This is a genomic window from Campylobacter sp. US33a, assembly GCF_004378855.1.
Taxonomy (GTDB): Bacteria; Campylobacterota; Campylobacteria; order Campylobacterales; family Campylobacteraceae; genus Campylobacter_D.
The window spans coordinates 1-56336 of sequence record NZ_RYYL01000004.1; the positions used below are offsets into that span (position 1 = coordinate 1).

Annotated in this window: 62 protein-coding genes, 5 tRNA genes and 1 pseudogene (1 of these 68 running past the window's edge); 40 read left to right on the top strand and 28 right to left on the bottom strand. The window is 31.7% G+C overall.

Features of this window, described 5'->3' with window-relative positions:
- Both ELQ16_RS03445 and ELQ16_RS03450 read left to right on the top strand, forming a co-directional pair.
- Positions 1-195: pseudogene (locus ELQ16_RS03445) on the top strand (phosphate ABC transporter ATP-binding protein); the annotation flags it as partial.
- A gap of 67 nt (positions 196-262) precedes the next feature.
- Positions 263-2701, top strand: coding sequence for a hypothetical protein (locus ELQ16_RS03450; protein ID WP_134238187.1), 2439 nt, complete (start codon positions 263-265; stop codon positions 2699-2701).
- Between the two features lie 34 nt (positions 2702-2735).
- Here ELQ16_RS03450 and ELQ16_RS03455 read toward each other — a convergent pair whose 3' ends face one another.
- The 8 genes from ELQ16_RS03455 to ELQ16_RS03490 all read right to left on the bottom strand — a co-directional run bounded on the left by ELQ16_RS03455 (position 2736) and on the right by ELQ16_RS03490 (position 10546).
- A complete protein-coding gene (locus ELQ16_RS03455; protein ID WP_134238188.1) occupies positions 2736-3392 on the bottom strand; it encodes a lactate utilization protein C in 657 nt (218 codons plus the stop codon).
- On the bottom strand, positions 3385-4827 hold the full coding sequence (locus tag ELQ16_RS03460; protein WP_134238189.1) for a LutB/LldF family L-lactate oxidation iron-sulfur protein: 1443 nt from the start codon (positions 4825-4827) through the stop codon (positions 3385-3387). The genes ELQ16_RS03455 and ELQ16_RS03460 overlap by 8 nt, the downstream gene beginning before the upstream one ends.
- The gene (locus ELQ16_RS03465; protein WP_134238190.1) at positions 4824-5561 is read right to left on the bottom strand and encodes a (Fe-S)-binding protein; all 738 of its coding nucleotides are present in this window, start codon (positions 5559-5561) and stop codon (positions 4824-4826) included. Before ELQ16_RS03465 ends, ELQ16_RS03460 begins: the two co-directional genes overlap by 4 nt.
- Positions 5562-5570: 9 nt before the next feature.
- Positions 5571-7214, bottom strand: a complete 1644-nt coding sequence (locus tag ELQ16_RS03470) for an L-lactate permease (RefSeq protein ID WP_134238191.1) — start codon at positions 7212-7214, stop codon at positions 5571-5573.
- 177 nt (positions 7215-7391) lie between these two features.
- Positions 7392-8477: a chorismate synthase gene (gene aroC / locus ELQ16_RS03475; RefSeq protein ID WP_134238192.1), complete on the bottom strand. Its 1086-nt coding sequence runs from the start codon at positions 8475-8477 to the stop codon at positions 7392-7394.
- Positions 8474-9148 (bottom strand): ribonuclease III, encoded by a 675-nt coding sequence (gene rnc / locus ELQ16_RS03480; protein ID WP_134238193.1) that lies wholly within the window; start codon positions 9146-9148, stop codon positions 8474-8476. Before rnc ends, aroC begins: the two co-directional genes overlap by 4 nt.
- Positions 9145-9582 (bottom strand): ribonuclease HI, encoded by a 438-nt coding sequence (rnhA, locus tag ELQ16_RS03485; RefSeq protein WP_134238194.1) that lies wholly within the window; start codon positions 9580-9582, stop codon positions 9145-9147. The genes rnc and rnhA overlap by 4 nt, the downstream gene beginning before the upstream one ends.
- The gene (locus ELQ16_RS03490; protein ID WP_134238195.1) at positions 9569-10546 is read right to left on the bottom strand and encodes a hypothetical protein; all 978 of its coding nucleotides are present in this window, start codon (positions 10544-10546) and stop codon (positions 9569-9571) included. The genes rnhA and ELQ16_RS03490 overlap by 14 nt, the downstream gene beginning before the upstream one ends.
- Before the next feature lie 72 nt (positions 10547-10618).
- Here ELQ16_RS03490 and dnaG point away from each other — a divergent pair, with 72 nt between their 5' ends.
- Complete coding sequence (dnaG, locus tag ELQ16_RS03495; protein WP_134238196.1) at positions 10619-12427, top strand: DNA primase; 1809 nt, start codon at positions 10619-10621, stop codon at positions 12425-12427.
- A 422-nt stretch (positions 12428-12849) separates the two neighbouring features.
- Positions 12850-13137: a major outer membrane protein gene (locus tag ELQ16_RS03500; RefSeq protein ID WP_279586254.1), complete on the top strand. Its 288-nt coding sequence runs from the start codon at positions 12850-12852 to the stop codon at positions 13135-13137.
- 60 nt (positions 13138-13197) lie between these two features.
- Here the strand turns inward: ELQ16_RS03500 and ELQ16_RS03505 are convergent, their stop codons facing one another.
- The gene (locus ELQ16_RS03505; RefSeq protein ID WP_134238198.1) at positions 13198-14049 is read right to left on the bottom strand and encodes a hypothetical protein; all 852 of its coding nucleotides are present in this window, start codon (positions 14047-14049) and stop codon (positions 13198-13200) included.
- Between the two features lie 451 nt (positions 14050-14500).
- Here ELQ16_RS03505 and ELQ16_RS03510 point away from each other — a divergent pair, with 451 nt between their 5' ends.
- Positions 14501-15484, top strand: a complete 984-nt coding sequence (locus ELQ16_RS03510) for an MnmA/TRMU family protein (RefSeq protein WP_134238199.1) — start codon at positions 14501-14503, stop codon at positions 15482-15484.
- A 20-nt stretch (positions 15485-15504) separates the two neighbouring features.
- Here ELQ16_RS03510 and ELQ16_RS03515 read toward each other — a convergent pair whose 3' ends face one another.
- On the bottom strand, positions 15505-16536 hold the full coding sequence (locus ELQ16_RS03515) for a Cj0069 family protein (RefSeq protein ID WP_134238200.1): 1032 nt from the start codon (positions 16534-16536) through the stop codon (positions 15505-15507).
- A gap of 218 nt (positions 16537-16754) precedes the next feature.
- Between ELQ16_RS03515 and ELQ16_RS03520 the strand changes: the two genes are divergently transcribed.
- The 4 genes from ELQ16_RS03520 to ELQ16_RS03535 are packed head-to-tail and all read left to right on the top strand — an operon-like array spanning position 16755 to position 20558.
- The gene (locus ELQ16_RS03520; protein WP_134238201.1) at positions 16755-18068 is read left to right on the top strand and encodes an aromatic amino acid transport family protein; all 1314 of its coding nucleotides are present in this window, start codon (positions 16755-16757) and stop codon (positions 18066-18068) included.
- A gap of 9 nt (positions 18069-18077) precedes the next feature.
- Positions 18078-19445, top strand: coding sequence for an L-serine ammonia-lyase (locus ELQ16_RS03525; protein ID WP_134238202.1), 1368 nt, complete (start codon positions 18078-18080; stop codon positions 19443-19445).
- A gap of 11 nt (positions 19446-19456) precedes the next feature.
- The gene (queC, locus tag ELQ16_RS03530; protein ID WP_134238203.1) at positions 19457-20137 is read left to right on the top strand and encodes a 7-cyano-7-deazaguanine synthase QueC; all 681 of its coding nucleotides are present in this window, start codon (positions 19457-19459) and stop codon (positions 20135-20137) included.
- On the top strand, positions 20115-20558 hold the full coding sequence (locus ELQ16_RS03535) for a GNAT family N-acetyltransferase (RefSeq protein ID WP_208335056.1): 444 nt from the start codon (positions 20115-20117) through the stop codon (positions 20556-20558). The genes queC and ELQ16_RS03535 overlap by 23 nt, the downstream gene beginning before the upstream one ends.
- On the opposite strand, the gene ELQ16_RS03540 is transcribed toward ELQ16_RS03535, so the two are convergent.
- The 6 genes from ELQ16_RS03540 to ELQ16_RS03565 form a co-directional block, all read right to left on the bottom strand.
- Positions 20542-20988: a DUF411 domain-containing protein gene (locus tag ELQ16_RS03540; RefSeq protein WP_134238204.1), complete on the bottom strand. Its 447-nt coding sequence runs from the start codon at positions 20986-20988 to the stop codon at positions 20542-20544. The two genes, ELQ16_RS03535 and ELQ16_RS03540, sit on opposite strands and share 17 nt — an antisense overlap.
- Before the next feature lie 146 nt (positions 20989-21134).
- Positions 21135-21219: transfer RNA gene (locus ELQ16_RS03545), tRNA-Leu, on the bottom strand.
- A gap of 5 nt (positions 21220-21224) precedes the next feature.
- Positions 21225-21301: transfer RNA gene (locus tag ELQ16_RS03550), tRNA-Arg, on the bottom strand.
- A gap of 16 nt (positions 21302-21317) precedes the next feature.
- Positions 21318-21394: transfer RNA gene (locus ELQ16_RS03555), tRNA-Arg, on the bottom strand.
- 3 nt (positions 21395-21397) lie between these two features.
- Positions 21398-21474: transfer RNA gene (locus tag ELQ16_RS03560), tRNA-His, on the bottom strand.
- A 24-nt stretch (positions 21475-21498) separates the two neighbouring features.
- Positions 21499-21576: transfer RNA gene (locus tag ELQ16_RS03565), tRNA-Pro, on the bottom strand.
- 236 nt (positions 21577-21812) lie between these two features.
- Between ELQ16_RS03565 and ELQ16_RS03570 the strand changes: the two genes are divergently transcribed.
- The 3 genes from ELQ16_RS03570 to ELQ16_RS03580 are packed head-to-tail and all read left to right on the top strand — an operon-like array spanning position 21813 to position 23832.
- Entirely contained in the window at positions 21813-22226 is a 414-nt protein-coding gene (locus tag ELQ16_RS03570; protein WP_134238205.1) for a DUF1924 domain-containing protein, read from the top strand.
- Positions 22227-22235: 9 nt separating this feature from the next.
- Positions 22236-22748, top strand: coding sequence for a diheme cytochrome c (locus ELQ16_RS03575; RefSeq protein ID WP_134238206.1), 513 nt, complete (start codon positions 22236-22238; stop codon positions 22746-22748).
- Positions 22741-23832, top strand: a complete 1092-nt coding sequence (locus ELQ16_RS03580) for a cytochrome b/b6 domain-containing protein (RefSeq protein ID WP_134238207.1) — start codon at positions 22741-22743, stop codon at positions 23830-23832. The genes ELQ16_RS03575 and ELQ16_RS03580 overlap by 8 nt, the downstream gene beginning before the upstream one ends.
- Here the strand turns inward: ELQ16_RS03580 and ELQ16_RS03585 are convergent.
- Positions 23825-24661, bottom strand: a complete 837-nt coding sequence (locus tag ELQ16_RS03585; RefSeq protein ID WP_134238208.1) for a TerC family protein — start codon at positions 24659-24661, stop codon at positions 23825-23827. The genes ELQ16_RS03580 and ELQ16_RS03585 overlap by 8 nt on opposite strands.
- A gap of 114 nt (positions 24662-24775) precedes the next feature.
- Here ELQ16_RS03585 and ELQ16_RS03590 point away from each other — a divergent pair, with 114 nt between their 5' ends.
- The 6 genes from ELQ16_RS03590 (at position 24776) to ELQ16_RS03610 (ending at position 28378) form a co-directional block, all read left to right on the top strand.
- On the top strand, positions 24776-25423 hold the full coding sequence (locus ELQ16_RS03590) for a PoNe immunity protein domain-containing protein (protein ID WP_134238209.1): 648 nt from the start codon (positions 24776-24778) through the stop codon (positions 25421-25423).
- A gap of 65 nt (positions 25424-25488) precedes the next feature.
- On the top strand, positions 25489-26175 hold the full coding sequence (locus ELQ16_RS03595) for a hypothetical protein (protein ID WP_134238210.1): 687 nt from the start codon (positions 25489-25491) through the stop codon (positions 26173-26175).
- A gap of 145 nt (positions 26176-26320) precedes the next feature.
- Complete coding sequence (locus tag ELQ16_RS03600; protein ID WP_134238211.1) at positions 26321-26872, top strand: hypothetical protein; 552 nt, start codon at positions 26321-26323, stop codon at positions 26870-26872.
- Between the two features lie 52 nt (positions 26873-26924).
- Positions 26925-27872 (top strand): ankyrin repeat domain-containing protein, encoded by a 948-nt coding sequence (locus tag ELQ16_RS03605; RefSeq protein ID WP_134238212.1) that lies wholly within the window; start codon positions 26925-26927, stop codon positions 27870-27872.
- Between the two features lie 45 nt (positions 27873-27917).
- Positions 27918-28040, top strand: a complete 123-nt coding sequence (locus tag ELQ16_RS10395; RefSeq protein ID WP_279586252.1) for a hypothetical protein — start codon at positions 27918-27920, stop codon at positions 28038-28040.
- 32 nt (positions 28041-28072) lie between these two features.
- Positions 28073-28378 (top strand): hypothetical protein, encoded by a 306-nt coding sequence (locus ELQ16_RS03610; RefSeq protein WP_134238213.1) that lies wholly within the window; start codon positions 28073-28075, stop codon positions 28376-28378.
- A 43-nt stretch (positions 28379-28421) separates the two neighbouring features.
- Here the strand turns inward: ELQ16_RS03610 and purN are convergent, their stop codons facing one another.
- Genes purN through tig form a run of 8 tightly spaced genes read right to left on the bottom strand, consistent with a single transcriptional unit; the run spans position 28422 to position 36681 of the window.
- Positions 28422-29009 (bottom strand): phosphoribosylglycinamide formyltransferase, encoded by a 588-nt coding sequence (gene purN / locus ELQ16_RS03615; protein WP_134238214.1) that lies wholly within the window; start codon positions 29007-29009, stop codon positions 28422-28424.
- Complete coding sequence (locus ELQ16_RS03620; RefSeq protein ID WP_134238215.1) at positions 29000-30370, bottom strand: NAD(P)H-hydrate dehydratase; 1371 nt, start codon at positions 30368-30370, stop codon at positions 29000-29002. Before ELQ16_RS03620 ends, purN begins: the two co-directional genes overlap by 10 nt.
- The gene (gene rmuC / locus ELQ16_RS03625) at positions 30367-31713 is read right to left on the bottom strand and encodes a DNA recombination protein RmuC (protein ID WP_134238216.1); all 1347 of its coding nucleotides are present in this window, start codon (positions 31711-31713) and stop codon (positions 30367-30369) included. The genes ELQ16_RS03620 and rmuC overlap by 4 nt, the downstream gene beginning before the upstream one ends.
- Positions 31703-33214: a YifB family Mg chelatase-like AAA ATPase gene (locus ELQ16_RS03630; protein ID WP_134238217.1), complete on the bottom strand. Its 1512-nt coding sequence runs from the start codon at positions 33212-33214 to the stop codon at positions 31703-31705. Before ELQ16_RS03630 ends, rmuC begins: the two co-directional genes overlap by 11 nt.
- Positions 33211-33729: a peptide deformylase gene (gene def / locus ELQ16_RS03635; protein ID WP_134238218.1), complete on the bottom strand. Its 519-nt coding sequence runs from the start codon at positions 33727-33729 to the stop codon at positions 33211-33213. Before def ends, ELQ16_RS03630 begins: the two co-directional genes overlap by 4 nt.
- A gap of 9 nt (positions 33730-33738) precedes the next feature.
- Complete coding sequence (locus ELQ16_RS03640; protein WP_134238219.1) at positions 33739-34767, bottom strand: diguanylate cyclase domain-containing protein; 1029 nt, start codon at positions 34765-34767, stop codon at positions 33739-33741.
- A gap of 13 nt (positions 34768-34780) precedes the next feature.
- Positions 34781-35365 (bottom strand): ATP-dependent Clp endopeptidase proteolytic subunit ClpP, encoded by a 585-nt coding sequence (gene clpP, locus ELQ16_RS03645; RefSeq protein ID WP_134238220.1) that lies wholly within the window; start codon positions 35363-35365, stop codon positions 34781-34783.
- A complete protein-coding gene (gene tig, locus ELQ16_RS03650) occupies positions 35365-36681 on the bottom strand; it encodes a trigger factor (protein ID WP_134238221.1) in 1317 nt (438 codons plus the stop codon). Before tig ends, clpP begins: the two co-directional genes overlap by 1 nt.
- A gap of 132 nt (positions 36682-36813) precedes the next feature.
- On the opposite strand from tig, the gene folE reads away from it, so the two are divergent.
- Positions 36814-37386 carry a GTP cyclohydrolase I FolE gene (folE, locus tag ELQ16_RS03655; protein WP_134238222.1) on the top strand — a complete coding sequence of 191 codons (573 nt, stop codon included), beginning with the start codon at positions 36814-36816 and terminating at the stop codon, positions 37384-37386.
- Positions 37386-38732, top strand: a complete 1347-nt coding sequence (gene fliI / locus ELQ16_RS03660) for a flagellar protein export ATPase FliI (protein ID WP_134238223.1) — start codon at positions 37386-37388, stop codon at positions 38730-38732. The genes folE and fliI overlap by 1 nt, the downstream gene beginning before the upstream one ends.
- Before the next feature lie 56 nt (positions 38733-38788).
- Here fliI and ELQ16_RS03665 read toward each other — a convergent pair whose 3' ends face one another.
- Together ELQ16_RS03665 and ELQ16_RS03670 are read right to left on the bottom strand one after the other, a co-directional pair.
- The gene (locus ELQ16_RS03665; RefSeq protein ID WP_134238224.1) at positions 38789-39949 is read right to left on the bottom strand and encodes a 2,3,4,5-tetrahydropyridine-2,6-carboxylate N-succinyltransferase; all 1161 of its coding nucleotides are present in this window, start codon (positions 39947-39949) and stop codon (positions 38789-38791) included.
- A 277-nt stretch (positions 39950-40226) separates the two neighbouring features.
- On the bottom strand, positions 40227-41330 hold the full coding sequence (locus ELQ16_RS03670) for an Mrp/NBP35 family ATP-binding protein (protein ID WP_134238225.1): 1104 nt from the start codon (positions 41328-41330) through the stop codon (positions 40227-40229).
- Between the two features lie 109 nt (positions 41331-41439).
- Here ELQ16_RS03670 and ELQ16_RS03675 point away from each other — a divergent pair, with 109 nt between their 5' ends.
- The 6 genes from ELQ16_RS03675 to prfA all read left to right on the top strand — a co-directional run bounded on the left by ELQ16_RS03675 (position 41440) and on the right by prfA (position 46520).
- Positions 41440-42555, top strand: a complete 1116-nt coding sequence (locus ELQ16_RS03675; protein ID WP_134238226.1) for a bifunctional 2-C-methyl-D-erythritol 4-phosphate cytidylyltransferase/2-C-methyl-D-erythritol 2,4-cyclodiphosphate synthase — start codon at positions 41440-41442, stop codon at positions 42553-42555.
- A complete protein-coding gene (locus ELQ16_RS03680; RefSeq protein WP_134238227.1) occupies positions 42552-43439 on the top strand; it encodes a response regulator in 888 nt (295 codons plus the stop codon). The genes ELQ16_RS03675 and ELQ16_RS03680 overlap by 4 nt, the downstream gene beginning before the upstream one ends.
- Positions 43417-44577 (top strand): sulfate adenylyltransferase, encoded by a 1161-nt coding sequence (locus tag ELQ16_RS03685; RefSeq protein WP_134238228.1) that lies wholly within the window; start codon positions 43417-43419, stop codon positions 44575-44577. The genes ELQ16_RS03680 and ELQ16_RS03685 overlap by 23 nt, the downstream gene beginning before the upstream one ends.
- A 2-nt stretch (positions 44578-44579) precedes the next feature.
- On the top strand, positions 44580-45071 hold the full coding sequence (locus ELQ16_RS03690) for a phosphatidylglycerophosphatase A (RefSeq protein WP_134238229.1): 492 nt from the start codon (positions 44580-44582) through the stop codon (positions 45069-45071).
- Between the two features lie 99 nt (positions 45072-45170).
- Positions 45171-45434, top strand: a complete 264-nt coding sequence (gene rpsT, locus ELQ16_RS03695; RefSeq protein WP_134238230.1) for a 30S ribosomal protein S20 — start codon at positions 45171-45173, stop codon at positions 45432-45434.
- 18 nt (positions 45435-45452) lie between these two features.
- The gene (gene prfA, locus ELQ16_RS03700) at positions 45453-46520 is read left to right on the top strand and encodes a peptide chain release factor 1 (protein ID WP_134238231.1); all 1068 of its coding nucleotides are present in this window, start codon (positions 45453-45455) and stop codon (positions 46518-46520) included.
- Here the strand turns inward: prfA and miaA are convergent.
- Positions 46515-47378: a tRNA (adenosine(37)-N6)-dimethylallyltransferase MiaA gene (gene miaA, locus ELQ16_RS03705; RefSeq protein ID WP_134238232.1), complete on the bottom strand. Its 864-nt coding sequence runs from the start codon at positions 47376-47378 to the stop codon at positions 46515-46517. The two genes, prfA and miaA, sit on opposite strands and share 6 nt — an antisense overlap.
- A 68-nt stretch (positions 47379-47446) precedes the next feature.
- Here miaA and mqnP point away from each other — a divergent pair, with 68 nt between their 5' ends.
- From mqnP to ELQ16_RS03775, 14 genes are all read left to right on the top strand, one after another.
- Complete coding sequence (gene mqnP, locus ELQ16_RS03710) at positions 47447-48322, top strand: menaquinone biosynthesis prenyltransferase MqnP (RefSeq protein ID WP_134238233.1); 876 nt, start codon at positions 47447-47449, stop codon at positions 48320-48322.
- Positions 48319-48813, top strand: coding sequence for a hypothetical protein (locus tag ELQ16_RS03715; protein WP_243832582.1), 495 nt, complete (start codon positions 48319-48321; stop codon positions 48811-48813). Before mqnP ends, ELQ16_RS03715 begins: the two co-directional genes overlap by 4 nt.
- A complete protein-coding gene (locus ELQ16_RS03720) occupies positions 48803-49309 on the top strand; it encodes a DUF6115 domain-containing protein (protein WP_134238235.1) in 507 nt (168 codons plus the stop codon). The genes ELQ16_RS03715 and ELQ16_RS03720 overlap by 11 nt, the downstream gene beginning before the upstream one ends.
- A 7-nt stretch (positions 49310-49316) precedes the next feature.
- Entirely contained in the window at positions 49317-50279 is a 963-nt protein-coding gene (moaA, locus tag ELQ16_RS03725; RefSeq protein WP_134238236.1) for a GTP 3',8-cyclase MoaA, read from the top strand.
- A gap of 3 nt (positions 50280-50282) precedes the next feature.
- The gene (locus ELQ16_RS03730; RefSeq protein ID WP_134238237.1) at positions 50283-51026 is read left to right on the top strand and encodes a 7-carboxy-7-deazaguanine synthase QueE; all 744 of its coding nucleotides are present in this window, start codon (positions 50283-50285) and stop codon (positions 51024-51026) included.
- A gap of 150 nt (positions 51027-51176) precedes the next feature.
- Positions 51177-51758 carry a 6-carboxytetrahydropterin synthase gene (locus tag ELQ16_RS03735; RefSeq protein WP_134238238.1) on the top strand — a complete coding sequence of 194 codons (582 nt, stop codon included), beginning with the start codon at positions 51177-51179 and terminating at the stop codon, positions 51756-51758.
- Positions 51758-51955 (top strand): cytochrome C, encoded by a 198-nt coding sequence (locus tag ELQ16_RS03740; protein ID WP_134238239.1) that lies wholly within the window; start codon positions 51758-51760, stop codon positions 51953-51955. Before ELQ16_RS03735 ends, ELQ16_RS03740 begins: the two co-directional genes overlap by 1 nt.
- Positions 51952-52359 (top strand): hypothetical protein, encoded by a 408-nt coding sequence (locus ELQ16_RS03745; RefSeq protein WP_134238240.1) that lies wholly within the window; start codon positions 51952-51954, stop codon positions 52357-52359. Before ELQ16_RS03740 ends, ELQ16_RS03745 begins: the two co-directional genes overlap by 4 nt.
- A 1-nt stretch (position 52360) precedes the next feature.
- Positions 52361-53023, top strand: coding sequence for a 16S rRNA (uracil(1498)-N(3))-methyltransferase (locus ELQ16_RS03750; RefSeq protein WP_134238241.1), 663 nt, complete (start codon positions 52361-52363; stop codon positions 53021-53023).
- 89 nt (positions 53024-53112) lie between these two features.
- Positions 53113-53313: a 50S ribosomal protein L31 gene (rpmE, locus tag ELQ16_RS03755; RefSeq protein WP_134238242.1), complete on the top strand. Its 201-nt coding sequence runs from the start codon at positions 53113-53115 to the stop codon at positions 53311-53313.
- A complete protein-coding gene (gene rsmI / locus ELQ16_RS03760; RefSeq protein WP_134238243.1) occupies positions 53313-54137 on the top strand; it encodes a 16S rRNA (cytidine(1402)-2'-O)-methyltransferase in 825 nt (274 codons plus the stop codon). Before rpmE ends, rsmI begins: the two co-directional genes overlap by 1 nt.
- 13 nt (positions 54138-54150) lie before the next feature.
- Positions 54151-54831, top strand: coding sequence for a 23S rRNA (guanosine(2251)-2'-O)-methyltransferase RlmB (rlmB, locus tag ELQ16_RS03765; protein WP_134238244.1), 681 nt, complete (start codon positions 54151-54153; stop codon positions 54829-54831).
- A complete protein-coding gene (locus tag ELQ16_RS03770; RefSeq protein ID WP_134238245.1) occupies positions 54824-55777 on the top strand; it encodes a hypothetical protein in 954 nt (317 codons plus the stop codon). Before rlmB ends, ELQ16_RS03770 begins: the two co-directional genes overlap by 8 nt.
- Positions 55771-56336, top strand: partial view of a hypothetical protein gene (locus ELQ16_RS03775; protein ID WP_134238246.1) — the 5' portion only. The gene runs 241 nt beyond the window's last position; the window shows 566 of its 807 coding nt (coding positions 1-566); the start codon lies at positions 55771-55773; its stop codon lies off the right edge, out of view. The genes ELQ16_RS03770 and ELQ16_RS03775 overlap by 7 nt, the downstream gene beginning before the upstream one ends.

The window sequence follows — 56336 nt, forward strand, 5'->3', positions numbered from 1 at the left end:
GAGCTTTTAAAGGAATTAAGCCATAATCTTTCTATGATCATGGTGACACACAATATGCAACAAGGCAAACGCGTGGCAGATTTTGTAGCATTTTTTCATTTAGGAGAGCTTGTAGAATTTGGTGAAAGTAAGGAATTTTTTGAAAATCCAAAAGAAGAAAAAACCAAAGCTTATCTAAGCGGTGCTTTTGGGTGAGATTTATACAAAAAAAAGTATATTTTTATTAAAATCATATCTTTAAATATTTTTTTAAGGATATGATTTGTCTGAGGAACTTTTAAAACTTAGCGAAGAGCCTTTAAAAAGCAAGATTAAGGATTTGTATTTTTCTAAGTTTAATTATGTAGGAGCTAAGATTGATTTTTGTATCACTCAAAATTTAGGACTTTTGGGTGAAGTTAATTTGCTTTGGGCTGAAGCCAAGCAAGGAAAAAGTGAGCTTAAGAAGTCTTTCGTGCAGCTTGTACTTACCATAGGAAAATATAAATTTTATACAGAGCAAACTCCAAATTTACTTTGTGCTTTTGATGGAGAAAAGATAGCTTTTTTACCTTTTGCTTCTTTGCAAGAAATTTTTTATCAAAGCGATATAGACTTTAGTGTTACCCCAAGCAATCATAAAAATGAGCAGTTTTTAAAACTTCTAAAAGAATTAGATGGCATTTTAAATACAGCACAAATTTTTTATTATGAAAAAAATAATGAAGAATTAAAAACTTTTATAAAAGAAAATCTTACGAGCGAAAATATAAGCAAATTTCAAATCGATAAAAATAATTTTGTAAGCATTTATCACAAATGGAATAAAATGGTTAAAGATACCATTAGTATTGATTGGAATTTGGCTAAAGAAAGCGGGATTATAGATGCAGACTTTTATTTGGCTGATTTGCTTTCAAATGAAAATGAAACTATCAGTCAAAATTTATTTGCCATTCTTAAAAAAGATTATTATGAGTTTAATAAAACAAAAAGTGATTTGGGTTCTATCATTAATGAGCGCACTTCTTTTAAGGATAATCAAAAAGCCCATCATGAGTTTTGGGCGATTTATGAGCGTCCTCCAAGGGAAGAATTTTGGGATTATATTATAAAACGCAGAGATTTGCTTGTAGATCAAGATGTAAGAGAGCGAAAAGGAGCATTTTTTACTCCGAGAATTTGGGTGGATAAGGCTTGTGAGTATCTTTCTAAAACTTTTGGGGAGGATTATGAAGAGGAGTATTATATATGGGATTTAGCAGGTGGAACAGGAAATTTACTAGCAAATTTTACAAATAAGAAAAATATCTTTTGCTCCACTCTTGATAAAGCTGATATTGATGTGATACATGAGCGTATAAAAAATGGTGCGAATTTGTTTGAAAATCATGTTTTTCAATTTGATTTTTTAAATGATGAATTTTTTGATGAGGTAGATGATAAGGGTAAAATCATCCATAAATCAAAACTACCTTTAAATTTACAAGAGATTTTAAAGGATGAAAATAAACGCAAAAAATTAATAATCTTTATCAATCCACCTTATGCTGAAGCTGGGACTAGCTCCACTAAAAATAATACTGGTAAAAATAAAGAAAGAGTAGCTAGGGAAAATAAAATTTGTGAAAAATACAAAGATATTTTAGGTAGGGCAAACAATGAGCTTTTTGCTCAATTTTTTATCAGAATTTATTGTGAGATAGAAGATTGTTTAATGGCTAGTTTTTCGACTTTAAAATATGTAAATTCTACCAATTTTATAAAATTTAGAGAGAGTTTTAAGGCTAAATTTTTAAAAGGCTTTATGGTGCCTTCTTATACTTTTGATAATGTAAAAGGAAATTTTCCCATAGGATTTTTGATATGGGATATGAGTAAAAAAGAAGAAATTAAAAAAATAAAACTTGATATATTTAATGAAAATGGAAATTTTTTAGGAGCGAAGCATTTTTATAATGATAAACAAGAAAGTATCAATAAGTGGCTTAGAAAATTTAGTATTAAAGATAATGGTATAGGTGTATTGATGGCTGATGCCCCTGATTTTCAAATGCAAAATTTGGTAGCGTTATTGAATAAAAAAACAAATAGACATGGAATTTTTCAAGATATTGATCAAACAAATATTATAAATATTGCCATATATTTTTCAGTGCGTCAAGCTATACCTGCTACTTGGATAAACGATAGAGATCAGTTTTTATATCCTAATGATTTATATAAAAATGATGATGAGTTTAAAAGCGATTGTTTAGCTTTTATGCTTTTTCATGGGCAAAATCGCATAAGTGCAAAAGAAGGGATAAATCATTTCATACCTTTTAGTGAAACAGAGCTAGGTATCACAAAAGAAGCTTTTGAAAGTGATTTTATGTATAAATTTATAAAGGGTGAGATAAAAGATGAAAATTCGCTTTTTGGTGATGAGTTAGTAAAGATAGAATTTAGTCTTGAAGCTCAAGAACTTTTAAAAGCAGGAAAAGAACTTTTTAAATACTATCACACACATAGCGAGGATAAAGGCTATCTTGTCAATGCTTCACTTTATGATATAAAAGAATTTTTTCAAGGTAGAGATGAAAAAGGCAGGATGAATCGTCCTAACCAAGCAAAAGACGAGCATTATAAAGTTTTGCTGAGTGATTTAAACACAGCCTTAAATACTTTAGCCAAAAAGCTAGAGCCTAAAATTTATGAATACGGCTTTTTAAAAGAATAGATTAATAAATTAATTTGGCGTACAAACGCCAAATTTAATAAAAAATGATATGAACAATTTGTGAGCCATGTACCCCAAAAACAGGGATAAGTTCAATGTCTGCTGTCCTTGAGGGTCCAGCGATAAATAAAATATTGCTAGGCAAAGTTTCATTCTCTTTTTTTACCAAAGTTAAAGCCTCAGCCAAGCTTTTTACTACACTTTCTTTTTTAAGTAGCATGATACATAAAGTAGGAGCTAAAGAAAGCATTCTTGGTTGCTCTTTTGATGAAAGCACTAAAGCAACGCCGTGTGAGTTTACTCCAGCCTTTGCGTGGATGATAGAAAATTCGCTATGAAAAACTTCACTTCTTAAATTTTCTATTTGTTCATTAAAACAAATTTTGGATTTTGCTTTGATTTTATCGATATTAAGATTTAGATTTGAGCCATAAATCATTTTTTCATAGCCATATTTTGCCACGATTTGATTGATTTTTTCTTCTAAAGTTTCTATCGTGGCTTCTTCGACTATGTATTTGTTTGCACTCATTTTTTCTTTTAGTTCCTCTAAAGCATCATCGCTTGTTTTGATGTGTCCTACTGGATCTGAGCTTGGGATGTATGTGAAATTTGTATCCTTATGGCCATTTTTGACTTTGTTTAATATCGCTTCTTTGCTTTTTGAAGAAAGTTCATTTAATCTACTCACAGCTTACTCCTTCGATATTTTCAAGCTCTTTATAAAGATTTTTCTTAATTTGTGGCAAGTCTTTAAATTGACTCCATTTTTTTACTACAGGCAAGGTATTTTTAAAACTTTTTATAAACCAATTAAAATAATGCGCCTTCGATAAAGAAAATCTCCATAAATTCCCGCTTGTAGCTATTTTTTCAAAATTTCTAAAAGCAAAAGCTTCGGCGGCATTATGATGGAGCATATTTGCACCAAGTGGCGGGTTTTTGCCTTGTCCGACTTTATTAGACCTTAGTTTGCGTATGAGATCAGCGAGTGGAATTTTTACCGGACAAACTTCAGAGCAGCGCCCACAAAGCGAACAAAAATTCAAAATATCCCCCGTGTGATCTATACCAAAAATATTCGGACTAATCACTTCTCCAATAGGCCCTGGATACACGGTTTGATAAGTATGACCTCCGATTTTATCATAAACAGGGCAAAAATTCATACAAGCCCCACACCTAATGCAACGAAGTGCTTCATAATAATCCTCATGAGCTAACATATCGCTTCTGTGATGATCAAAAAGTATAACATGCACTTCTTTTGGGCCGTCCAAATCGCCATTTTTTCGTGGACCTGTGATGATATTGTTATAGGTGGGTATGAATTGACCTGTAGCTGAAGGAGTAAGTAAATGTACCATAGTTGCTGCATCTTCAAAGCTTTGCATCACTTTTTCTATACCACAAAGTGCGACATGGATATCGCTTGCAGTAGTGCACATTCTGCCATTTCCTTCATTTTCTATGAGCCAAAAAGCTCCTTCTTCAGACATAGCAAAATTAACACCGCTAAGTCCCATTTTCAAGCCTTCAAATTCATCTCTTAAATGCTTTCGCGCAATGGCGTTTAATTTTTCGGGTTCGCTTTCAAGTTCAGAACCTAATTTATCTTTGAAAATTTCGCCAATTTCATAACGATTTTTGTGAATGGCTGGCACGACGATATGCACTGGCGTTTCACCATTAAGTTGCAAGATAAGCTCTCCAAGATCCGTTTCTACGGCTTTTAAACCCTTGTTTTCAAGATAGTGATTTAAACCTATCTCTTCACTAGCCATGGATTTGCCTTTTAGGATTTTAGAGATATTCTTTTCACGCATGAGTTCATAAATGATCTCACAAGCGTCTTCATCGCTACTTGCCCAATGCACTTGTATGCCGTTTTTAGTTGCGTTTTTTTCAAATTCTAAAAGTCTTTCATCGAGGCTCATTAAAGCATTATTTTTAGCTTGTTTTGCGCGTTCTCTTAAACCTTGCCAGTCATTAAATTTCTCATCGATTAATTTCAAGCGATTTTTTTGTAAAGTGTGCATAGCGTTAGAGAGATTTTCACGCATTTGCTCGTCATTGAGCTTGATTTTAACGATTTGCTCGTGCGGTAATTTGTGTTGTTCGCTCATATTTTCACTCCTTCAAGGCGTTTGACTAAAAAGTCATATAAATGCACGCCTTTGATATCAAGTCCCATTTTACTCATCGTTCCAGCAATATTCATCAAGCAACCCCCATCGCCACTTATAAGGTATTTAGCACCTGTTTTTTGGATATTTTTGATTTTTTCTCTTGCCATAGCGTTTGAAATTTCACTCTCTTTGACTGAAAAAGTTCCGCCAAAACCACAGCATTCTTCTTCATATTCTAAATTGATTAGTTCAACATTTTTAAGTCTTTTGATGAGATTTTTACTTGCTTGTATGCTTTTTTGAATTCTTAAAGCGTGGCAATTTGAATGCCAAGTGACTTTGATGGGTTCGCCTTTATCTTCGTAATTTACATTTAAAACCTCATCTAAATACTGTGAAAGTTCTATCACACGAGAGCTAAATTCTTTGACTCTTTCAAAATTATTATCATCTTTAAAAAGTTCTAAATAATCATGACTCATCATCCCTGCACAAGATCCACTTGGTACAACGATGGGATAATCTTTCTCAAATAAATTAATATTATATAAAGCTATATTTTTACTTTCTTTAAAATAACCTGAGTTAAAAGAGGGTTGAGAGCAACAGGTTTGATTTTTTTTAAAAATCACCTCTACACCTTCGCGGCGTAGAAGTTTGACTGAATTTAAAATACTTTCTTGCATTGCGGCAGTTCCAAGACAAGTGGCGTATAAATAAACTTTTTTCATTACTTTGTCCTATTTTGCTAAAGGAATGGTATCTGGTATTATGCCATTTAATAAGAATGCAATGATGCAAGTCCAAATTCCTATTAAAATAATAAAAGCTATAGAGTATTTTAAAGTGAATTTAAAAAGATCAGATTCTTTACCTACAAGTCCAACTGCAGCACAAGCTATAGCTATACTTTGTGGGCTTATCATTTTACCAACCACACCTCCTACAGAGTTTGCTGCTAAAAATAAAGCTTCGCCTACGCCAAGCTCATTTGCAGTCACTTGTTGTAATGGTCCAAAAAGTAAATTCGCGCTTGTGTCAGAACCGGTTAGGAAAACCCCTATCCAGCCAATGATAGGCGAAAAGAAAGCAAAAGCATCACCGGTGTGTGAGAAAGCCAAGCCTAGAGTGGTGCTCATACCGCTATTTTTAGCAATAAAAGCAAAAGAAACAACCAAACCAATGGTAATGCAAGGTATAGCCATTTCTTTTAAGGTATCCCAAAAGCATTCTCCTGCATCGCTGGCTTTGATTTTTAAAATCCAAATGGTTAAAAAAGCCGCAAGTAAAATAGCTGTTCCTGCTTGAAGAGCGATGAAATTTATAGGCATACTTAAGGCTACATTTTTACCATTTGCATCCACTATGCTTCCTGCAATATTGTTAAAAGTAATGGTTACTTGGGTATAGTCAAAAATAGAGCCTTTAGCAAATAAATCTTTAAACCAAGGTTGAGTCCAAAGCACTATACAAGCGATAAGTAGGATAAAAGGAGTCCAAGCTTTTAAAACTTGAGTGAAGCTTAAAGTACTTTCTTGAGCAAAATTTGTTTCTCCATCAAGTCTGAATATATTTTTTGGTTTCCAAAATTTCAAAAAGATTGTTGTGGCTGCTAAAGATACGATTGCTGAAACAATGTCAGGAAGTTCTGCGCCAAGGTGGTTTGAGCTGTAAAATTGTGTCGCAGTAAAACTCACAGCTGCGACTAAAATAGCCGGAAAAGTTTCTTTAATACCCTTAAATCCATCCATTAAAAAAATGATGAAAAAAGGCACGCTAAGGCTTAGTGGCACAAGCATTCTACCTACCATAGCAGATACTGCATGTTGTTCTACGCCTACTAAATTAGCCATTGCGATGATTGGAATTCCTACAGCACCAAAGGCAACTGGAGCAGTATTTGCAATAAGACAAAGTCCCGCAGCTTGTAAGGGGCGAAGTCCAAGTCCCACAAGTAGGGCCGCAGTAATGGCTACAGGACCGCCAAAACCGATCGCACCTTCTAAGAAAGAGCCAAAACAAAAGCCGATTAATATCACTTGAATTCTATGATCTGGAGTGATACTCATGACGCTTTGTTTGATAACTTCAAATGAGCCTGATTTAATGGAGAGTTTGTAAAGGAAAATCGCTGCAATGATAATCCAAGCAATGGGCCAAAGTCCTTGTGCGAAGCCTTGAACGAAACTTGCGCCTATTAAAGAAAAAGGCATGCCATAGGCAAAAAATGCAACTATGCTTGCTAAAATCACAGTGATGAAACCTGCTTGATAGCCTTTGAGTTTAAAAACGAGTAAGCAGACCAAGAAGCAAATTATAGGTAAAAATGCTACGATTGCACTTAAAAAAATATTTTCAAATGGATCATAAATTTGAGTCCACATAAAATCTCCTTTTGTAAATTTTTTAACTTTATAGTTTAGCGAATAAGATATAATTAAAAAGTATTAAGAAATAAAATTGGTATTTTATGTTGATTTTTGTAACATTAAAGTAACAAAAATATTTTATAAAGAAGCAAAAGTAGCAAAGTTTTTTGATTTTCAATTAAATTTTTTGATTTAAGCTTGATAAATTCTTTTTAAATTCTCTAAATTTGCACTAACATTTAAGAGTAAGCAATCAGCTAAAACAAGTCTTATCATCGCCGTAGCTACCACACTCCCACGCACTCCCACACAAGGATCGTGCCTACCTTTTAGTTCACATATGATATTATTGCCAAATTTATCCATACTTTCTTGCGCGCTAAAAATTGAAGGGGTAGGTTTGAAATAGCTTTTAATTTCCAAAATATCGCCGTTTGAAATTCCACCTAAAATTCCTCCGCTGTGATTGCTTAAAAATTTACCATCTTTTAAACAATCATTATTTTGTGAGCCGCGCATTCTACTTGCATTGATACCTTCGCCAAGCTCTACGGCCTTTACTGCATTAAGTCCCATCAAAGCATGGGCGATTTTTGCATCAAGTTTATCGTATAAAACTTCTCCAAGTCCTGCCATTACGCCACTTACTTTAGTAAAAACGCTAGCACCTACACTGTCTTTTGAATTTCTGGCATTTAAAATTTCTTCTTTAAAATCATTTTCTAAAAACGGATCGAGGCAAAAAATTTCGCTTTTCTTGGCAAATTCAAAGTCAAATTCGTTATTTTTTAAAGTAGAAACAAAGTTTCCAACCCCAAAAACTCCACTTTGTACTTCTATGTTAAATTCCTTTAAAAGCATAGCACAAATTGCACCCCCAGCGACTCTTGCAACGCTTTCTCTAGCACTAGCTCTTCCACCCCCACGATGATCTCTTATGCTGAATTTTTTAAAATAAGTAAAATCAGCGTGTGAAGGGCGAAATAAATCCTTGATATTATCATAGTCTTTTGAGCGTGTATTTTCGTTAAAAACGACTATGCCAATGGGAGTTCCTGTGCTAAAACCTTCAAAAACTCCACTTAAAATTTCAGCCCTATCACCTTCCTTTCTAGGAGTAGCAAATTTACTTCCGCCTTTGCGTTTATCAAGTTCGTTTTGCAAGAATTCCTCATCGATTTTTACGCCCGCTGGAAGTCCATCTATAACGCAACCAATAGCTTTGCCGTGAGATTCTCCAAAACTTGTAAATCGTAATTTTGTACCAAAAGTGTTCATATTTTGCCCCATTTTTCAAGAGTGATTTTTGCTGCCATTTGTTGCGCTTCTTTTTTGCTGTTTGCAATGGCTCTTGCGATTTCTTTTCCTTCGAGTTTTAAGGCGATTTCAAATTGTTTTTGATGATCAGGGCCAAAAGCGCGTAAGGTTTCGTATTCTGGAGTTTGTCCCATAGAACCTTGAGTGATTTCTTGTAGCTTGGTTTTATAATCTTTGATGAGATTTTTAGCATCAATTTGAGGATAATTTTTTTCCACTAAATAAAGTGCGATTTGTTTAGCCTTTTCAAAGCCTGATTCTAGGTGAATAGCGCCAATGATAGCCTCTAGGGCATCTGAAAGAATGGAAGGCTTGGCTCTTCCGCCGTTATTTTCTTCGGCCAAAGACATAAATAAAAAATCCCCTAAATTCAAATCAAGCGCGATTTTTGCAAAAGATTTTTCATTGACTAAAGCGGCTCTAAGTTTTGATAAATCTCCTTCTGCATCGTGTTTAAATTTGTGAAATAAATACTCTCCCACAACCAAATCAAGTACTGCATCACCTAAAAATTCAAGTCTTTCATTGCTATAAGGTTTTTTAAAACTTTTATGTGTCAAAGCGTGTGTGAGTAAAGTTTTGTCTTTAAATTCGTAGTGAAGATTTTTTTCTAAGAGCTCGAGTTTTTTCATATTTTTTCATTATCCTTTTGCAAATTAAGAGCAGCCATTCTTGCTAAAAAATCACATCTTTCGTTTTGCGTGTGACCATTGTGTGCTTTTATCCAAAAAGCTTTGATTTTGTGAATTTTAGCCAAATTTAAATATTCTTTCCATAAATCCACATTTTTCTTGCCTTTAAAATCTTTTTTTACCCAATCTTTAAGCCACTCATTGATGCTTTGCACCATTAAATTTGAGTCTGTAAAAAGCGAAATTTCACAAGGCTCTTTTAAGGCTTCTAAAGCCTTGATGATAGCTAAAAGTTCCATTCTATTATTTGTGGTATTTTCTTGACTGCCAAAGCCTTCTTTTTGATGGTTTTTATATTCAAGTATATAAGCCCAACCACCAAAACCAGGGTTTTTCAAACATGATCCATCGGTGTAAATTTTAATTTGCTTCATCGCTTTTTATTTCATAAAGAATTTTGCATTGTTTAAATTCATAACAAATGGGGCAGTGATAAAAAAACAAAGGCATGGTATTTTTGCAATTTAGACACATATAAGAAAAATCAAGTTTAGTTTTGAAAGCATTGTCGTTTAAAATTTTAAGCATTTTAAATTTAGGATTTGTGAAGTTAAAATTCTCTTCTTTTTCAAGTAAATTTAGGGCATAAAAAAATTCTTTATATTTAGGATCTTGCGTGAAAATAGCTTTTTTTTCATTATAAAGCAAGTCAATGACTTCTTCAAATAAAGTGTGGGTTTTGATTTTATAGTTTTGAAAAATAAAGCGTCTAAGTAAAGCATTATCATCATCTAAGGCTAGACTTTGTGTGCTTTTTTCTTCGAGGCTTTTATTGGATTCATTTTGTATGATGAGTGCTTTAATGAAAGCTTTTTCATCTTTGATATCAAATCCTAGCTCAAATAAGCATTCTAAAATTTCTAAAACTTCGTTATATTTTTTTAAACGCAGATAAATTACTTTAAGCATTTTGAGTGCTTTTTCATTGCGTGGGCGTTTTTTTAGGATATTGAGTAAAATTTCGCTACTTCTTTCTAAAAATCCTGCTTTAAAATACGACTGTGCGAGCAAATAAAAAACATTTTCTTGTAAACTTTTATCTTTTGTTTTTTCTAAGGCGATAAGATAAATTTGTGTTGCTTTTTCAAATTCGCCACTCTTGGTAAAAACCGAAGCAAGAAAGAGTAAATTATCGTGGCTTAAATTTAAATTTTTTAATAAATCCTTGTGCGTGTTATCGAGTTCAAATTTTTTAATGAATTGATCAAGTTTTATGCTTTCATCTTTGTTCGCAAAAATTTGCCAAAAATAATGAAGCAAAGCCACTATTAATATCAAAATAGTAAGGAAGATAAGACCCACAACGGGATCGCGGTATTCTACAAAGAAAAAATCCATTCTAGCACTTTTTAGTCAAAATTTATGCCAATTATAGCTAATTGTTTATATAATTTTCGTTAAGGAAAAACGATGATTGATAAAAATAGCATAGAAAATTTAGCACAAAGAGCAGATATTGTTGATGTGATTTCGCACTATATAGAAGTGAAAAAAATGGGTTCAAATTTTGTTTGTATTTGCCCCTTTCACGCTGATAAACACCCCTCAATGCACATTCACGCCCAAAAAGGTTTTTATCATTGTTTTGTATGTGGAGCAGGTGGGGATATGTTTAAATTTGTTATGGAGTATGAAAAACTAAGCTTTAGCGAAGCGGTAGAAAAAGTCGCTTCGTGGAATAATTTCTCCCTTAGTTACACCAAAGATCACAACACAAGCAATAAAAACATTCTTCATATTTTACCAAGCCTAAATGCCTTTTATAAGCAAAATTTAGCCAAACACAAAGAAGCTTTGCATTATCTTTATCAAAGGAAATTAAACGATAAGGACATACAAAAATTTGAACTTGGTTTTGCCCCAAGCAATGAAGAAAATTTAAGGCTTTTAAGAAATGAAGAGATTGATTTTGAAGAGGCTTTAAGTGTTGGAGCGCTTAAAAAAGATGAGCAAAAAAAAGAATATTACGCCAGTTTTATTATGCGTATCACTTTTCCTATATACGATCACAAAGGTTTGCTTGTGGGCTTTGGTGGCCGTACTTTAAACAAGGCCGTCCAAGCTAAATATGTTAATTCCCCTCAAAGCAGACTTTTTGATAAAAGTCGCATTTTTTATGCTTTTAATCTCGCAAAAGACGCCATTGCAAAACAAAAAGAAATGATAGTTTGCGAAGGCTATATGGACGCCATTGCCTTTCATAAAGCAGGTTTTAACAACGCTGTGGCAGTACTTGGGACAGCTTTAACTGAACATCATTTACCTTTAATTAAACGCTATGAAGCTAAGGTGATACTTTGTTTTGATAATGATGAAGCGGGTTTAAAGGCCGCGATGCGTTCGGCGTATTTGCTAAGTGTAAATAAAATCGATGGAAAAGTTGCCTTAATTCAAGGCGGAAAAGATCCAGCCGAACTTGTGGCGAATGATGAAAGTGCAAAGCTTTATGAGATCTTAGAAAAGGCAGTGGAGCTTGGGGAATTTTATATCAGAAGACTTGTGGCAGGCTTTGATTTAAATTCAGCCTTAGCTAAGCAAAAGGCCTTAGAAGAAGTGCAAAAATTCACGCATTTATTAGAGCCTTTAGTGGCAAATTTTTATACAGATTTAGTTGCTAAGCTTTTAGGGGTTGAAAATCATCTCGTAACTTTGGTTAAAAATGCCAAAATTTCACCCACTAAAAGTAAGATAGAAAATACTTTTGTCCCAAAAACAAGGCTAAATATCGCAGAAATCGAGCTTTTGAAATTTTTAGCACAAAATGCGAATTTGCACGAAGATTTTAAAAGGATTTGTCCTAAAAGCATTTTCAAACACCAAGAAATGCTAGAGCAAATTTTAAATGATGGTAAAGATCATCCTGCTTTAAGGGAATTAGAGCTTTTAGAGATTAAGCCTTTAGAAAATAAAAATGATTTTTTGCTTGCTATCTGCAATGTGTATTTAAGCCATTTGAATGCTTTAAAGGGTGCAAGTTCTGAACCAATGCTAAAAAAGCAAATTTTAACCCTACTTTCTCAAAATACCTTAAAAATCAAAAAAGCACTTTTAGATGAGGAATTTTATCACTTTTTTTCAAATTTTTTAGAGCTTTTAACTAAGGAGCAAGACTTAGAAAAACTCCATCAAATTTTGCAAAAATTATTAAGAGCTTTAAAAAATGTAAAATATTTAAACGATATTTTTTTCCCTAATGAGTCTCCAGACGGTCCTTTTTAGTTACATAAAATCGTAAAAAATTCCCTTCAAAATCCGCAAAAAATTTAAAAAATATCAAATTTATGTATTTTTTCCTGCTGTTTGAGCTGTTTTTTGATTAAAATTGTTTTTATTAATTTTTTAACAAAAGGAGAATTTATGAAATTTTAAAATTAGGTTTAGTGGCTTGTATGGTGGATAGTTTTAATGTAAATTATATATTTGGTGATAATTTTGTTAACAGAATTTTTATTGAGGGTGGCGAATTAGATGTACATAGTTAGTTCTTGTCTTTAAATTAGCCTTGCAGGATATGGCTGGGATGGAAGTTTAGGTGGTTTGTGCTATAGGGATAAAGATGAATTCGCTTTCACTGTTTTAGAAGATAATAGTAATGTGAATCATCTTTTGCCGTGAAGAGTTAAAATACACTGCAGGCTCGCATTTACAGGCAATCAAGGCATAAATGTTTTTGGTTATGTGGACTTTTGAGTTATATTTTTGCTGATGCGGTTAGACTCGGCGGAGATTTCGTATATAGAATGATTGCAACTAGCAATGTAGCTGGAGATGATGATAAAGATAAATACGAAATTGTTGCAAGAGTGGATTGTAAATACTCTCCAAAATTATCTTTCCAAGCTTGGTATTCTTATATTAATGTAGATGGCAACACTGAAGCGCAAAGTGGTAGCAAAAATGTAAGACTTCAAACACTTTATCAATTCTAATAAATCCTTACTGAATTAACTTAGTTTTACTAAAAAAAGCCTTACAAATTTTGCAAGACTTTAAATTTTTTTATCGATTAAAATCGTCTCGCCATTTTGAATTTGCTTTTTTAAGTCTTTGCTTAAATTATCTTTTAAATTTTTTAAGTCTTTGTTTTGTAATTTTTCAAATTCGGCTGGATTTGAAGCTTTAAGCTTGGCTTGTTCGTCTGCACTTAAAGCACTAAGTCCTTTTTCTTTAGCAAGCTCTAGTAAGTCTTTTTCGTCCTTTTTATCTTTGGGTTTTATTTCTTGTGTAGTAGTATTTTGCGTGGAATTTGTGCTATTTAATGCTTTGTTTAAATCGCTTAAAATTTCGCCCAGACTTGGCTCTTTAGCATCAAATTCATCAACTTTTCCATCAAAATTTATATCTTTTTCTAGACTGAAATTAAGTTTTTCTTCCAAATTTGCATTTTGATCTAGTTTATTTTGATTTTTTACGCTTAAATCACGCATACTTTCAAGTGGAGCTTTTTGCTTAAAATTAAGCTTTTGTGTTGATTGCTTGTTATGGCTTAAGGAATTTGGATCAAAAAGCTCATTGCTTACTTTTTCAAACCAATTTGCGATAAATTCATTTGCCTCGCCATTGAGTCTGTAACTTTTATCATCCCTTGCTATGATATGGGTGTAAGAGGCAAAATGACTTTGGAGATTTTTAAAATTTTCTTCGCTTAAATTTAGGCTCAAAAGTTCGCCTTCTTTGTTTTCAAAAACTACTTTGAAACCTGAATTTTTAGTGCTTGAAATATCATTTACCTTAACTTTATCTTGTTCTTCTCTTTTGAGTTCGCTAAGTTCCTTTTGTTTTGTGGTGTTTTGAAGACTTTCAAAAGTAGTGTTTGAAGGGTTAATTTTTAAATCATCCATAAAAATCCTTTTTAATGCAATCATAAATTCTAAATCGGCATAAAAAAATATTTTATACCTAGTTTTGTTAAATTATAAGAAAAAAGTATTGATACCTTTGATTTGGTTTTTGTTTTAATAAAATCTTTGTTATAATTTGTGCCAAGCTTAACACAAAGCAAAATCACTTAAATACAAGAAAATTAAATGACACTCGTGCGCTCATTGCTTTTTTAAAGACCAAGATAAAAGAAGTCTTGATGAGACTAGGTATTATACTATTGATGAAATTCTGGCTTTTAAAAAAGCACTTCGATGGGCTAAACAAAATCCACAAGAGGCGCAAGATGCCGAAAGAGAAATGCAAGGGTATTATAATGCAAGGATATGCCGAAAATGTTTGGCGATGGCGTATGGAATTTGATATAATCGCGAGTTTAAAATTGATTGATTTATAAAACTAAGGAACAAAATGAAAGCATTAGCACTTTTTAGTGGCGGGCTTGATAGCATGCTTGCTATAAAACTCATCACTTCGCAAGGCATAGAAGTAAAAGCGATAAACATAAACATAGGCTTTGGCGCTACAAGTGATAAAAGCGAACTTATGGCAAAAAGAGCGGCTTTAGCTGGGGCAAGTTTTGAAGTGATAGATGTAAGAAATGAGTATTTACAAAAAGTGCTTTTTAATCCACAATACGGCTATGGAAAGCATTTTAATCCCTGCATAGACTGCCATGCTTTTATGTTTAAAACTGCACTAGCTATGCTAAAAAGCGAAAATGCAAGTTTTATTATAACAGGCGAAGTTTTAGGCCAACGTCCTATGAGTCAAAGAAGTGATGCGATGGCTAAAGTTAAAAAACTCGCACTTGATGAAGAGGATTTAATCCTTCGTCCTATGTGTGCTAAAAATTTACCCCTTACAAAGCCTGAAAGAGAGGGTTGGGTGGATAGAGACAAACTAGAAAATATAAGCGGAAGAAGCCGTAAAAGACAACTTGAACTTGCAGCTAAATTTGGTTTTGAGGACTTTGAAAGCCCTGGTGGTGGGTGCTTACTTACACTTGAAAGTTTTGCTAAGAAAATTCGCGACTTTATAGAATTTGACAAAGATATGGAGGTAAATGACGCCCAACTTTTAAAATACGGCCGCCATTTAAGACTACCAAATGGTGCTAAAATGATAGTGGGTAGAAATGAATTAGAAAACGAGCTTTTAAGAAATTTAAAAACCGACAAATATGAAGAAATTAAACTTGGAGATTTAATCGGTGCTTATTCTTTACTTAGTCAAAATGCAGATGAAAAAGACTTAGAGCTTGCTTTAAAAATAGCACTAACTTACGCAAAAACACAAAGCGATAAAGAATACCAAGTAGGCTTTAAAGATAAAATTTATACTAGCAAAGCTTATGAAAATAAAGAAAGCGTGAGTGAATTTTTCATCTCTTAAGGGAAGGCTTAAAGCCTCCATTATTTTTTTGTTTTACTGACTATTTCTATAATGTTTTGTGCGACATCATCAGCTAATTCTAAATGCGAAGTAAAGCCTACACAAGAACAATTTATCTCGCCTAAGACATATTTATCTTTGCCATTTTCATCAGTATCTAAAATAAAATCAGCCGTCCAAATGAGCGGTAAATCATAATTTCCAAGTTTAGCTCTTACTTTAGGAAGTTCACTTAAAAACATATCCACTAAATTTTTCCAATCTTCTGGCTTATCATAGCGATATTTTGCTCCACTAAAAAGTGTAGCAGAAAAAGCATCTGCATCTTCAGAAGGTTTTTTATGCACGACATTTACAGGAGTGTTATAAAGCATTAAAAGTCTGATTTCTCCTTCTTTAATGCGTGGCAAGAATCTCATATCTACAAGCATACCGTTATCGCCTACAATGTATTGCTCGCAAAAGTCCATAAATTCACAAAGTTCTCTGTGTTCAACATGATTATCTTTTGCTTCGGTGCATTTGATTTTTGCATTCAAGGGTACACTATCGCCGTTAAATTCACTCTCAACACTCACACGCCAAATTCCTTCGCCTGTAGAGCCGCGATTTTGTTTTAAAACTCTTTCGCCTTTAGCCAAGCTTTTGACAAAATTTTCTTTGAAAGTCTTAATATCATAATAAGCATAGGTATCACTTGGCACAAGATCGGTGTCTGCTAGTTTGGTTAAAGCATCTTTTGCTCCATAACCTATCATTGCATCAGGGTGAGGCATACCGACAAGTCCATCATTACAGAGCTTTCTTAACATATCAAAATATTCATTTTCTTCTTTAAGATTGCCAGGATTGATGCGTGAAACATAACCATCAAAATTTTCTTTTACATAGTGATAAATTTCATCTTTTTTGCCTACTTCGAAAAATATCACTTCAGCATTCCAACCTTTGGATTTTAAAGCATTTACCATAGGCATAGTATCTTTTCTATAGCCATCTTCACCTTTATCACTTCCGCCTCTAACTTCAAAAAAAACAATGTTTTTTTTCATGATTTCTCCTTAGAATGAATGTGGTTTAAATTATGGCATATAAAAAATAAATTCTAAATTTAAGACCGATTTTATCTTTTTTACTTGAAAAGCGTTTGTAATAATGCTTTTAAGTATGATTTTGTTGTCACGATTAATAAAAAATCAAGATGATTAATATCAAAAGAGTTTTTTAGTTTATCAAGGTATAATTTAATTTTTAATTTTTAGGAGTTTAAATGAAGTGGAATTCTTTTGATACGCGTTGGATGCTTTCATTGTTTGGGACAGCAGTTGGTGCGGGGATTTTATTTTTGCCTATTAAGGCCGGTGTGGGTGGTTTTTGGCCTGTTGTTGTAATGTGTTTTATTATTTTTCCAATGGTTTATCTAAGCCATAGAGCTTTAAGTCGTTTTGTATGTCAAGCAAATGGTAATGATAAGGATATCACTCATGCGGCTGAAGAGTATTTTGGTAGAAAAGTGAGTATTTTTATATCTATTCTTTATTTTTTTGCTATTTTTCCTATTTGTTTGGCGTATTGTGTGGGTATAACTAATACTTTTGAAAGTTTTATTTATCATCAATTTTTGCCCCTTTTAAATTCAGAAGGTGTGTTTTCGGATGTCATTCGTGCTATGTATGAAGTAAGTGCGGATGTTGGAGGAAAAACCGTGGTAAGTTTATTGCCTGTTTACCGTTTGTTTTTGGTCTTTATTTTGGTAAGTATTTTTATGCTTATTATGCTTTTTAGTGAAGAATTAATCACAAAAGTGTGTGAATGGCTTGTGTATCCTTTATGCGCTATACTTTTTGCATTTTCTTTATATCTTATCCCTTATTGGTCTTTTGAGAGTTTTAGTGCAGTACCTGGAGCGAAAGAATTTATCACTATAGTATGGCTTACTTTGCCGGTTTTAGTGTTTTCTTTTAATCACTCACCAGCAATTTCTACTTTTTCTTTAAGTGTAAAAAGACAATATCCTGAAAATTCAGTACAAAAAGCAAATCAAATTTTGCTTAGAACCTCTGTAATGTTACTTGCTTTTGTTATGTTTTTTGTGGTATCTTGTGTGCTTTCTTTAACTCCAGCCGAACTTGCTGAAGCTAGAGCGCAAAACATACCTGTGCTTTCTTATTTTGCTAATAAGCTTGATAATCCATTTATTTCTTATGGTGGTCCATTAATCGCATTTTTAGCAATTTCTAGTTCGTTCTTTGGACATTATTTTGGTGCTAGAGAGGGTGCTTATGGTATAGTTAGAAAGTGTTGTAAATTAGCGGGCAATGAAAATCCAAATTTAAAAAAGATTGCGATTTATTCAACTTTAACGATGTATGTGATCATGTTAATCACTGCTTATATTAATCCTAGTATCTTGGGTTTTATAGAAAGTTTGGGTGGTCCAATCATTGCGGCAATTTTGTTCTTAATGCCAATTATTGCAATTTATACGGTTTCAAAAATGAAAAAATTCCAAAACAAAGCTTTAGATGCTTTTGTTTTTATTACGGGAATTTTAACTATAATTACCGTGATTTATACTTTTTAAGGCTTTTTAATGGGTAGTAATTTAAGTATATTTAAAATCGGTGTTGGTCCTTCCTCTTCTCATACTTTGGGACCATTATTGGCGGGTAATATGTTTTGTGAAAAAATTAAAACTCGCATTGATGAAATTTCTAAAATAGAAATTAAGCTTTATGGCTCTTTATCTTTAACAGGTAAAGGGCATTTAAGCGATAAGGCTATTTTATGGGGGCTTAGTGGCTTAAAAGCTAAAGAATTAAACGCGAGTTTGCAAGATGAGGTTTTTAAGCGTGCTTTAGAGAAAAGGATTTTGCTTTTAGATGGGATAAAAGAGCTTGATTTTGACTATGAAAAGGATTTGATTTTTGAAAAAGAATTTTTACCTTTGCACGAAAATGGTTTAAAAATTAGTGCTTTTAATAAAGAAAATGGTTTGATTTTAGAAGAAATTTATTATTCTATTGGCGGTGGGTTTGTGATGAGTGAGGCTGAGCTAAAAAAACAACAAGAAGGGCAAGATGAATTTGTGCATACACCCTTAGAGCTTAATATCAACAATGCTAAAGATGCTTTAAAAATTTGTGAAGAAAAAAACTGGAATTTAGCAAAGCTTTCTTATGAATATGAGTTGCAGTTTTTTACCAAAGAAGAAATTAGGGCGTATTGCTTAGAAATTTGGGAAGTGATGCAAGAGGTTTTTTATAATGGAATTCATCCAAATTCAGATTATCTTCCTGGAAAACTTCATTTAAAGCGTCGTGCAAAAGGTTTAAATGAGCGCGTGGCAATGACTACGGATCCTATGGGGATTATTGATTTTATTTCTTTATATGCTATTGCTATTGCTGAAGAAAATGCAAGTGGTGCTAGGGTTGTTACTGCACCTACAAATGGAGCTTGTGCGGTTGTGCCAGCTGTGATGCTTTATCTTAAAAATCATACCGTGGGTTTTAATGATGAAAAGGCGATTGATTTTTTACTCACCGCTATGCTTATAGGCTCTTTTTATAAGAAAAATGCAAGTATAAGTGGTGCTGAAGCAGGATGTCAAGCAGAGATTGGTAGTGCGAGTTCAATGGCAGCAGGTGCTATGGCAACGGTTTTAGGAGCAAAGGCGAATGTGGCTTGCAATGCTGCTGAAATGGCTATGGAGCATCATTTGGGCTTAACTTGCGATCCAGTAGCTGGGCTGGTGCAAATTCCTTGTATAGAAAGAAATGCTTTTGGGGCTATAAAAGCCATAAGTGCAGCTAGAATGGCAATGACGCGAAAAAGCACTCCTGTTGTAGGACTTGATGAGGTTATAAAAACTATGTATGAAACGGGCAAGGATATGAATTTAAAATACAAAGAAACTTCGCTTGGGGGTTTAGCTACAAATTTAAAAAGTATTTGTTAAAAGGATAAAAAATGAGCAAAAAGGCACTTTGTATTATTAGCGGGGGTATGGATAGCACTTTGTGTGCTTATTTGGCTAAAAAGCAAGGTTATGAAATTATTGCTTTACATTTTGATTATAATCAACGCACACAAGAAAAAGAAAAAGAATGTTTTAAACAAATTTGCAAGGCTTTAAAAGTAGAAAAATCTTATATTTTAGATGTAAGTTTTATAGCTAATATTGGTGGAAATGCCTTAACAGACAAAAATATAAATATCCCTAAAAATGAACTTAATAAAAGCGATACCCCACCTATTACTTATGTGCCTTTTCGCAATGGAATTTTTTTAAGTATAGCAGGATCTTTAGCCGAAAAAGAAAATTGTGAAAGTATTTTTATCGGCGTAGTAGAAGAAGATAGTAGTGGGTATCCTGATTGCACGCAAAGCTTTATCCAAAAGGCGCAAGAATTTATCAATGAAGGCACGAGCAAGGATTTTAAAACTCAGATTAAAACCCCACTTGTTCATCTTAAAAAGGCTGAAATTGTCGCTTTGGCTTTGAGTGAAAATGTGCCTTTAGAGCTCACTTGGTCATGTTATGAAAGTCAAGATTTAGCTTGTGGAGAATGCGATAGTTGCTTGCTTCGCTTAAGAGGCTTTGAAGAAGCGGGCTTTAAAGATAAAATTGCTTATAAAAATGCGCATTAGGCATTTTAAATGTTTAAGTTCAGAGCTTAAAAATGCTTTGATAGAGCTTTGGGAGCAAAGTGTTAGAGCGAGTCATCATTTTTTAACAGAAGAAGATATAAGTAAAATCAAACAATATTTAAATGGCGATGAGGCTTTTATACGCATTGAGTTTTTATTTATTTATGAAAATAATGAATTTGTAGGCTTTTTAGGCTTTTGTCAAACAAGCATTCAAATGCTTTTTATCCACCCAAATTTTTTTCGCAAAAATTACGGCACTAGCCTCGTAAATTTTGCAATCACTCATTTTGAGCTTGATAAGATTGAAGTTAATCTTGATAATGAAAAAGCCTTGAAATTTTATGAAAAATTAGGCTTTCAAATTTATGATAGATATGTAGATGAATTTGGCTTTGTTTTGCTTAAAATGAAGAGATAGCTTTATCACCTATAAAAAAGTCATAAAGTTCGTAACTTCCGTCTTTTTTCATCAAAATTACAGGATATTTTTCATAATGACCTTGCTCCATTCCAGGACTTCCTTGTGGCATATTTGGCGCTGAAATTCCAATCACTCCTTTAGGCTTGTTTTCAAGTAGCCACGCCACTGCACTTTGTGGCACATGTCCTTCTATGGCATAACCATCAATTACTCCCGTGTGGCAACTTTGGTATTCTTCTTTAATACCTAAATTTTGTTTTATTTGTAAGAAATCATTGGTTTTGATTGTTTTAACTTCATAGCCATTTTTTTGCATATATTGAGCCCAAAGATCACAACATCCACAAGTTGGACTTTCATAAATGACTAAATTTTTTGCTTGCAAAAAAGATGCAATTGCTATCATAGTGAAGGTAATTTTTTTCATTTTTATCCTTTAAAATTTGTTTTGAAATAATACTTTTTAAGAGTAAATACAATGCTCTTGTTTTTGGCAATTAGAGCTATTTTTTTAAACCATTTAAAGCGATAATGGCTTTATAAATGTTTTAAGTATAAAAAAGGGATTTAAAGTGGTGCGGATGAAAGGACTTGAACCTTCACGCATTGCTGCACCAGATCCTAAGTCTGGCGTGTCTGCCAATTTCACCACATCCGCAAAAGTGGTACGCCCAAGAGGATTCGAACCTCTGACCTACGGCTTAGAAGGCCGTTGCTCTATCCAGCTGAGCTATGAACGCATATAAAGAATTTTGGTGGTGCGCCCGATAGGAATCGAACCCATAACCTACAGATCCGAAGTCTGTCGCTCTATCCAGTTGAGCTACGAGCGCTGATGGGGTGAGTGATGGGAATTGAACCCACGACCCTCAGGACCACAATCTGATGCTCTAACCGACTGAGCTACACTCACCATTTTGTATAAATTTATAGAAAATGGTCGGGGTGAAAGGATTCGAACCTTCGGCCCCTTGGTCCCAAACCAAGTGCGCTAACCAGACTGCGCTACACCCCGATAAAAATAAAAGCAATATTGTATATAAAAATATTTCAAAAGTCAAGAGAAATTTTGATTTATTATAGACGGAAAGCAAAAATAATTTTTTGATTTATTATAAATATAATTTAAATTTTTTATATAAATATATAAAATAGTTAAAAAATATTTTTATTTATTTATATAAAATTCATATATAATTCACACTATTTGAGTGAAAATTACCTTTTTAATTCCACAATAAAGGCAAGGGTATGAAAAAAATATTTTTAATCTTGGTGTTAAATTCATATTTGTTTTCAAGCGAATTTAATCAAGCTATGCAAGAATACATTAATGAATTGAAAAATCAAGCAAAAAGTGAAAATCCTAGTTTTGTTGATTTTGATACTAAGAGAGGTGAAATTATTTTTAGCACTAAAAATAAAGGCAAAAATGGTGAATTGATTTCTTGTCAGAGTTGTCATAATGCTGATTTGACAAAGGAAGCTACGAATATTTTTACAAATAAAACCATAGCACCTTTAGCACCAAGTGTAAATAAAAACAGACTTAGCGATGTTAAAGAAGTGAAAAAATGGCTTAAAAGAAATTTTAAAGATGTGTATTTGCGTGAAGGAAGCGCGATAGAAAAAGGTGATGTGCTTTATTATCTTATAAAACAATAAGGATGGATTATGAAAAAGCTTTTATTTGTTATTTTTGTGTTTGTTGGTATTTTAAATGCGAAAGATTATAATTATTATACAACTGATGTGGCTCCTGTAAATAATGATTTGTATAAGAAAGAATGCGCAAGTTGTCATTTTGCTTATCAGCCAGGGCTTTTACCTAGTAGCTCTTGGCAACACATAATGGATAATTTAGAAAATCATTATGGAAGCGATGCAAGTTTAGATGAAAATGATGCAAGGAAAATTTTGGCATATTTATTGGAAAATTCGAGCGAAAAATCTAATTATAAAAGAAGCATAAAAATCACTAATTCTCTCCAAAATGGTGTAGTTTATACTTCTTTGACGCAAATTCCTTATTTGCAGAAAAAACATAGAAAAATTCCAAAACACTTAATAGAGCAAAAAGAAGTGGGATCTTTGGCAAGATGTACCGCATGTCATAAACAAGCAGATAAGGGAATTTATAATGATGAAGATGTTTATATACCAAATTATGGAAGAATGAATGACTAAGAGTTATATTTGGACTTTTGTAAATCGTTTTTTACATGTTTTATTGATTGTTACTTTTCTTTTATCGTATTTATTTTCAGATTTTGATAATTTGTTTTATTACCATGCTTTGCTGGGCGTGTTGTTTTTTGCTATTATCGCTTTTCGTATTATTTGGGGTTTTGTGGGGACAAAATATTCTTTGTTTAAAGACTTTCAGTTCAAAGGACTTGCCAAATATTTATTTTCTATTTTAGCAATAAAAGAAAAACATATAGGACACAATCCAGCTTCAAGTATAGCTATAATATTAATGCTTATTTTGGGAATTTTGATTTTTATCAGCGGAATGTTGGCTTTAGGTGTTGAAGAAAGAGCGGGATTTTTTGCAAAATTGTATTTTACATATGATGTATTTTCATATATTAAAGATTTGCATGAATTTTTTGTTAATTTTTTTGTATTTGTTGTAGTGATTCACATTTTAGGTGTTTTGATAGATAAATTTTACAATAAAGCCGATGCTTTAGACTCTATGATACATGGATACAAAAATACAAATATAAACGAAAGTGTATCTTTGAATATTTTTCAAAAAATATTTTTCGCAAGTTTTTTATTGTTTTTTATTGCCTTGTTTTTCTATCTGCTTTATCCCAAAAATCAAATTATCGGTATTAAAGATTTAAAATATGATTTTTCCTATATGCAAAACGAAGATTATAGCATTTATCAAAAAGAATGCGGTTCTTGTCATATAGCTTATGTTTCTTATTTATTACCCAAAAAAGCGTGGAATAATATCATGAATAATTTGGAAAATCATTTTGGAGATGATGCTAGTTTGGACGAGATGGATAGAAAAGCGATTTTGTCTTTTTTGGAAAAGAATTCAATGGAAGAATTTAATACCAAATTTAAAGCGAATTTAAAAAATGAAAATGTAAATGAGATAGCTATAACAAATTATAATTTTTATAAAAGAACACACCGCAAAATACCAGAGGAAGTTTTTCACTCGACAAAAGTGAAAAGTAGGGCAAATTGTCAAAATTGTCATCAATTCGCCCAAGAAGGATTTTTTTCAAAAAGTCAGATTATTTAATCTGTTTTTTCTTTTTAGCTGCAATGATATTTAGAATTTCAGTCCCCAAAGCAAATACCATTGCAACATAAATATAAGCTTTTCCAAAATGCAAATCTAAACTTTCTGAAACTAAAACAACGCCTATCATAATCAAAAAAGCAAGAGCTAGAATTTTAATACTAGGATATTTTTCCACAAAATCTGCAATAGGTTTTGAAGCAAAAAGCATCACAAGAACAGCTAAAATCACAGCAATAATCATGATCTCGATATTTTGAGCGATACCTACAGCAGTAATTACACTATCAAGGGAAAATACAATGTCAATAATGGCAATTTCAGCCACCACCACCCAAAGTTTAGAGCTTACTTTGATATGGTTAATATTTTCCTCTTCGCTATGATTGTGTAAAATTTCATCTTTAATTTCTTTGATGGATTTAAAAATTAAAAACAATCCCCCAAAGAAAAGCACCAAATCTCTTCCTGAAATTTCACCCCAATAAGTTTCTAAATCAGGAATACCTCCGCCAAAAAATGCAAAAAACGAAGTCCCAAAAACTATAGAATTTACAGCCACTTCGCTAAGTTTTGATACATCACCTACATAGATTGAAAATAAGGGATTGATGAGTTTCATAACCCAAAAAAGTGATAAAAGTAGCAAAATTCTAGTAATCATCGCAAAACCAAGACCTAAAATTCTTCCTTTGTCGCGGTGTTGTGCAGGAAGTTTGCTTACTAAAATTGCTAAAAAGATGATATTATCTACACCTAAGACAATTTCAAGTGCAGCAAGCGTGATAAGAGTAAGCCAAGCATCAGGGCTAAATATCCATTCAAACATTAATTTCCTTATTGATTGTGAAATTTTCAAAGGGTAATTTTATAGTCTTAAAGCAAATAGTGTTTTAAAGATAATTTGGATAAACTAAAATTTGTCATAATAAAAGGATAAAAAATGGTAAGGGATACTAGCAAAGATGAAGCGTATTTTACTAAAGAGATAATAGAAAGTGAAGAATCTATTAAAAGATCCGAAAAAATACTTTTAGAGCTTCCTTTTGGGCAAAGAGAAACTTGTCTTTTTTGTATAGAAGATAGAAAATTTCATCTTGCTATGGATAAATACTCTCGTGGTGATGATATAAATCTAGTTAAAAAAGATTTAGAAGCATACATACTAGAAAAAGAAAAAAATCGTTTAGAAAAAGGATTGGATATCAGCTGGTTTGATGGAAATGCTCTTGAACTTTGTATTAGAGTATTACTAGATATGGATAGTGCTTGTGTATTAGAATTAATAGAAGAAGATGAGAGAAAAAGAAGAGATATTCTCAATAGAGATTGGTTTTTACATTTTATAGGTTCTAAGGGTAAGAATTTAAATTTAGAACGCAAATGTATTCGCAAAGAACACGAGCTTATTAAAGAATTTGTAGCAACTCAAGATATTGAGTTTTTACATAAATATATGAAAAAACATACAAGATTAAGAGATCCTCTAGATACTTGGGATCTTGAAGGTGCAGCAATTGTAAAGCTAATGAATTTGGATAAAAAAGAAGAATTTAAACAATACAAATACTTTCCTTATGATTTAATTTAATCTTAGTGGGTTTAAAAACCCACAAGGCTTTTCATGGCTAGAAAAAAACTTGAAAAGGAATTTAAATGATACGACAAGAAATCTTAGATGATATTGTTCTAAAATTTTGCAAAAAACTGGACAAATTTTCAGCACAATATGGTTTAAAAACAGAAGAATTTATCACTTATGGTGTTTTTGACGACTTACTTTTTACTTTTGAACATTATTTAGAAGAAGATGATTGCATAAGTTTTAGTGTTTCTTTTAGAGTAAAATCTATGAAAAGTGATGAAATTTTATGTAAGATAATAGGACTTGATCAGCCTAATTTAGATTTTAAAATTTTAAATCAACATGGCGTTAGATCTTTTCCATTTTCTTTTAAAAGTATGGAATTTACCAATTTGAATGATTTAAAACAATCTGGATTAGATGATATGCCAAGTGATTCTTATCATAGTTTTTTAAAAGCTTATAAAGAAAGTATAGATACTCTTATTGAAGCTTTTAAAACTGATACTACTAACACAATAAAAGGGCTTTATGATTTTATTTACAATTATGAAGAAAATGAAGATACTATTTGGCAAGATAGAACCTTAATGCAAGTTTTACTACTTATAGAACTTAATCAAAAAGAACAAGCATTAAAAATTCTAAAAAATAATCAAAAAGCCATTGAAGAAAGAGACTTTACTATAGAATATGATGATGGAAGTATAGAAGTATTTGATGTTTTAAAACATTCTATAGAAAATGATCTTTGTTAGGATTTTCTAAAATGCGTAAGAGAAAACAATTTATTAGGTTTTAGTTTTAGTGAAGTTTTAGTATGTGAAGATTGATTAATAAATACTGTATTCATCAATTAAAATAACATATTAATTTCATTAAAGAATACCATAAAGAGCAATAATGACAAGAGAACAAGCAGAATTAATTATAAAAGAAGAAAAGTTAATCTATGTAACTTGGCGTGATTATGATAATACAGCAGGAGAATATCATTTTACAATTTGGTTTAATCCTAACAATCATAAATACGAAGCTGTTTATATTGGAGAAAGGGGAGGTGTTGAACTTGAGTATTCTTTTGATAGTGAAAAAGAAGCCATTGATAAAATGTTGCAGATGAATTATAAGCGAAGAAAATACGATGGAAAAGACATTAAAGGATATCTAACAAAAGAAGTAGCACTAAGAATCATCAAAGAAGAAAATCTAGAAGTGATTTGGTATGATGAAGCACTTAAACCTTTATGTGCAGGTATTAAACACGATAAACAAAGAGATAAATATATTTCTTTTATCACTAATGCTAAAGCAGAGATTATAGAATGGAAAAGTATTGAGTTTGATGGGGATGAAGAATTTGAAGGAGAAATATATAATGATGAAGATATAGCCCTTTATGCTCTTATCAATCGTGCTAGAATGATTAAACAAAATAGGATTAGCTTTGTGTAAATGTTTTAAGGTTAGGTTTTATCAAACAAATACCATAAGAAAGGAAAAACAAATGAAAAAACTAGAAGATATCAAAGCTATGAATTACAAACAAAAAGATGAGTTAGAAGATTTAGTTCTTGAAGCTATAGATGATAATGATTTAGCTAAGGTAAAAGATATTTTAAAAGATTATCCTGTAAAAATATCTTGTTATGAGCTTCATTTTAAAAATAAAAATGAAGAATATCCTTTATTTGAGCCTATGAATTTGATATTAAGGGCTGCATTTGCTTGCGAAGAAAATAATAATGATTTTTCTATTTTAGATTATTTATTTGATGAGTATGGTTTAAGTTTAAAAGATTCTAAATATAATTTCTATCATAGTGACATGAAACACATCAAAGAAGCTAATGATAAATATATTTTAATGAAAAAAGTAGAAGATGATCCTTGTATTTATCAAAACGCTTTAATCTATGATTATATACTAAGCGCTGATAATCCAAACTCTCATATCATTAAGTATCTAGTCAATCGTGGGGCTAAATTTGAAGTGCATGATGAAGGATCATTTGGTTGGACTCCTATGCATTTTTGGGCTAGACGCAATAATTATGAATTATTAGAACTAGCCATTAAAGGAGGAGCTAATGTAGATATGCAAACCCGACTTATTCAAGAGAGTGAATACAATGAAACCCTTTTATTTGAAGCTGTAAAAGAAGCAGAAACCTATAGGGTTACACAGCTTTTAATCGAACTTGGAGCCAATGTAAATTTTGCTACCCCAAGCACCCCTTTAGATATTGCAAAAGGATCTAGAAATAAAAAACTTTTAAAAGATGCAGGAACAATGACTTCAGAACAAATCAGAAAGAAATTTAATTTACCAGCATATGATTCTTCTCATTGTGAAATTGATGGAGAAACTGATTTTGACTTATTGGGTAAATATCATGATGAATATTCCAAACTTTTAAACGATGCTATAAAAAAGGCTAAAGAAAGTGAATGAGGGAATAGAAATTTACTTTGCTAAAATAAATTATAAGGAAAGATAATGAAAAATAAAAATTTATTGGATAAAGATATACAAGAAGTATTTAAATACTATCTTAAAAATGATAGTTATTTAAAAGGTGCTTTAGATGGTTTAAAAAATACGAGCGAAGAGCTTTTATAAGTAGCATCTTAAGCTATGAATATAAAAATTTAGTGGAAAATGGCAATTTAAAAGTCGATGAAAAATATAAAGCTATTTTACCACCTAACTTAATCGCCATTTTAGAATATGACAAAAGGACATTTAATAGCACAAATCTTAGCAATTTTATAAATGATTTGGAATTTGAATTAGAACATATAGAAATGGAACTCTATGATGATCCTGCTGACTTTGAAGGGGGAGATTATTATAATGAAGATAGCGAATGTGATGAAGATTATAGTATAGAAGATTGGGTAGAAGATCAAGTAAGCAATATAAAAGATTTTATAGATGCTTTGAAAGATTTTAAATGAAAAAATCATTAAATTTTTTAAAAAAATATTTTAACAATAAAAGTTATTTTGGTAAATTAACTTTACTTTCAAAAATTTCTATCACACTCAAAGGTAAAATTTCATGCTCTAGGGCGTGAATTTTTGCTTCAAAATCTTCAAAACTTAAATTCTTTTTTTCAAAAGCTTTTTGAGTGATGATTTTTCCACCATCTAATTCTTCATTTACCCAATGCACACTCACTCCAGCCACTTTCATATCACTCTCAAAGCTCTCTTTTATGGCATTTGCACCCTTAAAAAGTGGGAGTAATGAGGGGTGAAGATTAATGGCTTTGATATTTTTTGTAAAAATAGGGCTTAAAATTCGCATAAATCCCGCTAAAATTGCAAGATCTGCTCCGCTTTCTTTGATTTTTTGTACCAAAATTTCATCAAATTCTTCTCTACTTTTATAATCTTTATGATCGACAATCACACTTTCAAGGCCAAATTTTTTAGCCCTTTGTATGCCAAAGGCGTCTTTTTTATTGCAAAGACAAAGCACAACTTCATAAGTGTTTGAACCTATAGTTTTTTGATGAAGATGATTTAAAATATTTTCTAAATTACTACCATTTCCGCTAAAAAGCACGGCTAATTTTACAAGCATTTTAATCCTTTTATGAGTTTTATTGCATCAAAACTATTTTTGTTAAATTTATATTTTCTAGCTACCAAAGCATGTGCCAAACAAGCGTTTTTTGCTGCTTTTAAAGGAGTGAATTTTGCACCCAAAAGTGCAGCCATCATACCGCTTAAAACATCTCCACTTCCGCCTTTTGCTAAGGCTTCGTTTCCTAAATTTATCACATAGAGTTTTTCTTTTTGTATGATGATGGGATTTGCACCTTTTAAAACAAGAACGCAACTATAATTTTGTGCGAATTTTTTAGCATAAAAAAAGCGGTTTTTTTGTAAAACTTCTACACTTAAATCTTCATCAAAACACATTTTATAAAGTCTTGTGAATTCTTTTGGGTGTGGCGTGATGATAACATCCTCTCTATTTAAATACCAAAGTATAGCCCCACTTAAAAAGCAATTTGCATCCAAAACCAAAGGTATGGTTTGCAAAATTTCATCTTTTAAGATATTTAGATTCTCAAGTCCCATTCCTAAAGATATAGCACTTGCTTCTTTTGAAAGACTTGATTTTATCATTAAAAGTGGCGAAAAGCTTTTTTTAGCGACTAATGATACAAGCCCGCTACCAAAATTTAAAGCTCCAAGCCCCGCTAAAGTGCCTGCACTTTCATTTGCTACTATGTAAATATGTCCGAAATTACCTTTATTGGAACTCGTGCTTCTTTTTATGGTTTTTAAGTCCTTTTTTTCTAGCAAAAAAGCATTTTGATTAGGACTAAATAATTTATCATTTACGCCTAAATTTGCAATCTTAATTTTGCCTACAAATTCTTTAGCAAAGTCTTCAAGTAAGATTTCTTTCAAAGCCCCCATACACTGCGTAATATCTGCTTTAAAACAAGGTAAAAAGCCCAAATTTGTCGGTATATCACAAGCGATTTTTAAAGCTTTGCTTTTATTTGCTTTTTCTAAAATTTGCTTTGTTTTTTCATCTACTTCACGCTTAATCCCCGTACCCAAAATACAATCAACAATGATGTGAAATTTTTTCAATTTTGGCTCTTTTTGCATAAATTTAAAACCAAAATTTTCTAAAATTTGCTCTTGTTTTTTAAAAGTTTCATTTTCTCTAAAACCTAGCTTATAAGCCTTTGCATTTTTTAAATTTCTTAAAGCCACAAGGCCATCTGCTGCGTTGTTGCCACCACCTAGTAAAAAAAGTATTTTTACTTTTTTGATTTTAAAATTTTTGCGAATTTTTTTGGCTTCTTTTTTGATGAGCTTAGCTAAATTTAGCCCTGCATTTTCCATTAAAATAAGCTCATCTAAGCCTTTATTTATAGCATTTTGCTCTAGTAATTTTATATCATTGCTAATTGTTTTCATTCGCTAAACTCACAAGTAATTAATTTATTTGTCTTAGCACCAAGTTCTTTTAGTTTTACAACCCTTGAAGCTAAATTACCACTACCACTATTTAATTTAGTTTGCATATTGTCTATATTTGTATTTAAGCTTTTTATGTTGTTTTTTATTTTATCAAAATCTTCTAAAACACCCGCAAATTTATCATGAAATTTACCCAGCTCTTCAAAGGCTTTTAAAATGTTTTCATTGCTTTGTATGTTTTTCCAAGAAATATCAATGGTATTTAAAGCCATAAAAAGAGTATTTGGCGTGGTTAGATAGACCTTTTTTTGATAAGCGTATTGATAAATTGACGCATCAACACTTAAAATCAAATCTAAAATATTTTGATAAGGCACAAAAAGCAAAACAAACTCATGAGTGTGTTTATCAAACTGCGCATAAGGCTTTTTGGCAAGTTCATCTATCCTAGCTTTTAGATTAAATGCAAGTTCTTTGCATACGCTTAAATCTAACTCTTCAAAACTAAAATCACTAGGCAAAGAAAACTTAGCATCGATAATAATACTTTTTTGTTTATCTAAAAACACAATCGCATCAGGGATATAAGTCTTGCCTTCATCTTTAAATTTTTCTTGCAATTTATACTGCAAACCTTCAACTAGACCACTATTTTCAAGCACAGATTTGAGTTGAAGCTCTGCAAAATTACCACGAATTTTTTTATCGCCTTTTAAAATTTTTGCAAGCTTATCGGCATTTTCACCCATATTTTGGCTAAATTTAAACATATTTTCTATATGTGTTTTTAAACTTATCTCATTATGGTTTAATCTTTCACTGTATTCTTTTACGCTTTTTTTAACAGGTAAGAAAATCTCTTCTAAAAGTTTTTTGACATCTTCATTTAGTATGATTTTGTTTTGATTGATGAGAGTGGAGTTTTGATTTTTTAGATTTTCTTCAAATTTTTTTTCTAAAAGAGTTAAATTACATTGATAATCTTCTTTGATTTTTTCTTTTTCTTGAGCATAGCTTTTTAGAAGCTCTTCTTTTTCGCTTTCTTTTTGGTTTAGTTTGTTTTCTAAGTCAAGTAATTTTCTTTCATAGCTTTCTTTTAATTTTTCTCTCTCTGAATTTTTATTTTCCAATACTTCGCATTTTGAAATCAATTGTATTTTTTCTTGGATAAGCTTTTCTTCTTTTATTTTTATTTCTTGGAGCTGATTGAGTAGTTCTTGTATTTTTTCTTTGTAAATAGCATTTTCTTTTTCTGTGTTTTTGCTAGAGGATTTTATCCAAATAAAACTTATTAACAATAAGCATAAAAAAGCTAGAATTAATGATAATTCATAAAGCATTTTTTATCCTAAAATTCAAAGCTTCTAAAATATGCTCTTTGTTGATAAACTCACTGGCATTTAAGTCTGCAATGGAACGAGCAACTTTTAAGGTTTTGTTGATACCTCTTTGTGAAAGTTTATAACGAGAAATGGCTAAATTTAAAATTTCTTGAGCTGAATTTTCCATTATGCAAAATTTTTTAATATCTTCATCTTTTAATTTTCCATTAAATTCTTTTTGTCCACGTTTTTTGCTAAACGCAAAGGCTTCAAAAATTTTTTGGCTCATCTCTTTGGAAGTTAAACTTGCTTTATCTTTAGCTGAAATTTCATCCATTGCCACATAAAGATCGATTCTATCTAAAATAGGAGCAGAGATGCGGTTTTTGTATTTTTTAATCTCAACTTCACTGCAAGTGCAAGATAAATTTTTCGAGAATAAATTTCCGCAAGGACAAGGATTTTGTGCAGCTATGAAGCTGAATTTTGTTTCGTAGGTGACTTTGGAATTTACCCTTGCAATGTGAATCTTATGATCTTCTAAAGGCTCTCTTAGACTTTCAATAATTTGCTTAGAAAAATGTGGAAATTCATCAAAAAATAGAACTCCCCCATTTGCTAAGGCAACTTCGCCAATTTTTGCGTTTTTTGTTCCACCGCCAAAGATACTAGCTCTAGTGCTTGTGTGATGTGGATGTCTAAAAATTCGAGTTTGCGAAAATTCACATTCGCTAGAATTTAAAGACATATAAGCGCTTTGCATTAGAATTTCATCTAAATTTTGAGGAGGCATGATATATACTAAGCGCTTTGCACACATACTTTTGCCGCTTCCTGGACTGCCTTCAAACAAGATATTATGCATACCAAGTGCGGCGATCATACAAGCTTTTTTGGCATTTTCTTGACCTTTAACATCGCTAAAATCAAGAGCAAAATTTTGATTGGCTATGAAAATTTCATCATTTAAAATGATAGGATTTTCAAATAAAGGATGGATTTGGGAAAATTTAAATTTATCATAGTTTTTTTCTTTAAAAAATTCTATGACTTCATTTAAATTTTTAAGTCCAAAGATTTCTAAATTCGGTATCATAGAAGCTTTTAAAGCTATGCTTTTTGGGACGATCACGCGAGCATTTTTGACTTTTGCGGATAAAAATAAAAGCAAAGAAAAAAGCTCATTGGTGCTTTTAATGCTCCCATCGAGCCCTAATTCTCCAACTACAAAGAAGTCTTGCAAGTCTTCATTGTGTAAAAGTATAAGTGTGGCAATAGCTAAATCAAAATGTGAGCCCCTTTTTGGGATACCCGATGGGCTTAGATTAATGGTGATTTTTTTAGCAGGGAAGTTAAAATTGCAATTTAAAAGAGTGGCTTTAATGCGTTCAATGCTTTCTTTGATGGCTATATTTGCAAGACCTACTATACCAAAACCTGGCAAGCCTCTTGTAAGAGTTGATTCTACATCAATGATGTCTAAATTTTCATCGTAGCTTATACATTTTAATTTTTTCATTTAGATTTTTTTTGTTGTTTTTTGAATTCTTTATCGAATTTCTTTCTTTTTAAAAAAGAGAGCTTTTCAATAAACAAATGTCCGTTTAAATGATCGTTTTCATGTTGGATTGCTACTGCTAAAAAGCCTTTAGCTTCGAGTTCTTTAAAATTCCCAAATCGATCTTGGTATTTGAGTAAGATGTGATTGTAGCGTTCGACTTCTTCGTAAAAATCAGGCACACTTAAACAACCTTCGGTAAAGCTGATTTTTTCATCGTCTAAAGGGACGATTTGAGGATTAATGATTTCAAGTAAATTTTCTTTTTTTTGCTCTTCATTTTCATCTGGGATATTTACAAGTAAAGCACGAAGTGGAACATTGACTTGAATGGCCGCTAAACCAACGCCATTATTTGCTATCATGGTATCATACATATCATCTAATAAAATGTGTAATTCTTCGTTAAATTCGCTTATAACTTTGGAGTTTAAAAAAAGGTTTTTGTTAGGATAAGTGATGATTTCTCGTTTCAAATTTTGCCCTTAATTTATCACAGCAAATTGCTGTGTTTCTTTGCCTGTAAGTTCCAAAGCGTTGATGGCTTTTTCTATCATTTTTTCATTGCTAAATTCATCGCTAATGCAAGTAAGCACCGCTTCCAAATCCATTTCAATTTCAATTCCACTCATGAAAAAGTTTGTATTATAAATAAAGCTTAATAAATCTTCACATATTTTTTTTGCATCATTTAAGTTGGTATGTTTTAAAATAGCCACAAAAATTCCGTTTTCATAATGTGCGATGATATCGCCTTTTGCTATGTGTTTTGTAAGAATTTTAGAAATATTTTTCAACAAAATAGTTTTTTCTTTTTGACTTAAAATTTTTGCAAAAACGCTTTCTTTGACTCTAAGAAAAATCAAAGAAGTTTGATAGTTATACTTTGAAAAACCTTCTTTGAAATTATCTAAAGTTTTCAGTAAGAATTTTTTATTATAAACGCCATATTTGGGATCAAAATCACTTTGTTCTTCTATAGATTTATAAACTTGCGAAACTTCTTCAAAGCTGTATTTGATATTTAAAGAATATTTTTCAAGTAAAGCTGAAAAGCGCTCTAAATCCATCTTTAGAGTATCAATTATATTAATTGCTGTTAGGCTATTGGAATTTATAGAAAGCTCTGACATTCTTTTGTGGGTAAGATCAACCATTACTTCTGTGTTTTTGTAAATCATAGCTATATCTTGCAGTAGGATTTTTAAAGACGAGAAGCTTCGTTTGACTTCGTTTTCTATCAAGACTTGTTTATCTTCTTTTTTGCTTTCAATTTCCATTAATTCAGAAATTTTTTTCTGTAAAGTCATGGACTTTCCATCGATCATTTTTTCAAAATAAATTCTAAAATTTTCAGGAGTTGGAGGAACATTATCATCAACAAGTTGCGTTAATACCGCTCGTGCAAATTTTTCAAGCTCTCCCCCACTAATTTTATTTATTTTCTGAGGTTCTTTTGTTTCATTTTGATCGAAGTTAAAATCTGATAAAAAATCATCGCTTTCAAAATCCATGTTTCCCCTTTTTTTATTTAAAGCTTTTTTCTAAAACCTTATCGATAAGTCCATAGTCTTTTGCTTCAGCTGCACTCATAAAAAAATCCCTATCTGTATCTTTTTCGACTTTTGAGAGTTTTTGCTTAGTATTTTTGGCTAAGATGTTATTTAGAATTGACTTTAATCTTAAAATTTCTTTTGCTTGAATTTCTATATCTGTTGCTTGTCCGCGTGCTCCACCCAAAGGTTGATGAATCATAATGCGTGAATTTGGCAAAGCAAAGCGTTTACCTTCTGTTCCACAACTTAACAAAAACGCTCCCATAGAAGCAGCTTGACCTATGCAAATAGTGCAAACATCCGGCTTTATGTAATTCATCGTATCATAAATGCTAAAGCCGCTTGTTACAACACCGCCTGGAGAATTGATATAAAGATAAATGTCTTTGTCAGGATCTTCTGCTTCTAAAAATAAAAATTGTGCCACTATCGAAGCGGCAAGATCATCATCTATCTCGCCACTTAACATAATAATTCTATCTTTTAGAAGTCTTGAGTAGATGTCATAGCTTCTTTCGCCTCTACTTGTTTTTTCTATAACATAAGGGATAAACATTATTTTTCGCTTTCTTTGGCTGAATTTTTATCTTTTAAGAAAATATCGCTAAATAATCTATCTTCAATTAAAGCCATTTTTAAAGCCGGTAATGCACCTTGTTTTTTGTAATTTTCAAGATGTTCTTTCGGATTAATTTTAAAACGATAAGCTTCAAAATACACTGCTTGAACTAATTCTTGATCACTAACACCAATGCCTCTTAGTTTGGCCAATTCATCTATGATAAAGGTGAGTTTGACGCTTTTTTTAGCTTCTTCTTTAAAACTATCTCTTTTGATTTGATAATTCACTTCGCTTGATTTAAGCTCTTCAATTTCTTTTTCACTAAAAGTATTCCAAGCGTTTCTAAACTGTATATCAGTTTCTTGCTCTACAATTCCTCTTGGGATGTCAAAATCAAAATTTTCAATCAAAGCATCTGCAAATTTAGGTTTTAACTCTTCATTTACAAGTTTGAATAATTTTTCATTTTTAATTTGTTCTTTGAGTCTTGTTTCAAGAATTTCTTCTGTTGGTTCTTTTTCATTTGGTAAAACTTTTTTTAACATTTCATCGTTGAGTTCAGGAATTTTAAGTTCTTGTATTTCGTGAAGTTTGACTTTAAAAACTGCCGCTTTACCTGCTAAATGCTCTGCACCGTATTCTTTTGGAAAGGTAACTTCTATGTCTTTTTCCTCTTCAGGTTTAAGTCCTATCATACCTTCTTCAAATCCAGGTATGAATTGCTTTGAGCCGATTTCTAAGATATAATTTTGCGCCTTGCCGCCTTCAAAAGCTTTACCATCTACAAAGCCTTCAAAGTCAAATTTTGCAAAATCTCCTTCTTTAAGCTTTCTTGCTTTTTTTACAGACTCTAAAGTAGCGAAACTTTTAAGCAAATCTTCTTTTTTTGTATCAATTTCTTTTTTGGTTACTTTTGGAGTAGAGTATTCAGGAATGAATTTTTCATATCCTTCTAATTTAATATCAGGTTTGAAAGAAAGAGCTATTTCAACATTTATTTCATCTTTCTCGCGGTTGAATTTTTCAAAATATGGATCGCCTACAAGATCCTTGCCTTCTTTTTTTAATTCTTTTAAAGCTTCGCTAACAGCTTTACGGAACAAATTTCTCTCAGCATCACCATTAAGTTGTTTTGCATATCTTTTTAAAACAGCTGCGACTGGCACATGTCCTGTTCTAAAACCATCCATTTTTACGGTTTTTGATGCTTGTTTTGCTAATTTTTCTACTTCAGCATTGATAGAACTTGCAGGAATTTTAACGCTAGCAGTAGCATTTACAGAGTCAAGTTGCTTGGCTTTTACTTCCATTGATTTTCCTTAAATAATAAAAATTTTATCTGCCACTATACCAAAATTTTCCTTATTCCTTGCATAAAAATTAAAGTTATTTATGTTAAAATTTGCCAAGTTACTTTAAAAATAAACATCTTGGAGATTTTTGTGCAAGAAAAATTTGAAAATTGTGTAAAAGCTATGCTTGAGATCATAGGAGAAAATCCAAATCGAGAAGGTTTAGTAAAAACCCCAAATCGTGTATTTAAAGCTTTTGAGTATTTAACAAGTGGTTATGAAAAAAATGTTAAAGAGATTTTAAATGATGCTCTATTTGAAAGCTCAAATAATGAAATGGTTTTGGTAAGAGATATAGAATTTTATAGCCTTTGCGAACATCATCTTTTGCCTTTTTTTGGTCGCGTACATGTAGCTTACATCCCTGATAAAAAAGTCGTTGGGCTTAGTAAAATTCCACGCCTTGTTGAGGTTTTTGCAAGAAGACTTCAAATTCAAGAGCAACTCACTGAGCAAATTGCAGATGCTTTAATGCAAAATGTTGGCGCAAAAGGCGTTGGCGTAGTTATAGAAGCAAGACATATGTGTGTAGAGATGCGTGGAGTACAAAAAGTAAATTCTACTACTACAACTTCGGCTTTGCGTGGGCTTTTTATCAAAAACGAAAAAACTAGAAAAGAATTTTTTTCTTTAATAAATTCTCCAAAACAAGTTAGGTTTTAATGAGTTTAGAAAAATTAAGAAAGCAAATTTCTAAAGAAAATTTAAATGCCGTTTTTGGCGAAATCACTAAAATTTCATCAACCAATATCGAAATAAAAGGCTTAAAAACAGGTATAGGTGATATAGTAAAACTTGTTTCAAATGAAAACGAAAATTTAAGCACTTTGGCTATGGTGGTTGAGATTAAAGAGCAATTTAGCTATTTAAGCCCTTTTTCTTTTATTGAAGGCTTTAAAATAGGTGATCGTGTCTTTATGAGTGATGCAGGTATGCAAATAGGTGTTAGCGATGAGCTTTTAGGACGCGTGGTCGATCCTTTTATGCGGCCAAAAGATGGCAAGGGTGCTATTGAGGCAAGTAAATATATGCCTATCATGCGTGCACCCATTGATGCGATGAAAAGAGGACTTATAGAAGAAGTTTTTCCTGTAGGAGTTAAAACTATAGACGCACTTTTAACTTGTGGTGTGGGACAAAAACTTGGTATTTTTGCTGGAAGCGGTGTAGGAAAATCCACATTAATGGGAATGATAGTAAAAAATTCCAAAGCCCCGATAAAAGTCATTGCTTTAATAGGTGAAAGGGGGCGCGAAATCCCTGAATTTATACAAAAAAATTTAGGTGGAAAACTTGATGATACGGTTATTATCGTAGCAACCAGCGATGATAGTGCCCTAATGCGTAAATATGGGGCATTTTGTGCTATGAGTGTGGCAGAGTATTTTAAAGAACAAGGCAAAGATGTGCTTTTTATCATGGATAGTGTGACGCGTTTTGCTATGGCACAAAGAGAAATCGGACTTGCTCTTGGCGAACCCCCTACTACAAAAGGCTATCCACCAAGCGTTTTAAGCCTTTTACCTCAACTTATGGAGCGCACCGGAAAAGAAGAAGGTAAAGGTACGATAACAGCATTTTTCACGGTTTTGGTTGATGGAGATGATATGAGTGATCCAATCGCTGATCAAAGCCGTTCTATTTTAGATGGGCATATTGTTTTAAGCCGCGAGCTAACCGATTTTGGAATTTATCCGCCTATTAATATACAAAATTCAGCCTCAAGGGTAATGAGTGATATTATCACGCCTGAGCATAAACTTTTAGCAAGGAAATTTAAACGCTTAAATTCGCTTTTAAAAGAAAATGAAGTTTTGCTTCGTATTGGTGCTTATCAAAAAGGAAGTGATAAAGAACTCGATGAGGCTATAGCTAAAAAAGAATTTATGCAAAATTTTCTTATGCAAAATCCTGAAGAAAGCTTTGAATTTGAAGAAACCTTGCAAATGCTTACGCAAATTGATACTCAAGTTGCAAATGCTAATATTCCTAATCTTAAGCAAGGATAAAATGGTATTTTAAAATTATGAGTAAAATTTTACAGCCAAAATAGGCTGTAAAATTTTTAGTGTAAAGCCTCATTGAGTTTGATAGCTTTTTTATTTAGCGCTACTATCATTGCCCCGTTTATAGAGTCTTGGCGGAAATGAAGTCCATTAAGTCCTTTTAATTCTATGCCTTTGTAAATTTCTTTGCTAAAGTCGAAATTTGGATTAAGCTTAGCAAGTTCTTCGCTATCTTTGACTAAGAATTTTGTCCCTTCTAAAACAGCGATTCCTGCATCGACTATACAATTATCTCCTAAAGGAATTCCAGTTACTGAATTTGCACCCAAAAGGCAAGCTTTACCTACACTTATGGCATTTCCACTTGTTCCGCTTAAAACACCTAAAATTGAAGCACCACCGCCAATATCAGATCCTTCTCCTACAATAGCACTTGAGCTGATACGCCCTTCAACCATACAAGCTCCTGTTGTACCCGCATTAAAATTTACATAGCTTGCACCCGGCATTATCGTTGTGCCAGCAGCTAAAGATGCACCCATTCTTACTTTGGAACTTTCTAAAATTCTTGTATTGTCTTCAGGGATAATGTGGGCTAAAAAGCGTGGAAATTTATCAACAAAATCAATTTTTGGGTATTGATTGCTCATTTTCAAACGCATTTCATTTTCTCTTAAATACTCAAGCTCGATTGGCTTATCATCACTCCAAGCAGCGTTATTTAAAAGTCCAAAAGCTCCATTTAGATTGATACTTCTTAAAGGTACTTTTTTTGTGGAAAGCAAGTAAAGTTTGAGATAAACACTTTCTACACTTAAAGGTGCTTTGTCTTCAAAAAGGCATACAAAGGCAAATTCTTCATCTTTGAATTTGTCTTTGATGATTTTTAAAATGTCTATATTTTTATGCCCTTCTTCTTCTAAAAAAGGTTTAAAGCAAGAAAGTGCGAAATCGATATCTTCTAATTTTAAAGTCTGCACAAATTCACTCGCATCAAAATCAATCTCCACGCCCCTTTGCATAAAAGCTTCAAGCATAATTGCTGCAGAGCCATAATTTTGCTCGTAATTAATTAAAGCAAAATTAGCTTGTAAAATTTTATTTTTATTGAGCTGCCCCCTATCAAGTCTTGCTATACCAAATGCCATTGGTTTTTTGTAGCCGCTTTTTTGCTCGATTTGTTTAATTAAAAGTAAAAAATCTTCTTTGGTGTTAATCATTATCATTCCTTTGTAAAAATTAAAACTTTTATTATATCCAAAGAGATGCAAAAAAGAATTAAAATATATGCAAAAGCTTGATATAAGACTTGTCATTTTAAGTAACACAAGGAATCTCTATTCTTCCTTGTCGTGTTGAGCGAAGTGAAACATCTCTATTTAAAATACTTTAGATCTTTCGTTTCGCTCATGATGAGTGAAAATGTATTATTCTTTCAGAATGACGAAAGTTTGTCTCTTTGTGATGACAAATTTATTCCTTTAGGATGATTAAATTTTAATTAGAGCAAGCACTTTTACCATTCATTATAGGTTGAATTGCAGAATTATCTGCTCCACCTTCGTTGTTGATTTTTTCTATAACTTGCCAAATTTTTTCAGCTGCTATCAAATAGCGTTTTGAGCTTATACTTTCAGGATGATAAAAACTTACAGGTTTGCCCTCATCACCACCTTCTCTTACAATCATCTCGATAGGAATTTGTGCCAAAACCTCGCTACCATAAGCTTTTGCCATATCTTCTGCTGTACCTTTACCAAAGATATCATACTCTTTGCCATTATCAGGACATAAAAATCCGCTCATATTTTCAATAATTCCAGCGATTGGAATGTGGAGTTTATTAAACATATCTAAGGCTCTTTTGCTATCATCTAAAGAAACGCTTTGCGGGGTGCTTACGCAAACTCCTGCGGTAATTGGAATGCTTTGTGCGGAAGTGATTTGTGCGTCACCTGTTCCTGGAGGCATATCTAAAAATAAAACATCAAGTTCAGGCCAAATCACATCAGCTAAAAGTTGTTCCACGGCTTTCATAATCATTGCCCCACGCCACATAAGCCCTTGTCCTTCTTCAATTAAAACGCCCATACTCATCATATAAATGCCATGAGTTAAAATAGGTTTTAGTTTTGAACCCACAACTTCTGGTTGAGTGCCTATTTCACCGAGCATTCTTGGAATATTTGGTCCATAAATATCTGCATCTAAAATCCCTACTTTTTTACCCATTTTTGCCATAGAAATAGCTAAATTTACTGTGGTTGTAGATTTTCCTACTCCGCCTTTTCCACTTGAAACCATGATAAAGTTTTTAACTTGCGGAGCGATGTTTTTACCGCTTCTTGAATTGCTTTTTTCTTCTGGGATTTTTGGTTGTATGATTTGAAGATCGAGTTTTAAATTTAAATCTTTTAAAGCCTCTGCAATATCTGTTCTTAAGGTATTTGCTATATCAGTACTTGCAGAAACTATTTCTAATTTTATATTTGCATTTTGATCTTTTACATTGATTTCTTTTACAAAACCAAAACTGACTATATCTTTGTCAAAATTTGGGTATTTTACTTGCATAAGTTTTTGTTTGATTTGCTCTTCCAAAATTTCTCCTTTTAAATTTTTGTAAGGATTTTACTATAAATAAATAAAATTTAGCTTTTTGTAAGTGTATAATATGGTAACATAATACAAAACTATTTTAAGGGAATTTGTGTTTGATATTAGTTTGATAATGCTCGCAGCTGGTGATTCTACAAGGTTTGATTTGAAAGTAAAAAAGCAATTTTTGAGATTAAATCATGATCCTTTATGGCTTTATGTTACAAAAAAATTGAGTTCTTATTATAATTTCAAAAAAATAATTGTTACTTCTAGTAATGCTAAATATATGCAAAAATTTTCTTCAAATTATGAGATTATTCAGGGCGGAAATTCACGTGCACAGTCTTTAAAAAATGCTCTTGAGAAAGTAAATTCTGAATTTGTGATGGTGAGTGATGTTGCAAGGGCTAATATTTCAAAAAAAATGCTTAAAAAATTGATTGAAAACACTCCTAATGCTGATTGCATCACTCCTGCTTTAAAAGTAGTTGATACAAGCATCTTGGAAAATGAAATTTTACAAAGAGAAAAAATAAAACTCATACAAACCCCACAACTTTCGCGTACTAAGCTTTTAAAAAAGGCTTTAGAAAGCGGTGTGGAATTTAGCGATGATAGCACGGCGGTTGCAAGTGTGGGTGGTAAAATTTGGTATATACAAGGCGATGAAAATGCTAGAAAAATCACTTATAAAGAGGATTTAAAAAAAATGAAACTTCCAAAACCTGCGAGTGAAATTTTTTGCGGCAATGGTTTTGATGTGCATGAATTTGGAGAAAATAGGCCTTTGATTTTAGGAGGGATACAAATTCATCCTACTATGGGTTTAAAGGCACATTCTGATGGCGATGTTTTGGCGCATTCTTTAACTGATGCACTTTTGGGTGCTGCGAGTTTAGGTGATATTGGCGAACTTTATCCAGATACGGATATGAAATACAAAAATGCAAATTCTATAGAACTTTTAAAAGAAGCTTATAAAAAGGTGCAAGAAGTAGGTTTTGAGCTTGTAAATGCGGATATTACTGTTATAGCACAAGAGCCAAAGCTTCAAAAATTTAAAGAAGAAATTGCCAAGAAGTTAGCAAAAACTCTAAATATTGAAATGTTTAGAATCAATGTCAAGGCAACTACAACAGAAAAACTCGGATTTATAGGTAGAAAGGAAGGTATAGCAGTAATGAGCAATGTGAATTTGAAATATTTTGATTGGACGGCGATATGAAAGTTTTAATTGTAGAAAACGAAATTTACTTAGCACAAAGCATTAGCATAAAGCTTAGCGATATGGGTTTTAATTGTGAAATTATCTCTTCTGTTAATGATATGAATGCAAATAAACATTACGATGTGATTTTGCTTTCTACCGGAGTACATAACTTTTCTCAAGTTATTGAAGTGCATAAGCAAAGTGTGATTATCTTGCTTATTTCTTATGTGAGTGCTGATACAGTTTCGATGCCTTTAAAAGCTGGAGCAAGTGATTATATCCAAAAGCCTTTTATGATAGAAGAGCTTGTAAGGAAAATCAAACATTATCAACATTATAAAAAACTCGAGATTATTAATAAAACTTATAGTGGTTATATAGAATCTAAACTTAAAACAGTGAAGATTGCAGAATTTGATTATAAGAAAATTAAATTACCGCTTATTTTGCAAGCCAATATTCAAATAAATGCCGATACTTTTGTGTTTAATTATATTAAGGAAAGGGATTTAATTTTATCTTATATCGATTTGTCTAATAATAATTCTTTGGATAAAATTTTTAAATCTTTTAGCGAATACAGTTTGTTTTATTTGACTAATTTTCAAACTTTAAAAGGTAGTGAAAAAGAGAGGGTTTTGGAGTTTATGCAAAAAAAATCAGTGATTTTGCATACAACTTCAGAAGTAGAGGGGGCAAATTTTAATATCATAAACCTTAATGATACAGAAAAAACCTTACACAATAGTGAAATTTTAACTATAGATGAATATGTAAAATATATCATCCATACTTATCAAAATGTTTTTCCTGATACGGATTTGTCTAAAAAATTAGGAATTTCTCGTAAGTCCTTGTGGGAGAAAAGGAAAAAATATGGCATTGTTAAGAAAAAATAAACAAATCACTATACAAAAAAATGAATTTGAAATTCTTTCTTTAATCAAAGAAGGGATGCTTGGAACTTGCACGCATTTAATGAGTGAAGAAGAAAGGGATGAAGTTGCACAAACAGGAAAATTTAGAGGCGAAATTACACCTTATAGTTTAACTTTTTCTCCATTACTAAGTGAAAAAATTATAGAGCAAAGTCGTATTGGTGATGTTTTAGAGTTTGTTTGCGAAGATAAGGTTGTTGGGGAAATTACTTTAAAAAGCAAATTTAAGACTTCAAAAAATGTTAAAGATATTTTTAGCCCAAATACTTGTTCTTTGGATGATTTAGGTAAATTTTGTATTGGAGGAGAATTTGAAATTTATGATTCTCATATTAAAAAAATCAAAGAAGATTTTATAAGAGTGAAAAATAATATCAATGCTCAAAAAATCACAGCCATTGTTTCAAGCTTTGATCCTTTACACAGAGCTCATGAAAGAATGTTTAGATGGACCATTGATAAGGCAGATTTGGTTGTGATATTTTTGATTGAATCTTATGGTGAAAACGGTTTAGAATTTGGTGTGAAGCAAAAATATCTTCAAGATTTTATACAAAAATACTTGCCACCTGATCGCGTTTTTGTTTTTCCGCTAAAAAATATCGATATTTTTCATTCGCATTTAAATCCGGTTTTAGAAAGTGTTATTGCTAAAAGTCTAGGATGTACTAAACTTGTTGTGGGGCAAAATCATACTGGGCTTGGGATGTTTTATTATCACAATCAGCCTCAAACTATTTTAGATGATTTTTCTAAGGAATGTGGCATAGAAATTATTGTTTTGCCTGAATTTGTTTTTTGCGAAGAGTGTAAAATGATAGTGAGCACTAAATCTTGCCCACACGGTCTTCATCATCATATGAAATACAACAGTAATTCTTTAAGAAATTTACTAAGACTTGGTATCATTCCTCCTTCAGTTTTTATGAGAAGGGAAATTTCAACAAGTATTTTGACTCATCTTTTCCCAAATCGTTTTAAAAATATGCAAAAACTTTATAACGATCTTTTTGTGACAAGTGAAATAGTAGAACGCAGAAAAGATGAAGAATTTTACGAGCAGCTTTTAAAAACTTATCAAATGACTTATATGGTGTGATTATGATTAAATTTTATGTAACTTTTTTTTATTCAGGTTGTGTTAAAAAAGCCCCTGGGACTTTTGGAACTCTTGCGGCTTTAATCCCTGCTTTTTTTATTTTAAAATATTTGGGGATTACGACTTTGTTTTTGCTTTCGTTTTTGATTTTTTTTGTATCTATAAAAATCATTGATGAGTATGAAAAACAAAGTGGAATTCATGATGATAAACATGTGGTGATTGATGAAGTTGCTGGAGTTTTTTTAGCTTTAGCAATTTGTGGCAATACGCTTTTTACTTTTATACTTTCTTTTATTTTATTTAGAATTTTTGATATCACAAAACCTTCAATTATAGGAAAAATTGATAAAAAGACTAAAGGTGGTTTAGGTGTAATGCTTGATGATATGCTCGCAGGGGCTTTTGCAGGACTTTTGTGTGCGATTATTTATGGTGTTATGATGAAATTTGATTTTGTGGACTGGGATGTAAGCTTGCAAAATTTGTTTTGATGAAAATTGGCTATTTCTAAAAAAATACTTAAATTAAGCAAATTTTCAATTTTTATTGCTTATAATTAGCACTTTAATTTCAAAAAAGGAAAACTTAAAATGGCAAACCATAAATCTTCTGAAAAAAGAGCAAGACAAACTATCAAAAAAACAGAGAGAAATAGATTTTACAGAACTAGACTTAAAAATATCACAAAAGCAGTTCGCGAAGCAGCACAAAACAATGATAAAGTAGCGGCAACTGAAGCTTTAAAAGTAGCAAATAAAAGTATCCACGCTATGGTAAGTCGTGGTTTTCTTAAAAAACAAACTGCATCTCGTCGCGTGAGTCGTCTCGCTCTTTTAGTTAATAAAATCGCATAATTTTTTTAATAGTTTTTAATGTTAGCTAGCAAATTAGAGCCTTTTTTAAAACGCTTTGAAGAGTTAAATTCTCTTCTTAGTGATACTGATATCATTAATGATATCGGCAAAATGACTACACTTTCAAAAGAACAAAAAAATTTAGAACCCATAGTTTTAAAAGCAAAAGAATATCTAAAAACTTTAGAAGATATAGAAGAAAATAAAATTTTACTTAGCGATGTGGAGCTTGGCGAGCTTGCTAAAGAGGAATTAAAAAATTTAGAAGACTTAAAACCAAAGCTTGAAGAAGAGCTAAAAATTCTACTTTTACCTAAAGATCCTAATGATGAGAAAAATATTTTTCTTGAAATTCGTGCTGGAACGGGTGGTGATGAAGCATCATTGTTTGTTGGTGATCTTGTAAAAGCTTATGCAAGGTATGCTGAAAACCGTGATTATAAACTTGAAATTGTCAGCTCTAGCGAAGGAAGTGTGGGGGGATTTAAAGAAATTATTATGCTAGTAAAGGGCACAGGGGCTTACTCAAGACTTAAATACGAAGGTGGCACTCACCGCGTTCAACGCGTCCCACAAACTGAATCTCAAGGTCGTGTGCATACTTCTGCCATTACTGTTGCTGTGATGCCAGAAGTTGATGATATAGAAATACAAATTAATCCAAACGATCTTAAAATCGATGTCATGCGCTCTTCAGGACACGGTGGGCAAAGTGTTAATACTACCGATTCTGCTGTGAGAATCACTCATATACCTACAGGCATAGTCGTTGTTAATCAAGATGGAAAAAGTCAGCATAAAAATAAAGAAAGCGCGATGAAAGTTTTAAAAGCAAGACTTTTTGAAATGCAAGAAAATGAACGCTTAGCTCAAGAAAGCGAAGCAAGAAAATCTCAAGTAGGAAGCGGAGATAGAAGTGAGCGCATACGCACTTATAATTTCCCGCAAAACCGCATTAGTGATCATCGTATCAATCTCACGCTTTATCGTTTAGATGCCATTATGCAAGATGGGTTGTTTGATGAAATCATCGAGCCTTTAATCGCGCATTATCAAGCCCAGTCTTTGCAAGAGCAAAATTTATAAACTATAATTAGTGCATAAAAATTCAAAAGCTTGGGCGAAATTTAAAGCCTTGCTTTGAAATTTTTTATTAAAAGTTCTTTGTCTTTTTGCGAGTTGTCTTGTGTGTATGATGATTTGTTCGCAAAGCTCCTCTTTTGTGAGCTTGTTTTGCAAAAATTCTTTGCACTCTTTTAATCCTATGGAATTTAAGGCTTTTAAATTTTCATCGTATTTTTCAAAAAGCTCTTTAGCCTCGTCAATCAGCCCATTTTCAAGCATAGAATGCGTTCTTTGGATAATGCGTTTTTCAAGATCAGCTTTTTCCCATGTGATTTCAAAGATATCTAAATTTTTTATCAAAGCTTCTTGTTTGGTTTGTGCTAAAAATTCGCTAGGAATTTGCCCTGTTTTTTCATAAATTCCAAGCCATTTTTTAAGGCGATAGGTATCGTTTTTTTCTATTTTTGCCTTAGGATCAATTTGTTTTAAAAGTCCATAAATTTCATCGTTATTTAAAGGACTTTGGCTAGCATTGATATTTTCGCTTAAACCATCCATTAGGGCTTTGAGATAAAAACTTGTTCCGCCTGTGATGATTAAAGGGCGATGATTTTCTTGGGCGTGAGATTTAGCTTTTTTGTATTCTTCAAAAAACATAGCGATATTAAAATGCTCATCTACATTAAGTAAATTGACTCCAAAATAGCAAAGTTCTTCAAGGGTCTTTGCGTCTGTTTTAGCACTTGCTATATTAATTTGCTTATAAACACACAAGCTATCAAGGCTTAAAATGCAAGCATTGAAATGATAAGCAAGTTTATTGGCAAGTTCTGTTTTTCCGCAAGCTGTAGTTCCAATGAGTGCAAATTCAAAAAACATTAAAAAATATCCTAAATTTAAAATTATTTTAGTAAAATCATAACAAAAATATCTAAAAAAGAGTGAGAATGAATTTGATATATTCGAAAATTAAAGACATTTTAGATTTGATTGTTTTTAAGCATTCTATTTTTGCTTTGCCTTTTTTGTTTACTTCTATGATAGTAGCATCAAAGATTGTAAATGATAGTACTTGGTTTGGTTTTAAGGCTTTGATTTTAGGGGTTATTTGTGCGGTAAGTGCGAGAAATTTTGCTATGGCATTTAATCGTTTTGTTGATGAGGACATTGATAAACCTAATCCGCGTTGTAAAGATAGGCCAAATATTAGCGGAAAAATCGGAAAATTTAGCATTATTGCTTTTATTATTGCCAATGCTTTGATTTTTATTTTAAGCTCTTATTTTATCAATGCTTTGGCTTTTTATCTTTCTTTTCCTATACTTTTTGTTTTGGCTATTTACTCGCTTTTTAAGCGTTTTAGCTCTTTGGCACACTTGGTTTTGGGCTTTTGTCTAGGACTTGCGCCCATTGCAGGAAGTGTGGTTGTGATGGGTGAAATTCACATTTATAGTGTGATTTTGTGTTTGGGAGTGATGTTTTGGACAGCGGGTTTTGATTTACTTTATTCTTTGCAAGATATGGAGTATGATAGATCAGCTGGACTTCACTCTATACCTGCGAAATTTGGGCTTAATGCAACGCTTTTTATCTCTGCTTTTTGTCATCTTTTAGCAGTGCTTTTTTGGCTTTTATTCGTTTGGGTTGCGTCTTTAGGATATATTGCTTTATGTGGCGTGATAATTTCTGGAGTTATTTTGCTTAGCGAACATTTTATTGTCAGAAAGAATTTTGCTAAGATTGATAAGGCATTTTTTACTTTAAATGGCTATTTGAGTATGGTGTTTTTTATTTTTATTTGGGTTGATTTATTATGGAAATGAATTTTTTTACTACGGGCTTAAAGATAGAATTTCAAAAGAGTGATTTGAGTGATTCTGTTTTTTTGCAAGAATATTTAAATTTGAATGCAAATAAAACTTTAGCAAAATGGAAAAAATTATCTTCAAGAACAGATTTTAGTGAGGGAGAGCGTTTGGTTTTTGATTTATTGCTTGAACTTAAGAGTGATATTGTTAGTCTTAAGCAAAGTAATGAAGAAAAATCTTTACTTGAATTAGGGCAAAAAGGCTTTATTTGTGCGATGAATTTTGAATGCTTGAAATTTAGTGAAGAGCTTTTGGAGAGTGGGAGTGAGTATTATGCGAGATTTGATTTAAATTCTCAAAAAATTGCTGTATTTTTAAAAGCTTTAGATGCTAATACTGCAAAGATCATTAAGATTAAAAGTGATGATGAAAGTGTGTATTCTGCTTTTGTTGTTGAAATTCAAAGGGATATGATAAAAAATTTAAAGGGAAAAGATGAGCAATGATGTGTTTTTTTTGATTGTTGTTGTGGTTGTTTTGGCGATTATGCTTGTTTTTATTTATGTTAAAGATAAAGAAAGTATGTGCAGGATTGAGCAACTTGAAAAAATTGTTGAAGATTTGTCTAAACAAGAGCATTTTTTGCGCAAGGAGTTGGAAGGTAAAAGCGGTTTGCAAGATTATGATATTGTGCTTTTAAAAGAAGAATTAAAAATCATGCTTGAAAAAGAAATAAATGCCAAAATCGCACCTGTTTTAAGTTCTTTAAAAAATGTTGAGTATATCATTGAAGAATTTCAAAACGAACAGCAAAATCGTATTTTAAATTTAGAACAAAAGACACAAAATATTAGCAAATTAAGTCCAAGCTATGAAAATGAAGAGCAAAAAATTATTGAGCTTTTTAAAGAGGGTAAGAGTGTGGAGCAAATCGCTAAGGATTTGCGTATCGGGATTGGAAGTGTTGAACTTGCCCTTAAATTTAAACAATTATTAAATTAGGATTTTTATGCTCATTGATCAATATGGTCGGAAAATAGACTATCTTCGCATTTCTGTTACTCAAAGATGTAATTTCCGTTGTTTATATTGTATGCCAAAAATTCCTTTTGAATACATACCTAAAGAAAATTTACTTAGTTTTGAAGAGCTTTTTTTGTTTGTTAAGGTGGCAATCGATGGTGGCATTAATAAAATTCGCATTACTGGTGGCGAGCCTTTAGTTAGAAATGAATTGTATAAATTTATTAAAATGATTTATGATTATAATAATAAAATTGATCTAGCCTTAACTACAAATGGTTTTTTATTAGAAGATCAAGCTCAGGAGCTTTTTGATGCAGGCTTAAAACGTATTAATATTTCTTTAGATACTTTAGATGCGAAAAAAGCAAAAAAAATCGCACAAAAAGAAGTGTTAGAACAAGTAATTAAAGGCATTAAAAAGGCTATTGCTATAGGTTTTAAGGTTAAGCTTAATACTGTTGCTTTAAAGGGTATTAATGATGATGAGCTTTTAAAACTTTTAGAATTTGCTAAAGACTTAAATATCCAAATTCGCTTTATTGAATTTATGGAAAATACACACGCCTATGGGAAACTACAAGGCTTGAAAAAAGATGAGATCATTAAAATTTTGAGTCAAAAATACTCCATCAATCTTATACAAAAAACCCAAAATGCGCCGGTAAGTTTGTATAGGGCTGATGATTATGAATTTGGCATCATCGATCCGCATAGTGATGAGTTTTGTAAAAGTTGTAACCGAATTCGCTTGAGTGCAGAAGGTTTGCTTATACCTTGCTTATATTATGAGGAGGCTTTAAGCATTAAAAAAGCAGTAAGAAATAAAGACATCAAAGCGGCAGCTGAGGTTTTAAAAAAAGTTTTAGAAAATAAACCAGAAAAAAACAAATGGGGCATAGTAGATAATGAAACTTCACCTCGTGCTTTTTATCAAACAGGAGGCTAAAATTTGGAGCTAGTGGAAAGTTTTTTAAGCATACAAGGTGAAGGTAAGTATGCTGGTAGATTGGCTGTTTTTATGCGTTTTGCGGGTTGTAATTTTAATTGTGTTGGTTTTGGTGTTAAGCAAGAAAAAAACGGTCAAAAACTTATAGGTTGTGATACAATCAGAGCAGTTTGGACTAAAGAATTTGCCAAAGAATATAAAAATTTAAACGCCAAGGAATTATTTGCCAGAGTGCTTGAGCTAAAACAAAAATCAAATCCCATAGTCGTTATCACAGGCGGTGAGCCGCTTTTGCATTATAAAAAGGCTGAATTTATAGCTTTTATTGAGGCTTTATTGAGTGAGAATTTGGAGGTGCATTTTGAAAGTAATGCTAGTATTGAAATTGATTTTAAACAATATCCAATTTATAAAAAATGTGTTTTTGCCTTGGGTGTGAAACTTGAAAATAGCGGTGTTTCTAGGGAAAAGAGGCTTAATTTTAAAGCCTTAAAAGCTTTTAAGGAGCACGCAAAAGATAGTTTTTATAAATTTGTTTTAGATGCTAAAAATTTAGAACAAGAAAAAGAAGAAATTTTAGAGATTATAAAAGAAGCACCCAATGAAATTTTTTGTATGCCTATGGGGGCGAATTTTGATGAACTTGCAAGTAATGCTTTGGGCGTTGCGGATTTTTGTATAAAAAATAGTTTTAACTACACTGATCGTTTGCATATTAGACTTTGGAATGATAAAGAAAAGGTTTAAACTCATAATAAATTTAGATTTGCGGCGTAATTTTTGATAGGGTTGAAATTCCAAAAATAACTTTTTGCATTGAGTGTATTATAATTTTAACTTTATTTAAGGAGTATTTAAATAAACATTTTACAATTTAAAAAATTTTAAGGAAGAAATTTGATTATACGGAAGTTATTTGAATTTGAAAATGCGCATATTGTTAGATTTTGCAGTTCTAAAAGATGCAAAACAAGCATACATGGACATTCTTATAAGGTTGAAATTTTGCTTGAAAGCAAGTATTTAGATAATGCGGGTATGGTTTATGATTTTGGATTATTAAAAGATGAGATCAAACAAATTGTTGATAGCTTTGATCACACTATTACCCTATTTAAAGATGATGATAAGGAATATTTAGCACAGATGAAAAAGCATTCTAGTCGCTGGATTTCTTTGCCTGTAAATGTCAGTGCTGAGAATTTTTGCCGTATTTTTTTTATACTTATTGATACCTTGCTTAAAAAAACCATAATGGTTAATGGAGAAAAGGGTGTGAGTTTAAAATCTATCATTGTTCATGAAACAAGAACAGGCTACGCACAGGCTTTTGCAGAAGATGCTTATAGTGAGTTGATGCCTAAAATTTCATTAGATGATATAGAATTTTCACAAGGAGTAATAGCAGAATGGAAAGACGCAAATTTCTTTGAGAAATTAAAATCAGATTATGAATTTATCAATAAAAAGGAAGTGTGATGAGATATTTTCTAGGAATTTTTTTAATATTTTTATTCAGCGCTTGCACGCAAAATGATAATGTAAGTAAAAATAAAGCCAACGATGAGGAAGTAGTGCAAATCGAGCAAAATGATGAAAAAACCGAGTTGAATGAAAACAATTTGCCTTTACCTATAGAAGATGATATCAATCAAAGTTTGCAAGGTTTGGAATAATGCAAGCACAGGAATTTTTTATTGCTTTGCATGTTTATAGTCTGTATGCGAGTGGTTTTTTAATGGCGTTGTATCTTATGCTTACCCAAGATCGTTTAACGAGCGAATTTGTTTTTATTAAACGCATTCGTTTGTTTTTGCCAATTTATTATTTATTTTTAGCTGTAGTGTTATTTACGGGTTCTTTACTGTTGGCTTTGAAATTTTTTCAAATGAATGCTTATTATTGGTCTATGATTTTTTCATGGTGTGTTATTTTATTTTTGGCTATTTTTCATTTCAAGCAGTTTAAGACAGCTAGGCGCTTAAGAAGATATGCTAAATTTAGAAAAATCAGTTTTTTTGTAATTTTTGTTGAAATTTTCCTTTTGTTTTTTCCTACTTTATTGAAAAATTATTTTTAAAATGCAATTTTTATACCATCAAGATGCCAAAAATTTAGAGCTTTTAATTGAAAATGAGGCTTTTTTACATCTTAAAGCAAGACGCGTTAAAGTTGGACAAGAGCTTTTTTTGAGAAATTTAAAAGACGAGTTTTTATACGGCTATGAAATTATAGAAATAGGCAGAAATTTTTGCAAATTGCATTTAAAAAGTCACTCACAAACTTATGAACAAAAATACCCATTTAGTATAGCTTTGGCTGTGATTGATACGAAAATTTTAGAAAAAACTTTGCCTTTTTTGAATGAGCTTGGTGTTGGAAAATTAATATTGGTTTATGCGGAGTTTTCACAAAAAAATTTCAAGCTTGATTTAAAGCGTTATGAGAGAATTTTGATTAATTCTTGTGAACAATGCGGACGCACGCATTTAATGGAATTTGAAATTTTTAAAGACATAAAAAGCTTTTGCCAAAAATATCAAAATGTGATTTTGTTAGATTTTGAAGGACAAAATTTGCAAGAGATTAAAGAGCCAAAAGAAAAGATTTTTTTCATAGGCCCTGAAGGAGGATTTTCACAGGCAGAACGTCGATGCTTTACGCAAAAAGTAAGGCTTGAATGTCAAAATATTTTAAAATCACAAACAGCTTTAATAGCCTTGAGCGCAAAAATTTTAATTTAACTAAAAATTAGCTTAAATTAAAGTTATTTTTATTTTAATTTATTATAATTACTTCTTATTTTTTTCTAACAATTACTAAGGAAAATTCAATGAAAAAAGACATACATCCAGAATATGTAGAATGCAAAGTAAGTTGTGCTTGCGGCAACACTTTCACAACAAAGTCTAATAAAAATGAGTTAAGAGTAGATATTTGCTCTAATTGCCATCCTTTTTTCACAGGCAGTGAAAAAATCGTAGATGCGGCAGGTCGTGTAGAGAAATTTAAGAAAAAATACGCAATGCAATAATGCTTTATTTTATTCCTACTCCTATAGGAAATTTAAGCGATATTTCTTTTCGTACTTTAGAGCTTTTAAAGACTTGCGAAATTTTAATTTGCGAAGATACAAGAGTTGCTAAGTCTTTAATTGCTTTGTTAAATTCTAAATACAAACTTCAAATTCAACCCAAAACTTATCTTTCTTTTCATACTCATAATGAAAAAGAATTTTTTGCAAGAGTAGATATTGATTTTTTTAATCAAGATATTATATTTATGAGCGATGCAGGAATGCCTGGTATTAGCGATCCAGGACAATCTTTAATACAATTTGCTTGGGAAAATCAAATTCCTTATGAGGTTTTACCTGGTGCAAATGCGGCTTTACTTGCTATCGTAAGCTCAAGCTTTTGTAAAAAAGAATTTATTTTTATGGGTTTTTTACCAAATACAGGCAGACAAAGACAAAAAGATTTAGAAAAAGTATTGAAAAATCCTTATCCAAGTGTGATTTATGAGTCTCCTAAACGTATTTTAGATCTTATAGAAAGTATTGCAAAATTAGAACCTCAAAGAGAAATTTTTGCCATTAAAGAGGCGACTAAAAAATTTGAAAAAAAATTCAAAAATACCGCACAAAATTTAGTTACAGAACTTAAAAATCATAATTTAAATGGCGAGTGGGTTGTTGTGATAAAAGAAAATGGGGAAGAATTCACTCAAGGAGCTTTATGTGAGAGTGATATTTTAGAACTTGAGTTACCATTAAAGACAAAAAGTAAATTATTAGCCAAATTAAGTGGAAAAAATGCAAAAGAAATATATCAAAAACTACATTTAAGTAAATTTTAGATATTATTTTTCAATGGTAGTTTATGGCAAACAAATATTTTTTTATATTTTAAAAAATCACAAAGAATTAGTCAATGAGCTTTATCTTGCTAAAGAGTGCGATAAAGAGAGTTTTAGGTTAATTGCGAATTCGGGATTTAAGGTTAAAAGACTTGATTTTAAAACTGCGCAAGCTTATGCAAAGGGTGGAAATCATCAAGGCTTTTTAATGGATATAAAAGATTATGAATTTGCATGCTTTTCTAAGGTAAAATCCGCTCAATTTATCGTCATACTTTACGGTTTAAGTGATGTTGGAAATATAGGAGCCATAGCAAGAACGGCTTATGCTTTGGGTGTTGATGCTTTGATTTATATTGGTGAAAATTTGGCAATGGAAGGAGTGATACGCACAAGTAGTGGTGCGGCGCTTGATTTACCTATAGTTGCAACTAAAGATATTTCAAGTGTTTTAAATGAGTTAAAACAGCAAGGTTTTTATCTATACGCTAGCGATGGCAGCGGAAAAGACATACACACGGTAAAAATAAAGGAAAAAAAGGCTTTAATTTTAGGAAGTGAAGGTTTTGGTATAGCACCAAAGATAGTAAAAAAATGCGATGAATGTGTGGGTATTACAATGAAAAATAGTTTTGATAGCCTTAATGTAAGCGCCGCATTTGCAATACTTTGTGATAGGATGGTTAATGGATAATTTTAACAAAATACAAAATTTGGATTTAAAAGAAGCGGTTCGAAGAACTCAAATTGAATATGATTTTTTAGAAGCATTGGTACAGAAAGATTTTGCAACTTTGCAACGATTTAATGTCAGAGGCTTTTTAAAAATTTTAAGCAAAGAATACGACATTGATTTTACTGAATTTATGGAAGAATTCGATGCTTATTTGGAAGAAAATGCATCAAATTTAAAGCCAGCGAGCAAAACCATTATCATTCCTAAACTTGATGCGTATGCGAGTAAAAATTCCGGTCTTTGGCAGTGGTTTATAGGATTTATTATTGTTGGTGTAATAGGCGGTGGGGTGTATTATTATGATGTGATTTCTTTGATTAGCAATAAAGCGGGTATTGCAAATTCCGAAGAAAGTACTCCTTTGCAAAATGGTGTTGTTGTGGTAGATAATCAATCAATCCAAAAAGATATGCAAGAAAATGATAATGCTCTTGTTTTGGCGGAAAATGCAGAGGATAATCTCATTGAACAAAATGCAAGTAAAGAACAGGAGCAAGTTTTGGAAAATAATACTTCTGCGCCGACTTTGTTTGCACAAAATACGGATCAGAATATTGAAAATAATATAAGTCAAGAAGATGTAAATATTCAAGAAGAGCTCGTAAAACCAAAATTTAGTGAAGCCCAATTTGCAAGCTCGGATAAAATTTGGGTGGGATTTATAGATATAAAAACCCTTAAAAAAACTTCCCTTGTAAAAAATAAAAAATTTAGTGTCAATCTTGTTAATGGCGGAGATAGATTGATGGTCATTGGAACTAATGCCATTACAATGATTGATGAAAATGGCAATGAATTTAAGTATCCTGCAGGAAAGCTAAAGCGCTTTATTATCCGTGATAATACCATAAGAAATATAGATTTAGCTGAGTTTGCAAAATATAATAAGGGCAAGGGATGGTAAGATTTTTTTTTATTATTGTATTTTTATCAAATCAACTTTTGGCATTAACAGCACTTGAACTTGCAGAGCATATGGTAGATGATGTAAGCAAACAAAATAAATTAAGAGCTTTATTTGATAATAAAAATTATCAAGATTCAAATGGAAATTTAGATATTGATAAAATCACAAGAACGCTTAAGATTAATTCTTTGATTGATTTTGCTTTAAAAGAACCAGCTACAATGCGAATTTCTTTTAAAGCAAAAACTGAGGGAATACTTTTTTTTAAGATTGTTAACGATGCTTTAAATAATTCAGGTTTTATTTATTTTACTCCCATTGATTTAAGTTTAAGAGACGGCAATATTTTTTATCAGATAGAAGTGCAATCTCAGTATATTCTTGATTCTGGAAGTTTTTATAATCTTTTAAAACAAAATTCTGTTTTTATTGAAGATGTTCAAAAAGTGGGAGCTTTTGATTACGAATATACTCTAGATTTTTCAAAAGCTTTTTTAAAACCTAATGTGAATGTGCCTTTAAATGAAGAGGTTGTTTTAGAGAAACCTTTAAGAGA

Coding starts and splice junctions, on each gene's coding strand:
- ELQ16_RS03460 (WP_134238189.1), bottom strand. CDS start 4,827: ATGAGCGAACAACACAAATTACCGCACGAGCAAATCGTTAAAATCAAG.
- ELQ16_RS03465 (WP_134238190.1), bottom strand. CDS start 5,561: ATGAAAAAAGTTTATTTATACGCCACTTGTCTTGGAACTGCCGCAATG.
- ELQ16_RS03470 (WP_134238191.1), bottom strand. CDS start 7,214: ATGTGGACTCAAATTTATGATCCATTTGAAAATATTTTTTTAAGTGCA.
- aroC (WP_134238192.1), bottom strand. CDS start 8,477: ATGAACACTTTTGGTACAAAATTACGATTTACAAGTTTTGGAGAATCT.
- rnc (WP_134238193.1), bottom strand. CDS start 9,148: ATGAAAAAACTCGAGCTCTTAGAAAAAAATCTTCACTACGAATTTAAA.
- rnhA (WP_134238194.1), bottom strand. CDS start 9,582: ATGAAGCAAATTAAAATTTACACCGATGGATCATGTTTGAAAAACCCT.
- ELQ16_RS03490 (WP_134238195.1), bottom strand. CDS start 10,546: ATGGATTTTTTCTTTGTAGAATACCGCGATCCCGTTGTGGGTCTTATC.
- dnaG (WP_134238196.1), top strand. CDS start 10,619: ATGATTGATAAAAATAGCATAGAAAATTTAGCACAAAGAGCAGATATT.
- ELQ16_RS03505 (WP_134238198.1), bottom strand. CDS start 14,049: ATGGATGATTTAAAAATTAACCCTTCAAACACTACTTTTGAAAGTCTT.
- ELQ16_RS03510 (WP_134238199.1), top strand. CDS start 14,501: ATGAAAGCATTAGCACTTTTTAGTGGCGGGCTTGATAGCATGCTTGCT.
- ELQ16_RS03515 (WP_134238200.1), bottom strand. CDS start 16,536: ATGAAAAAAAACATTGTTTTTTTTGAAGTTAGAGGCGGAAGTGATAAA.
- ELQ16_RS03520 (WP_134238201.1), top strand. CDS start 16,755: ATGAAGTGGAATTCTTTTGATACGCGTTGGATGCTTTCATTGTTTGGG.
- ELQ16_RS03525 (WP_134238202.1), top strand. CDS start 18,078: ATGGGTAGTAATTTAAGTATATTTAAAATCGGTGTTGGTCCTTCCTCT.
- queC (WP_134238203.1), top strand. CDS start 19,457: ATGAGCAAAAAGGCACTTTGTATTATTAGCGGGGGTATGGATAGCACT.
- ELQ16_RS03540 (WP_134238204.1), bottom strand. CDS start 20,988: ATGAAAAAAATTACCTTCACTATGATAGCAATTGCATCTTTTTTGCAA.
- ELQ16_RS03570 (WP_134238205.1), top strand. CDS start 21,813: ATGAAAAAAATATTTTTAATCTTGGTGTTAAATTCATATTTGTTTTCA.
- ELQ16_RS03575 (WP_134238206.1), top strand. CDS start 22,236: ATGAAAAAGCTTTTATTTGTTATTTTTGTGTTTGTTGGTATTTTAAAT.
- ELQ16_RS03580 (WP_134238207.1), top strand. CDS start 22,741: ATGACTAAGAGTTATATTTGGACTTTTGTAAATCGTTTTTTACATGTT.
- ELQ16_RS03585 (WP_134238208.1), bottom strand. CDS start 24,661: ATGTTTGAATGGATATTTAGCCCTGATGCTTGGCTTACTCTTATCACG.
- ELQ16_RS03590 (WP_134238209.1), top strand. CDS start 24,776: ATGGTAAGGGATACTAGCAAAGATGAAGCGTATTTTACTAAAGAGATA.
- ELQ16_RS03595 (WP_134238210.1), top strand. CDS start 25,489: ATGATACGACAAGAAATCTTAGATGATATTGTTCTAAAATTTTGCAAA.
- ELQ16_RS03600 (WP_134238211.1), top strand. CDS start 26,321: ATGACAAGAGAACAAGCAGAATTAATTATAAAAGAAGAAAAGTTAATC.
- ELQ16_RS03605 (WP_134238212.1), top strand. CDS start 26,925: ATGAAAAAACTAGAAGATATCAAAGCTATGAATTACAAACAAAAAGAT.
- ELQ16_RS10395 (WP_279586252.1), top strand. CDS start 27,918: ATGAAAAATAAAAATTTATTGGATAAAGATATACAAGAAGTATTTAAA.
- purN (WP_134238214.1), bottom strand. CDS start 29,009: ATGCTTGTAAAATTAGCCGTGCTTTTTAGCGGAAATGGTAGTAATTTA.
- ELQ16_RS03620 (WP_134238215.1), bottom strand. CDS start 30,370: ATGAAAACAATTAGCAATGATATAAAATTACTAGAGCAAAATGCTATA.
- rmuC (WP_134238216.1), bottom strand. CDS start 31,713: ATGCTTTATGAATTATCATTAATTCTAGCTTTTTTATGCTTATTGTTA.
- ELQ16_RS03630 (WP_134238217.1), bottom strand. CDS start 33,214: ATGAAAAAATTAAAATGTATAAGCTACGATGAAAATTTAGACATCATT.
- ELQ16_RS03640 (WP_134238219.1), bottom strand. CDS start 34,767: ATGGATTTTGAAAGCGATGATTTTTTATCAGATTTTAACTTCGATCAA.
- clpP (WP_134238220.1), bottom strand. CDS start 35,365: ATGTTTATCCCTTATGTTATAGAAAAAACAAGTAGAGGCGAAAGAAGC.
- tig (WP_134238221.1), bottom strand. CDS start 36,681: ATGGAAGTAAAAGCCAAGCAACTTGACTCTGTAAATGCTACTGCTAGC.
- fliI (WP_134238223.1), top strand. CDS start 37,386: ATGAGTTTAGAAAAATTAAGAAAGCAAATTTCTAAAGAAAATTTAAAT.
- ELQ16_RS03665 (WP_134238224.1), bottom strand. CDS start 39,949: ATGATTAACACCAAAGAAGATTTTTTACTTTTAATTAAACAAATCGAG.
- ELQ16_RS03680 (WP_134238227.1), top strand. CDS start 42,552: ATGAAAGTTTTAATTGTAGAAAACGAAATTTACTTAGCACAAAGCATT.
- ELQ16_RS03685 (WP_134238228.1), top strand. CDS start 43,417: ATGGCATTGTTAAGAAAAAATAAACAAATCACTATACAAAAAAATGAA.
- ELQ16_RS03690 (WP_134238229.1), top strand. CDS start 44,580: ATGATTAAATTTTATGTAACTTTTTTTTATTCAGGTTGTGTTAAAAAA.
- rpsT (WP_134238230.1), top strand. CDS start 45,171: ATGGCAAACCATAAATCTTCTGAAAAAAGAGCAAGACAAACTATCAAA.
- prfA (WP_134238231.1), top strand. CDS start 45,453: ATGTTAGCTAGCAAATTAGAGCCTTTTTTAAAACGCTTTGAAGAGTTA.
- miaA (WP_134238232.1), bottom strand. CDS start 47,378: ATGTTTTTTGAATTTGCACTCATTGGAACTACAGCTTGCGGAAAAACA.
- mqnP (WP_134238233.1), top strand. CDS start 47,447: ATGAATTTGATATATTCGAAAATTAAAGACATTTTAGATTTGATTGTT.
- ELQ16_RS03715 (WP_243832582.1), top strand. CDS start 48,319: ATGAATTTTTTTACTACGGGCTTAAAGATAGAATTTCAAAAGAGTGAT.
- ELQ16_RS03720 (WP_134238235.1), top strand. CDS start 48,803: ATGAGCAATGATGTGTTTTTTTTGATTGTTGTTGTGGTTGTTTTGGCG.
- moaA (WP_134238236.1), top strand. CDS start 49,317: ATGCTCATTGATCAATATGGTCGGAAAATAGACTATCTTCGCATTTCT.
- ELQ16_RS03740 (WP_134238239.1), top strand. CDS start 51,758: ATGAGATATTTTCTAGGAATTTTTTTAATATTTTTATTCAGCGCTTGC.
- ELQ16_RS03750 (WP_134238241.1), top strand. CDS start 52,361: ATGCAATTTTTATACCATCAAGATGCCAAAAATTTAGAGCTTTTAATT.
- rpmE (WP_134238242.1), top strand. CDS start 53,113: ATGAAAAAAGACATACATCCAGAATATGTAGAATGCAAAGTAAGTTGT.
- rsmI (WP_134238243.1), top strand. CDS start 53,313: ATGCTTTATTTTATTCCTACTCCTATAGGAAATTTAAGCGATATTTCT.
- rlmB (WP_134238244.1), top strand. CDS start 54,151: ATGGTAGTTTATGGCAAACAAATATTTTTTTATATTTTAAAAAATCAC.
- ELQ16_RS03770 (WP_134238245.1), top strand. CDS start 54,824: ATGGATAATTTTAACAAAATACAAAATTTGGATTTAAAAGAAGCGGTT.